This window comes from Streptomyces sp. NBC_00316, assembly GCF_036158715.1.
Classification (GTDB): Bacteria; Actinomycetota; Actinomycetes; order Streptomycetales; family Streptomycetaceae; genus Streptomyces.
Window position 1 is genome coordinate 1,318,808 of the sequence record NZ_CP108023.1, and the last position, 57,671, is coordinate 1,376,478.

46 protein-coding genes, 1 tRNA gene and 5 pseudogenes (2 of these 52 running past the window's edge) are annotated in these 57,671 nt (G+C 70.1%); 19 read left to right on the forward strand and 33 right to left on the reverse strand.

Annotated features, from left to right (window positions below; all coding sequences use genetic code 11):
* Both OG878_RS05945 and OG878_RS05950 read right to left on the reverse strand, forming a co-directional pair.
* Positions 1-733, reverse strand: partial view of a cupin domain-containing protein gene (locus tag OG878_RS05945; RefSeq protein WP_328885788.1) — the 5' portion only. It extends 380 nt beyond the left edge of the window; 733 of the gene's 1,113 nt are visible here — the first part of the coding sequence; its start codon is at positions 731-733; the stop codon falls past the left edge of the window.
* The gene (locus OG878_RS05950; RefSeq protein WP_328885789.1) at positions 730-1,968 is read right to left on the reverse strand and encodes an FAD-dependent oxidoreductase; all 1,239 of its coding nucleotides are present in this window, start codon (positions 1,966-1,968) and stop codon (positions 730-732) included. The genes OG878_RS05945 and OG878_RS05950 overlap by 4 nt, the downstream gene beginning before the upstream one ends.
* Before the next feature lie 69 nt (positions 1,969-2,037).
* Here OG878_RS05950 and OG878_RS05955 point away from each other — a divergent pair, with 69 nt between their 5' ends.
* Positions 2,038-2,808, forward strand: coding sequence for an IclR family transcriptional regulator (locus OG878_RS05955; RefSeq protein WP_328885790.1), 771 nt, complete (start codon positions 2,038-2,040; stop codon positions 2,806-2,808).
* Positions 2,809-3,189: 381 nt separating this feature from the next.
* Complete coding sequence (locus OG878_RS05960) at positions 3,190-3,726, forward strand: hypothetical protein (protein WP_328885791.1); 537 nt, start codon at positions 3,190-3,192, stop codon at positions 3,724-3,726.
* 584 nt (positions 3,727-4,310) lie between these two features.
* Here OG878_RS05960 and OG878_RS05965 read toward each other — a convergent pair.
* Entirely contained in the window at positions 4,311-4,721 is a 411-nt protein-coding gene (locus OG878_RS05965; RefSeq protein WP_328885792.1) for a RidA family protein, read from the reverse strand.
* Positions 4,722-5,054: 333 nt separating this feature from the next.
* Here OG878_RS05965 and OG878_RS05970 point away from each other — a divergent pair, with 333 nt between their 5' ends.
* Together OG878_RS05970 and OG878_RS05975 are read left to right on the forward strand one after the other, a co-directional pair.
* Positions 5,055-5,795 carry a nucleotidyltransferase domain-containing protein gene (locus OG878_RS05970; RefSeq protein WP_328885793.1) on the forward strand — a complete coding sequence of 247 codons (741 nt, stop codon included), beginning with the start codon at positions 5,055-5,057 and terminating at the stop codon, positions 5,793-5,795.
* Between the two features lie 617 nt (positions 5,796-6,412).
* A complete protein-coding gene (locus OG878_RS05975) occupies positions 6,413-7,786 on the forward strand; it encodes an FAD-dependent oxidoreductase (protein ID WP_328885794.1) in 1,374 nt (457 codons plus the stop codon).
* A 28-nt stretch (positions 7,787-7,814) separates the two neighbouring features.
* Here OG878_RS05975 and OG878_RS05980 read toward each other — a convergent pair whose 3' ends face one another.
* Positions 7,815-8,432: a GGDEF domain-containing protein gene (locus OG878_RS05980; RefSeq protein ID WP_328885795.1), complete on the reverse strand. Its 618-nt coding sequence runs from the start codon at positions 8,430-8,432 to the stop codon at positions 7,815-7,817.
* On the opposite strand from OG878_RS05980, the gene OG878_RS05985 reads away from it, so the two are divergent.
* On the forward strand, positions 8,323-9,198 hold the full coding sequence (locus OG878_RS05985) for an acyl-CoA thioester hydrolase/BAAT C-terminal domain-containing protein (protein WP_328885796.1): 876 nt from the start codon (positions 8,323-8,325) through the stop codon (positions 9,196-9,198). The two genes, OG878_RS05980 and OG878_RS05985, sit on opposite strands and share 110 nt — an antisense overlap.
* Positions 9,199-9,571: 373 nt before the next feature.
* Positions 9,572-11,497 (forward strand): lamin tail domain-containing protein, encoded by a 1,926-nt coding sequence (locus tag OG878_RS05990; protein WP_328885797.1) that lies wholly within the window; start codon positions 9,572-9,574, stop codon positions 11,495-11,497.
* Positions 11,498-11,699: 202 nt separating this feature from the next.
* Here OG878_RS05990 and OG878_RS42215 read toward each other — a convergent pair.
* From OG878_RS42215 to OG878_RS06035, 9 genes and pseudogenes are all read right to left on the reverse strand, one after another.
* A pseudogene (locus tag OG878_RS42215) lies at positions 11,700-12,032 on the reverse strand (relaxase domain-containing protein); the annotation flags it as partial.
* 255 nt (positions 12,033-12,287) lie between these two features.
* On the reverse strand, positions 12,288-13,193 hold the full coding sequence (locus tag OG878_RS05995; RefSeq protein ID WP_328885798.1) for a YncE family protein: 906 nt from the start codon (positions 13,191-13,193) through the stop codon (positions 12,288-12,290).
* The gene (locus OG878_RS06000; protein ID WP_328885799.1) at positions 13,190-14,176 is read right to left on the reverse strand and encodes a 3-hydroxyacyl-CoA dehydrogenase NAD-binding domain-containing protein; all 987 of its coding nucleotides are present in this window, start codon (positions 14,174-14,176) and stop codon (positions 13,190-13,192) included. Before OG878_RS06000 ends, OG878_RS05995 begins: the two co-directional genes overlap by 4 nt.
* Before the next feature lie 67 nt (positions 14,177-14,243).
* The gene (locus OG878_RS06005; RefSeq protein ID WP_328885800.1) at positions 14,244-15,026 is read right to left on the reverse strand and encodes a crotonase/enoyl-CoA hydratase family protein; all 783 of its coding nucleotides are present in this window, start codon (positions 15,024-15,026) and stop codon (positions 14,244-14,246) included.
* Positions 15,023-16,255 (reverse strand): CaiB/BaiF CoA transferase family protein, encoded by a 1,233-nt coding sequence (locus tag OG878_RS06010; protein ID WP_328885801.1) that lies wholly within the window; start codon positions 16,253-16,255, stop codon positions 15,023-15,025. The genes OG878_RS06005 and OG878_RS06010 overlap by 4 nt, the downstream gene beginning before the upstream one ends.
* 5 nt (positions 16,256-16,260) lie before the next feature.
* Positions 16,261-17,486: pseudogene (locus OG878_RS06015) on the reverse strand (acyl-CoA dehydrogenase family protein).
* An 853-nt stretch (positions 17,487-18,339) separates the two neighbouring features.
* A tRNA-Pro gene (locus OG878_RS06020) sits at positions 18,340-18,413 on the reverse strand.
* Between the two features lie 767 nt (positions 18,414-19,180).
* Positions 19,181-21,394, reverse strand: a complete 2,214-nt coding sequence (locus OG878_RS06030) for a right-handed parallel beta-helix repeat-containing protein (RefSeq protein WP_328885802.1) — start codon at positions 21,392-21,394, stop codon at positions 19,181-19,183.
* Positions 21,391-21,777 (reverse strand): hypothetical protein, encoded by a 387-nt coding sequence (locus tag OG878_RS06035; protein WP_328885803.1) that lies wholly within the window; start codon positions 21,775-21,777, stop codon positions 21,391-21,393. Before OG878_RS06035 ends, OG878_RS06030 begins: the two co-directional genes overlap by 4 nt.
* A gap of 23 nt (positions 21,778-21,800) precedes the next feature.
* On the opposite strand from OG878_RS06035, the pseudogene OG878_RS06040 reads away from it, so the two are divergent.
* Positions 21,801-22,355, forward strand: a pseudogene (locus tag OG878_RS06040) (hypothetical protein); the annotation flags it as partial.
* A gap of 15 nt (positions 22,356-22,370) precedes the next feature.
* Here OG878_RS06040 and OG878_RS06045 read toward each other — a convergent pair.
* From OG878_RS06045 to OG878_RS06105, 12 genes are all read right to left on the reverse strand, one after another.
* Positions 22,371-22,973 carry a GAF domain-containing protein gene (locus OG878_RS06045; protein ID WP_328885804.1) on the reverse strand — a complete coding sequence of 201 codons (603 nt, stop codon included), beginning with the start codon at positions 22,971-22,973 and terminating at the stop codon, positions 22,371-22,373.
* Entirely contained in the window at positions 22,970-23,620 is a 651-nt protein-coding gene (locus tag OG878_RS06050; protein ID WP_328885805.1) for a GTP-binding protein, read from the reverse strand. The genes OG878_RS06045 and OG878_RS06050 overlap by 4 nt, the downstream gene beginning before the upstream one ends.
* The gene (locus OG878_RS06055; RefSeq protein WP_328885806.1) at positions 23,598-23,969 is read right to left on the reverse strand and encodes a DUF742 domain-containing protein; all 372 of its coding nucleotides are present in this window, start codon (positions 23,967-23,969) and stop codon (positions 23,598-23,600) included. The genes OG878_RS06050 and OG878_RS06055 overlap by 23 nt, the downstream gene beginning before the upstream one ends.
* A 2-nt stretch (positions 23,970-23,971) precedes the next feature.
* Positions 23,972-24,406 carry a roadblock/LC7 domain-containing protein gene (locus tag OG878_RS06060; RefSeq protein ID WP_277329967.1) on the reverse strand — a complete coding sequence of 145 codons (435 nt, stop codon included), beginning with the start codon at positions 24,404-24,406 and terminating at the stop codon, positions 23,972-23,974.
* 7 nt (positions 24,407-24,413) lie between these two features.
* Positions 24,414-26,390, reverse strand: coding sequence for a sensor histidine kinase (locus OG878_RS06065; RefSeq protein ID WP_328885807.1), 1,977 nt, complete (start codon positions 26,388-26,390; stop codon positions 24,414-24,416).
* A gap of 1,202 nt (positions 26,391-27,592) precedes the next feature.
* A complete protein-coding gene (locus OG878_RS06075) occupies positions 27,593-28,066 on the reverse strand; it encodes a carboxymuconolactone decarboxylase family protein (protein WP_328885808.1) in 474 nt (157 codons plus the stop codon).
* 74 nt (positions 28,067-28,140) lie between these two features.
* Positions 28,141-29,250: an IS630 family transposase gene (locus OG878_RS06080; RefSeq protein ID WP_328885022.1), complete on the reverse strand. Its 1,110-nt coding sequence runs from the start codon at positions 29,248-29,250 to the stop codon at positions 28,141-28,143.
* Positions 29,251-29,418: 168 nt separating this feature from the next.
* On the reverse strand, positions 29,419-30,636 hold the full coding sequence (locus tag OG878_RS06085) for an NAD(P)/FAD-dependent oxidoreductase (protein WP_328885809.1): 1,218 nt from the start codon (positions 30,634-30,636) through the stop codon (positions 29,419-29,421).
* A 77-nt stretch (positions 30,637-30,713) separates the two neighbouring features.
* Positions 30,714-30,911, reverse strand: a complete 198-nt coding sequence (locus OG878_RS06090; RefSeq protein ID WP_328885810.1) for a hypothetical protein — start codon at positions 30,909-30,911, stop codon at positions 30,714-30,716.
* A gap of 640 nt (positions 30,912-31,551) precedes the next feature.
* Positions 31,552-32,748 carry a metal-dependent hydrolase family protein gene (locus OG878_RS06095; RefSeq protein ID WP_328885811.1) on the reverse strand — a complete coding sequence of 399 codons (1,197 nt, stop codon included), beginning with the start codon at positions 32,746-32,748 and terminating at the stop codon, positions 31,552-31,554.
* A 164-nt stretch (positions 32,749-32,912) separates the two neighbouring features.
* Entirely contained in the window at positions 32,913-33,890 is a 978-nt protein-coding gene (locus OG878_RS06100) for a hypothetical protein (RefSeq protein ID WP_328885812.1), read from the reverse strand.
* On the reverse strand, positions 33,887-34,585 hold the full coding sequence (locus OG878_RS06105; RefSeq protein ID WP_328885813.1) for a hemerythrin domain-containing protein: 699 nt from the start codon (positions 34,583-34,585) through the stop codon (positions 33,887-33,889). The genes OG878_RS06100 and OG878_RS06105 overlap by 4 nt, the downstream gene beginning before the upstream one ends.
* 71 nt (positions 34,586-34,656) lie before the next feature.
* Here OG878_RS06105 and OG878_RS06110 point away from each other — a divergent pair, with 71 nt between their 5' ends.
* On the forward strand, positions 34,657-35,283 hold the full coding sequence (locus OG878_RS06110; RefSeq protein WP_328885814.1) for a TetR/AcrR family transcriptional regulator: 627 nt from the start codon (positions 34,657-34,659) through the stop codon (positions 35,281-35,283).
* Between the two features lie 217 nt (positions 35,284-35,500).
* Here OG878_RS06110 and OG878_RS06115 read toward each other — a convergent pair.
* Positions 35,501-35,735: pseudogene (locus tag OG878_RS06115) on the reverse strand (carboxymuconolactone decarboxylase family protein); the annotation flags it as partial.
* 498 nt (positions 35,736-36,233) lie between these two features.
* Entirely contained in the window at positions 36,234-38,399 is a 2,166-nt protein-coding gene (locus tag OG878_RS06120; protein ID WP_328885815.1) for a SpoIIE family protein phosphatase, read from the reverse strand.
* 559 nt (positions 38,400-38,958) lie between these two features.
* On the opposite strand from OG878_RS06120, the gene OG878_RS06125 reads away from it, so the two are divergent.
* Positions 38,959-39,336 carry a hypothetical protein gene (locus OG878_RS06125; RefSeq protein WP_328885816.1) on the forward strand — a complete coding sequence of 126 codons (378 nt, stop codon included), beginning with the start codon at positions 38,959-38,961 and terminating at the stop codon, positions 39,334-39,336.
* Positions 39,337-39,441: 105 nt separating this feature from the next.
* Positions 39,442-39,900: pseudogene (locus OG878_RS06130) on the forward strand (ISAzo13-like element transposase-related protein); the annotation flags it as partial.
* Here the strand turns inward: OG878_RS06130 and OG878_RS06135 are convergent.
* Positions 39,860-41,101 carry an MBL fold metallo-hydrolase gene (locus OG878_RS06135; protein WP_328885817.1) on the reverse strand — a complete coding sequence of 414 codons (1,242 nt, stop codon included), beginning with the start codon at positions 41,099-41,101 and terminating at the stop codon, positions 39,860-39,862. The pseudogene OG878_RS06130 and the gene OG878_RS06135 overlap by 41 nt on opposite strands.
* A 97-nt stretch (positions 41,102-41,198) precedes the next feature.
* Positions 41,199-41,639 carry a PPOX class F420-dependent oxidoreductase gene (locus tag OG878_RS06140; protein WP_328885818.1) on the reverse strand — a complete coding sequence of 147 codons (441 nt, stop codon included), beginning with the start codon at positions 41,637-41,639 and terminating at the stop codon, positions 41,199-41,201.
* Positions 41,640-41,986: 347 nt separating this feature from the next.
* On the opposite strand from OG878_RS06140, the gene OG878_RS06145 reads away from it, so the two are divergent.
* From OG878_RS06145 to OG878_RS06155, 3 genes are all read left to right on the forward strand, one after another.
* Positions 41,987-43,213 (forward strand): Glu/Leu/Phe/Val dehydrogenase dimerization domain-containing protein, encoded by a 1,227-nt coding sequence (locus OG878_RS06145; RefSeq protein ID WP_328885819.1) that lies wholly within the window; start codon positions 41,987-41,989, stop codon positions 43,211-43,213.
* 206 nt (positions 43,214-43,419) lie between these two features.
* Positions 43,420-47,139, forward strand: coding sequence for a S8 family serine peptidase (locus tag OG878_RS06150; RefSeq protein ID WP_328885820.1), 3,720 nt, complete (start codon positions 43,420-43,422; stop codon positions 47,137-47,139).
* Between the two features lie 95 nt (positions 47,140-47,234).
* Positions 47,235-47,846 (forward strand): TetR/AcrR family transcriptional regulator, encoded by a 612-nt coding sequence (locus OG878_RS06155; protein WP_328885821.1) that lies wholly within the window; start codon positions 47,235-47,237, stop codon positions 47,844-47,846.
* A 79-nt stretch (positions 47,847-47,925) separates the two neighbouring features.
* Here OG878_RS06155 and OG878_RS06160 read toward each other — a convergent pair whose 3' ends face one another.
* Positions 47,926-48,927, reverse strand: coding sequence for a DUF6745 domain-containing protein (locus OG878_RS06160; protein ID WP_328885822.1), 1,002 nt, complete (start codon positions 48,925-48,927; stop codon positions 47,926-47,928).
* Between the two features lie 73 nt (positions 48,928-49,000).
* Positions 49,001-49,327 carry a hypothetical protein gene (locus OG878_RS06165; RefSeq protein WP_328885823.1) on the reverse strand — a complete coding sequence of 109 codons (327 nt, stop codon included), beginning with the start codon at positions 49,325-49,327 and terminating at the stop codon, positions 49,001-49,003.
* Positions 49,328-49,491: 164 nt separating this feature from the next.
* Between OG878_RS06165 and OG878_RS06170 the strand changes: the two genes are divergently transcribed.
* From OG878_RS06170 to OG878_RS06195, 6 genes are all read left to right on the forward strand, one after another.
* Positions 49,492-50,448, forward strand: coding sequence for an STM4015 family protein (locus tag OG878_RS06170; protein WP_328885824.1), 957 nt, complete (start codon positions 49,492-49,494; stop codon positions 50,446-50,448).
* Between the two features lie 6 nt (positions 50,449-50,454).
* Positions 50,455-51,426 (forward strand): STM4015 family protein, encoded by a 972-nt coding sequence (locus tag OG878_RS06175; protein ID WP_328885825.1) that lies wholly within the window; start codon positions 50,455-50,457, stop codon positions 51,424-51,426.
* Entirely contained in the window at positions 51,407-52,561 is a 1,155-nt protein-coding gene (locus OG878_RS06180; RefSeq protein WP_328885826.1) for an STM4014 family protein, read from the forward strand. Before OG878_RS06175 ends, OG878_RS06180 begins: the two co-directional genes overlap by 20 nt.
* Positions 52,562-52,655: 94 nt before the next feature.
* Positions 52,656-53,471 carry an STM4013/SEN3800 family hydrolase gene (locus tag OG878_RS06185; RefSeq protein ID WP_328891146.1) on the forward strand — a complete coding sequence of 272 codons (816 nt, stop codon included), beginning with the start codon at positions 52,656-52,658 and terminating at the stop codon, positions 53,469-53,471.
* Positions 53,465-54,826 carry an STM4012 family radical SAM protein gene (locus tag OG878_RS06190; RefSeq protein ID WP_328885827.1) on the forward strand — a complete coding sequence of 454 codons (1,362 nt, stop codon included), beginning with the start codon at positions 53,465-53,467 and terminating at the stop codon, positions 54,824-54,826. Before OG878_RS06185 ends, OG878_RS06190 begins: the two co-directional genes overlap by 7 nt.
* Positions 54,827-54,834: 8 nt before the next feature.
* Positions 54,835-55,752, forward strand: a complete 918-nt coding sequence (locus tag OG878_RS06195) for an STM4011 family radical SAM protein (protein ID WP_328885828.1) — start codon at positions 54,835-54,837, stop codon at positions 55,750-55,752.
* A gap of 61 nt (positions 55,753-55,813) precedes the next feature.
* Here OG878_RS06195 and OG878_RS06200 read toward each other — a convergent pair whose 3' ends face one another.
* Positions 55,814-56,677 (reverse strand): SGNH/GDSL hydrolase family protein, encoded by an 864-nt coding sequence (locus OG878_RS06200; protein WP_328885829.1) that lies wholly within the window; start codon positions 56,675-56,677, stop codon positions 55,814-55,816.
* Positions 56,678-56,847: 170 nt separating this feature from the next.
* Positions 56,848-57,671, reverse strand: the 3' portion of a protein-coding gene (locus OG878_RS06205; protein ID WP_328885830.1) for a M23 family metallopeptidase. The gene runs 46 nt beyond the window's last position; the window shows 824 of its 870 coding nt (coding positions 47-870); its start codon lies beyond the right edge, outside the window — the gene reads right to left on this strand; the stop codon is at positions 56,848-56,850.

Below are 57,671 nucleotides of genomic sequence, written 5' to 3' on the forward strand. Positions count from 1 at the left end.
CGGGTGCGTCGGGGGCTGCGGCGGAGGCGCGGCACAGGCGGGCGTCGGTGTCGGCCCAGCGGTACACCAGGAGCGGGGAGGAGGCGGGGTCGAGCGCGGTGGAAACCGCTCCGTCGGTGTGGCGGCGCGGGTCCCCCGCATAACGCTGCTCGGAGCGGTTGTGCTCCCCGGCCGCGGGCTGGGTGAACTCCGGGTGGGGCTCGAAGAACACGCCGTCGAGTGCCTCGATCATCGGCAGGTCCAGGCCGTCGAACCAGAGCATGTCGCTGTCGCCGGTGTTGGTGTGGTCGTGCCAGTTCCAGCCGGGCGTCAGGACGAGGTCCCCGGCGTGCATGTCGCAGGGGTCGCCGTCGACGGTGGTGAACACGCCTCCGCCGGACAGTACGAACCGGATCGCGCCGGGCGTGTGCCGGTGTGCCGGAGCGCTCTCGCGCGGGCCGAGGCACTGGATGGCTCCCCAGAGCGTTCCGGCGGCGTAGGGCCGGCCGCCGAGGCCGGGGTTGCGCAGGCTCAGCACCCGGCGCTCCCCGCCGCGTTCGACGGGGACCAGCTCGATGGCGCGGGCGGCGAGCGGGCGGTAGGTGCGGGCCGACCAGAGCCAGGGGACGGCGGCGGGCCGGGGGTGCGGGGTGAGCAGCTGCTCGGTGATGGTCCACAGCGGCGCCAGGTCCACCCCGTCCACGTCCTGGTAGAAGGAGGCGAGTGCGCTCGCCTCGTCGTGGCGGACGGTCATGCCGGCGTCCCCTCGAGCTCGGTGTGCGGGGTGCCGATGCCGAACCGCTGCACGCTCTCCAGGAGGGACACCCGGCGCAGCCAGGCGCGGGCGCGGTCGGGGTCATCGGCCAGGGCCCGCAGCTCGCGCTGGTTGGCGAGCCGGGTCTCCTCGTCCGTCTCGCGCAGCCGGTCCGTGTTTCGCTGGGTGTCGGCCTGGACGTACTCCAGCGCGATGCGGCGGCGGCACCGGGCGAAGCCGTCGAGTTCCGCGTCCGCGTCGGCTCCCTCGGTGAGGATGCGCACCAGGCGCCGGGTGAGGTCCATGGCGTCGTGGATGCCGCTGTTGAGCCCCACACCGCCGACCGGGCTGTTGACGTGGGCGGCGTCGCCGATCAGCAGGGCCCGTCCGCTGCGGAACGTCGCGGCCACCCGCTGGTGCACGTGGTAGATCTGGTGGTCGATGATCGGGTAGCCGCCGGCGAGGGGCGCGACGCTCTGCAGCTGGCGCTGCATCTCCTCGGGCGCCGTGGCCTCCTCGTCGCCGGTGCCGGACGGCACCGGCCAGAGCACCCGCCAGGCCTCGGGAGTGCGCAGGATGAACAGCCACTGCTCGGGGTCGGCGATGTAGTTGACCTCGGCGATGCCGGGCACCTGCGCGCTCATGTCGACCGGGGTGCTGACGATGAGGAAGCGCTCGGGGTAGGTGAACCCCTCGAAGGGGATGCCGAGCTGCTTGCGCACCGTGCTCCGTGCGCCGTCCGCGCCGATGGCGTACGCGCCCCGGAGCCGCTCGGTGCCCTCGGGGGTCTCCACGGTGACCGCGACGCCGTCGGCGTCGGTGCTGAGGTCGATGAGCCGGGCGCCGAAGCACAGCCGGACCAGGGGGTCCGCGAGCAGCCGGTCGTGGAGGAAGCGGACCAGCCGCTGCTGGTTGAGCTGCAGGCGGTAGGGGAAGCGGGTCTCGTCGCGGAGCAGCCCGAGGTCGAACTCGGCGACCAGGCCGTCCCGGCGGTCGCGGAACTGGTACCGGGGCACGACCAGGCCTTCGGTGTGCATCCGCTCGATGATGCCGATGCCTTCCAGCAGTTCGAGGGTGGCGGCGTGGAAGGTCGAGGCGCGCCAGTCGGGCTGGGGTTCCGGAGCGGACTCCACGACGACGGTCGGGATGCCCGCCTGTGCGAGGACGGCCGCGGCGGTCATACCGACCGGACCCGCTCCGACGACGATGACAGGAGGAATGCTGGGGTCGATCATGCAGGCGACTGTAGGAAGGAATTCCAGTACTGGGAAGACTCGCGAGGAACTCGGGAGTAGAATTCTCCTATGCCGAATACTTCGCACGGTTCGAGTTCCCTCAGTTCGGTCGACAACGCACTCCGGCTGCTCGCTCTGCTCAGCGACCGCCAGGTGCTGCGGGTCGCCGAGGCGGCGGACCTGCTGGGGGTCGCCAGATCCACCGCGCACCGGTTGCTCTCCTCGCTGCGCACCCACGGGTTCGCGGTGCAGGACAAGGCCAACGGCGCCTACCGCCCCGGGCCGGTCCTCATCGAGCTGGGCCTCGCGGCGACCGGGCGCATCGACATCCGGCAGCTGGCCCAGCCGGCCCTCGAGGAACTGCGCGACCGCACCCGGGAGACGGTCAGCGTGTCCATCCTCGAAGGGCGGGACGTGCGCTTCGTCGACTGCATCGAGGGCACCCGGTCGGTACGGGTCGGCCTGCGCACCGGCAAGGTCATGCGCGCCCACTGCACGGCCGCCGGCAAGGCCCTGCTCGCCGCACTGCCCCTCGCCGAACTGCACCGCCGCTACCCGGACGGAGAGCTGGAGGGGCAGACCGAGGCGTCGGTCACCTCGTGGGCGGCCCTGGAGGCGGAGCTGGCGGAGATCCGCGCCGGCGGGCTCGCCTACAACCGCGAGGAGGGGGAGCTGGGGATCGGCGCCGTGGCCGCCGCGGTGCGCGACGTCACCGGTGCGCCCGTCGCCGCGCTGGCCGTGGTGGTCCCGTCGGGCCGGATGGGCACCTCCCCGGGCCTGGGTGCCGCCACGCTCGACGCGGTCCGCACCTTCGAGGAGTCGCTGCACACCGTCTGCTGACCGGGCAGCGGCCGCCGCCGCGGCTGCCCCTGGACGCGGTCCGGTCGGCCGAACCGGACCGGCCGTGGGACTGCGGGCGCCGTGGTTGCGGACCCGGTCGAACCGGGCGTCGCAGAGGCGGACACGCCGTTGCCGCCCGCCGTTTCGCAGGGGCGCCGGCTCGGGGCTGAACGAGCGGGCGGCAACGGCCCATCGACGGCATGCCGCTCATCAAACTTCCCCAGTCCGTTGAGAGCCGGACCGAGTGAGCAAGGCTTCGGCGTAGTCGGATGCTGTCCGGTTCGTGGCGATCTGGCCGCTGAGCTGGGGCCCGGGAACGTGACCGGCACGGACTTTCAAGATCATGGAGTTCTCTACGCCCCGTGATCCCAGTGGAAGACCATGCCCGCCGACGAATCATCGCCGATCCTGCCTGCCCTTGACCAGCTCCGCGAGCATCCGAGGCTTGTACCCGAGGAGGTTCCGGGCCTGCTGGAGCGGCTGGCCGAGATCCCGGACCCGCGTGATCCGCGCGGTGTGCGCGGTGTGCGCGGGAGATCCCATGAACGATCAAGGCACCCCTGGCTCGGCAGAAGGCTTCAGCGTCGTCACTGCGCCAACTGGCCGGAATCGCGGCAGGTCACGGGGCACGGCCACAACCGAGCCGCCGGCGACATCCACGTGTACCTGTGGTTCGGCTCTCCGCACTTCGACCCGCAGATCACGCCTGTGGCGGGTGCGTGCATTCGTGGACGTCAACAGGCGCTGGTGCGCAACCGGTTCGAGGGCTTCGGCCTACCACTGGCCGGGCTGACAGGAGTCATCACGCTTTCCTTCGGCCGCGGGCAGTTCGTACGTCAAGACCTGCTCACGGGTAAGCAGGACCCCACTCCACCGCCCCGGCGAGCCTGGGCGAGCCGAGAGGACAGACGCCTGTAGGGGGCCGGGTGTTGGGGATGAGACCTTTCGGCGACGAGCTGGTAATGGACCTGGTGCAGCGTGCAGCCCAGCTCCCGTAGCCCGGTCGCGATGCCCCGGGCTCGGTCGGTCATGTCGGGCCAGTGGATGCACCCCATGCCGGTACGTGTGCCCGTCGCGCTCCGGTGATCCCTCTGTCAGTCATCGGTCGGCCTCCGCCCGGCTGGGCTTTGGTGTGGGCGAGGCGGTAGGAGTCGCTGCCGGTTTCGATGATGTCGCCGACGAGACGGCACACCTACTCCAAGCCCGCCGGTAATGCGTGGTACCCCACTTCGGCTTCGGGCAACGACCTCACGGCCACGAGCGCCTGCGCGGACATCAACATCATGCCCAGCACGGACCGTTACGTCGCGGTGTGCTTCAATCCCAGCTCCGGCTCGACCTATTGCCAGTCGTCCTACACGCTCGCGCATGCCGGCACACTGCCCCTCCCTGCCTCGACGGCCGGCCGTCCTGACGGATGCATGGCTCCCTCGTTCGCGGTGTGCCCACCAAGGCACTTCCGGTCCAAGGCCGCGTTCGACGACACAGTGTGTCCACGGATCTCAAGCATCGAGCACAGCGGCGACGGCTTCGATCTCGACGAGTTGGTCCTTGTAGCCGAGCACGGTGACACCCATCAAGGTGCTGGGGACGTCATGGTCGGCGAACGAGTCCCGGACCACCTCCCAGGCAGCCACCAGGTCCTCCCGCCGGGACGACGCGACGAGAACCCTTGTACTGATGACGTCCTGAAGTGACGCACCCGAGGCTGTGAGAGCAGCCTGCATGTTCTCGATGGCCTTGATTGCCTGGCCCGCATAGTCCCCGACCGCCGCCGTGGAGCCGTCATCGTTCAGCGGGCACGCCCCGGCGAGGAAGATCAAGCGTGACTCTGCGGGCGCCGTGGCCGCGTAGGCGTACTCGGCAACGTCGGACAAAGAGGCAGAGCGGATCAGCGTGACGGCACGAGCCATAGTCGTCGGGTCCTTTCCATCGGATGTTGAGCTCGGACATCCTCCCAACGCCTCATTGGTTCCCGCCTTCACTTTTTCTCGCCTCCCCCACGCGCAGCGCCGTCACTTCTGCTCGACAATCACAAGCCGAGCCAACTGACTCCGGAACCCATCGGCAAACGCTGTTCCCAGACGTTCTGGCACACATTCCGTGAGGACGATCAACAGATCTCTGCGCGTACACGGGCTGCTGATGACGAGGACCATGCGCATGTTCGGGCCCCCATGAGGCGGTCGGGCCCTTGAGCGAAACCGCCTCGCGGCTCGCTGCGCGGACATGCGATGGTGACTGCCATGAATCCGGACCTGATCGACCAGGCTCGACGACTTGTCAGTGAACGCTTCCCGAATGCGCTTGCCGCAGTTCTGGCTGGATCGGCGGCCACGGGGCGCGCCACGGCGTCCAGCGATCTGGACATCGCGGTGCTCATTGGCGACGGAGGCGAGACGTGTCGCGAGACCGTCCGCTTCGAGGGGCGGATCGTGGAGTTCTTCGTCCACACCCATGCAGGTCTCGCGGAGCTCTTCGCCGCTGATGTCGCCGGGCGCCGGGCGGTCATGCAGAGCATGTATGCCACCGGCCTCGTCCTCGTTGATTCAGATGGACATGCCGAACGCGCACGAGGTCGCGCGGTTGCCGATCTCCTCGATGGGCCGCCAGCATTGAACAGGGAAACCATCGAGACGAGGAGATACGGGCTGACCGACGCATTGGCCGATCTTGCCGACACCGGAGATCGAATCGAGCGTCTGGCTGTGGCCGGCACTGTCCTGAATGCGGCCGCCGATCTGCTCTGCGACTATCACCGGGCGTGGGTAGGCAGTGGCAAGTGGCTACCACGGCGCCTCCTGGAGGCCGATGCGGAACTCGGAACGGCTCTCCTCGACGGACACCGTCACCTGTGCGAGATGAACGACCCAACCCCGCTCTACGATGCCGCCGAGCACGTCCTTGGACTTGCCGGCGGGCCGCTGAGTGAGGGCTATCGCAGAGCCTGGCGGGGCGTCATCGAATCGACCACCGCCGGGCGCTGAAGAGAGCCTGCCTGCGGATCCGTACCCTGCGCGAACAGGCTGCGACTGCGCATACGCCTTCGGTCGCCGATGGTGGCGGACCGCCTGGCCCGGAAGATTCCGCGCCGGGTCATGACACCTCTGGTCAGGGCCGCTTCGATGCGGTTGGGACGCCCCGGTCGGCCGGCTGCGGGCAGCGGTCCGGCGCCGGGCGGTGCGCCAGGTCCAGGTGACCCCAGACTTTGCACGCCAGGCGGGCACCGGGCCGACGGGGGTACGGCAGTGGTCGTGGATCAGGCTGCCGAAGGGGTCGCGGCTGCATCCGCGCCGTCCGTGTTGCCCCACGGGCACACACGATGGGCGCGGGGCGGGCGGCGGGCGAACAGGTTCTGGACGTCGTCGGAGGGCGCGCAGCATGTCCCCTCCCCCGTCGGCGGGGAGCATGAGGTCGCCCAGGACCGGTCCCAGGCCGTATGCGGTCTGGGCTGTCGTCTTGGTGGCATCCGGTGCTGCGGGCGATACCGGTGACCGCGTCAATGTGCAGTTCGCGGCCACGGTTCGTGCAGACGATGCCGGTTCTCGGCGGGAGATCGCCAAGCAGTAGGCTCATTCCGCAACACGACGCGAAGGGGAGCTCAGTGGCGCGGGTTGCGGTGGTCGGCGGGGGCATCAGCGGGCTGGGGACGGCGCTCATGCTCGGCCGGCGGGGCCACATGGTCACGTTGTTCGAGCAGGACGCGCGGGAGGCCGGAGAGGACCTGAACCGGGACTTCTTCCAGTGGGACAGGCCCCGAGTCCCGCAGGCCATCCACCCCCACTCGTTCCTCGCGCCCGTGCGCACTGTGTTGCGCGCCGAAGCCCGTGATGTCTACGCGGACCTGCTGGCACGTGGAGCCCGGGAATACCACGAGTTCGACTGGTTCGGTGAGCATCCGCCGCATCAAGCCGGCGATGAGAATTTGGTGACCCTGCGCACCCGCCGCGTCGTGCTGGAGGCCACCTTGACCGCGGCCGTGCGGCAAGAGCGCACCGTTGATGTGCGGCGAGGATGCCGGGTGCGCGGCCTCACCGTCGGGGACGGTCGCCCGGCCCGGGTAACCGGCGTGCAGGTTGGCGCGGAGAGGCACCAGGCGGACCTCGTCGTCGATGCGTCCGGTCGCCGCTCGCCGGTTCCCGCATGGCTGATCGCGGCCGGCTGCCGCCCGCCCGTGGTCGACAGTCACCGCGCTGGGATCGCTTATTTTTGCCGCTGGTACCGGCTGAGGCCCGACGGCCCGCGTGATCCCGGGCGGGTGAAGACCGGCTCGACCGCACCGTTCGCACTCGCCGGCGTCTTCCCTTCCGACAACGACATCTTCGCGGTGAGCCTGGTGCTCTCCACGGATGATCCGACCCGCGGCGCGCTCACCGGCCCTGCCGTGTTCGAGGCCGCAGCCCGCTGCTTCCCCGCCACCGCCGCCTGGCTCGACCTTGCCCCCGAACCACAGTCGGCCGTCCTGGCGATGGCCGGGCTGGACAACCGCTGGACCGTCCTCGCCGACGATGACGGACCTATCGTGACCGGCCTGGTCAACGCCGGGGACAGCCTCATCCACACCAATCCCACCTTCGGCCATGGCGCGGCCCTCGGACTGCTTGCCGCCCAGCACATCGCCACCCATGTCGACCGGATCGCCACGGACCCCACCGGCTACCACACCTGGACGGCACAGGCCCTCCGCCCGTGGTTCGACGCGCAGGTGACGGCCGACCGCGCCGACGAGCAACGCCTCGCCGAGAGCTCACCATCCGCAGACCGGCGGGCTGCTGCCCGGGCCGCCAGCGCCTTCGACGATCCGGTCGTCATGAGAGCCCGAGCCCAGGTACGCCATCTCCTGCGAACAGCCGACGACGCCTACGGCACCGACGAAGTGAACCGACACGTCACCGCCTGGCTGGCTGCCCACCCGGACTTCTCGCCAGAGCACGACGGCCCGACCCGAGCTCAGTGGGATGCACTCATCGCAGGCTGAGCGCTTGCCCGGCACCCACCTTCAACGCTCAAGTGTCGGCAAGGTCTGCCCGTTGGAGCTGGGACAGGTCGGTGGTGCCGAGCGTGTCAGGGGTGGCGGCGCCGGCCGAAGCGGCGATGTCGACGGTCTGACCGTCGTCGAGAGTGACGGGCTCGGCGAGCATCCGGACGAGCTGTGCCGGGCGGAGTTCGTGGCGGCCGGAGCCGGTACGTAACGTCACGGCGACCTCGTCGCCTCCGCGCCTGCCCACAGCCACGCGGTTGCCTGCCCAGGTGGTGAGACGCTGCGCGGTGGCTACCAGAACGGCATCCCCGGTGGCGTGGCCGCCGCTGTCGTTGATTTCCTTGAAGTGGTTTTCCTGGACTGACCCAGGTGGCGTGTGAGGCGTCATGGTCCCCTCGCGAACGAGGGGGCTTCTCGCTATGCCGGTGCGGCTTCGCGTGCATGGGGGCGGGGTACGCCGTTGCTGTGGTAGGTGGGCCGTACCCCGCGTTCTGGGCGTTGGTCTTTGTGAATTATGACGACAGGGGGAGCGCGTGGACATCACTGAGCGCGAGCTGGCTGATCCCTGGGAAGGTGTTCTGTTCGCTCCCGCTCGCGGCAGTGACGTCGGCGTTCTGGTCCTGGCGGGATCCAGCGGGCGCATCGAACGTGAGCGAGCGCGCATCCTCGCTCAGCAAGGCTTCACAGCCTTGGCGATCCGCTGGTTCGGTGGGCCTGGTCAGTCCCCTGGAATCTGCGAGGTTCCCTTGGAGACCTTCACCGCTGCCGTCGACTTCCTCCGACGGGGCGGAGCGCAACGCATCGGAATTCTCGGCACCTCCAAGGGCGCTGAAGCAGCCTTGCTCACGGCGGTGCACGACTCGCGCGTGGACGTGGCCATCGCGCTGTCGCCCACCTCGCGGGTCTGGTGCAATGTCGGCCCTGGCCGCGACGGAGAGCACCATCCGTATCGCTCGTCCTGGACCTGGCGGGAGCGGCCCCTGCCTTTTGTCCCGATGGACGATTCCTGGACTCCCACAGAGCCGGACAACGGTCCTGTCGCCATCCGCGGATGGTACGAACTGAGCGAGCGGACCTTCGTTCACTCGCTTCCGCCGGCGGAGATCCCCGTGGAAGCGGCCAGAGCCGATCTGCTCTTGGTCGCGGGCGGCGACGACGCGGTGTGGCCGTCGCTTCCCTGCGCCGAACAGCTGGCTCAGCGTCGGCGCTCGGCGGGTGCGACCGTGCATCTGATCGCCCGCGACGGCGCCGGCCACCGGCCACGCCTTCCTGGCGAGAGCCCGGCATCGGCGTCCCCGCACTTCAAGTACGGGGGCACACCTGAAGCTGATGTGCTCCTGGGCAAGGCTGCATGGCCCCACATCCTCGACGTGCTCGGCGGCGCAAACTCACTGGTTCCTGACGGTTGATCGCGAACCAGGCTGAAAGACGGATTCGTATCGGTGGTCAAGAGGTCCCCTCTCCGCTCCGGATCTGCGGAATCCCGAGATCAGCGATCCAGGTGGTGCTTTGGTTCCGGATGCGGTCCGTGGCGGTGAGTTTGTTGCGGGCAGCTGCGAGGCTGACACGGAGACTTCTTCTTCGCCCGGCCAGCCGAGCGGGCTCGACTCGCAGCATGGGACAACGGATGCAAGCTTCTTGACGATGTGGGCCTGGCGTTCCGGTGGCCAGCAGGTGACGTTCAGCTGGAGTACACGCCGTTTCAAGATCGTGTTGCCAGAGTTCCGTCCCGTGCCTACCTCACACTCGCGTGCCGGCGTCGCCTCTGTATGCGCCGCGGCTTTGACGCTTTCAGGACTGCTCATCACAGGGATGCTGGCCGCTCAGCCTGCGGCTGCCGCGGACCCGGCCGGCTACCAGAACGTTCGGATCAACGAAGTCACCTCGTCGAACAACGACACGGTGGAGCTGTACAACACCGGCTCGACCGCAGTGAGCATCAGCGGCTGGAAGATGTCCGACGACAGCTTCTCACCGCAGTCGTTCACCCCGTCCTCCAGCACGATCCCGGCCGGCGGCTTCGTCACCTACAACTCGCCCAAGGGGCTCGGTGATTCGGACAAGCTGGTGATCTACACGTCCAGCGGCACGGTGGTCGACCGCGTCGAGTGGGCCACCGACAAGGCGAAGCCGGCGATGGCGCGTTGCGGCGGCGACGGGACCGGTGCCTGGGTGACGGCGACCTCGGCGACCACGTTCGGCACCTCGAACGCCTCGGGCTGCCCGTCGGTCCCGGCGGCGAGCCGGGTGCGGATCAACGAGGTCACCTCGAACGACTCCGACACCGTGGAGCTGTACAACGGCGGAACGAGTGCGGTCAGCGTCGGGTCGTGGAAGTACGTCGACAATGACTCCTCCCACTCCGCGGCCTCGGTCTCGTCCTCCTCGCCGAGCGCGACCAGCATCCCCGCGGGCGGCTACGTCACGTTCAACTCCACCATCGGACTCGGCGACAACGACTCGGTCTTCCTCGTCGACAGCAGCGGCAACACCATCGACTCGGTGACCTGGGCGACCGACGGTGCCACACCGTCGGACGGGCGCTGCGCCAATGGCACCGGCGGGTTCCAGACCACCACGACCGCGACGCTCGGCAGCGCAAACTCCTGCTCCGGCAGCGGCGGTGATGATGGTGGTGGCGGTCAGACCGGCCAGTTGCTGGGAGGCGGTGGCTCGCTCACCAGCGGCTGCACCCCCGAGGCGCCAAGCGGCACGGGTTCCACCCCGGCGGGCGCCCTGGCGTGGCCGGGCGGCCTTGACGTCACGATCGCGGACAACGTCTGCGCGTTCACCACGTCCACCGGCCCGGAAGGCCGGGACGTGAGCGGCCTGGCCTTCGACCCGGCGAACCCGTCGGTGCTGTGGGCCGTCAAGAACAAGAACTGGCTGTACAAGCTGGTCAAGAGCAACGGCAAGTGGATCCCGGACTCGTCGTGGAGCGCGACCGGCAAGCAGATCCGCTTCGCGGGCGGCTCCGGCGAACCGGATACCGAGGGTCTGACGGTCGGCAGCAATGGCCACATCTACGTGACCTCCGAGCGCGACAACACCAGGAACACGGCGCCCAAGGACACGATCCTGGAGTTCGAGCCGGCGGCGACCGGTTCGACGCTGACGCCGGTTCACCAGTGGGACATGACCTCGCAGTTCCCGCAGCTCAACACCGGCGACAAGGACGACGCCAACCTGGGCTTCGAGGGCGTCGGCTACGTGCCGGACAGCTGGCTGACCGCGAACGGCTGGGTCGACCCGCTCACTGGCGCCGCCTACAACCCGGCGAACTACCCGCTGCACGGCTCGGGCCTGTTCTTCGCCGGCCTGGAGTATGACGGCACGTTGCACGTCTACGGCCTGAACTCCGACGGTACGTTCACCACGTTCGGCACGATCGCGACCGGCAAGGCCTCCGTGATGGACGTGACGTTCGACGCCGGAACCCAGCGCCTCATCGCGACCTGCGACAACACGTGCGGCGAGACGCACACCTTCATGAAGGTCAACGCGTCCGGTGCGCTCGTTCCGGACGTGACCTACAAGAACCCGGCCGTCATGCCGACCGACAACTTGGAGGGCTTCGCGATCGCGCCGACCTCGGCCTGCGTCAGCGGCTTCCGCGAAGCGGTCTGGAGCGACGACGGCATCTACGGCTTCGGCTCCGGAAGCTCCTCCTACGGACACGCCCTCTACAGCGGCACCTTCCCCTGCTGATCTCGCCGACCACGGCAGACGGCTCACACACGGGGCCGCCTCCAGGGTGAGGCGCCCAAGCAGTACGCAGCGATGAAGCTCCTGGCAGGCAGGGTGACGACCAGGCCCACCCGCCGACTGCCAGGAGCTTCGTCGTGCCGGTCCCCGGGACCGCCTTCAGCCGGTGGGCGCCGGACGCGGGCCGGCGCTACCGTCCTCAACCTCATCCGCCTCGCAGCCCGGTGGAACGGGCAGCCCCTCGACAGCGCCAACCACAGCCACCCATCCCGGATCCAACTCCGCCTTTCTGATTGACAGTTGGAATCAACCACCAAGAGCGGACGGGATCAGACGGTGACGCCGGCGAACAGGTCGTCCTCAGGGAGCAAGGTGTCAACCAGTGAGCGGGCCGGCTCGTGTGCAGGATGCCCCACCGGTCGTCCAGGCGCTGGACTTTGACCGACAGCACGACGTGGTCATAGAGCAGTGGTCCGCCGTCGCGGTCTTCGTAGTGGCGGAAGCGGGCAACGACTACCCGGGAAGGGCGCGTTGCACGGTGCTGTCGCTGCCGACGCGGACCGAGCCTTCCTCAACGGTTGGAACATGGGCCGGTACATCAACGGCGTGGGCCGCAGCACCCCTTCGTCCTGCCGAACGGGGTGCTCGACACCCAAAGGAAGAACACGCTCGCGCCGGCGGCCCTCTGGGGCGGGACGACGCCGTCGGTAACGGGGAAGGCCGAGTCGACGCTGCTCGGCCAGCGGCCGGAGAAGTCCCGGTCACGCGGGTGGACTCCCCCGGTCCGACGAAATCAGACCCTCATTCCGGTCGGCAGTACGGCACGGGCGATGCCGGTGAGGTTGCCCTGCAGGACGAGGATCTCCCTCCGGTTCGACCCGTCGAGATCGGCCGCGTAGACGGTCCCGGCCAGGTCGGTCACGTACATGCGGCCGTCGTCCGGATCGAGGGCGAGGCCGATGCCTTCCATCAGGTGGGTCAACAGGATCTCAGGCGTCCGCTGCCCGGCCGGCGGGTCCATCGGCGAGCGGTTCACGGTGTTGCCCCGTGGCGGGTCCCCGCGATCCGTCCAGTACAGCATGCGCTCCGCGAGGTCGAGCTCAAGGTCGATCGGCTCCGGCAGCCCCTCGAACAGCACCTTGATGTCACTGCGTTCGGCCGCTCTCTCCCCGGCGGGCAGGTCGATTCCGGCCCGTAGGATCTTCCCGAGCCCCGCGTCACTCGGGCCCTTCTGTGTCCAGTAGAGGTGTCCGCCGACAGGGTCGACGGCGACTCCGACGCACCACTTGGTCTCGTCGCGGCGGTCGTCCTCTCCCTGTCCCGTCTGGACGAGGGTCTCGACGTTCGAGCCGTCGAGGTCGCAGCGCATCACGCGCATACCCTCGCGATCACCCCAGTACAGCTTCCGGCCCGTGGCCTCGAGATGCAGTTGCTTCGGCGTGTGCGTGACGCCGCTGGGAACGATCGTCGTCCGGTTGCCTCCGTCAAGGTCCACGCGTTCGATCGAGCCGTCGTTCTCCGGCGGAAAGCCCATGTTCGTCCAGTAGATGTGCCCGGCCACGACGTCGACGGCGACCCCGTCCGGGATCCTGCATCCGGTGACGACGACCTTCTTGTCGGCGCCGTCGGGGTTCACGGAGAACATGCGACCGCCGCTGCTGGCCTCGAGCACGAACAGTCTTTCCTGGCGCCGCGTCACGGTCCCTCCTTCGCCGGGCGACCGGCTGCGGCGCTCGGGCCGGACGGGTCGTGCTGGGCGCGCACGGCCAGCAGGGCCGACAGCATCGCGTCGCGCCGGGCGCTCAGTTCGCCGATCGAGTGGCCGTCGGCCTCCTGCAGGACCCCGCCCACGATCTTCTCCTTGAGCTCGGGCGTGAACTCGGGGGTGCCCAGTTCCTGCCAGGACGCCACCATCCGCGGCATGAGGGTGTCCATGAAGTGCTGGATGCCACCCTCTCCTCCGCCGAGATGCCACAGCAGATGGGGGCCCATGACGCCCCATCTGAGCCCCGGCCCCCAGGAAACCGCGTCGTCGGAGTCCGCCACGTCGAGCACCCCCTCCTGGACCAGGTGGACGACCTCGCGGTACAGCGCGGCCTGGATGCGGTTGGCGACGTGCCCGGGAAGCTCCTTTTTGAGGTGGATCGGTTTCTTGCCGATCGCGGCGTAGAACGACATGGCGTCCCGGATCGTCTCCGGGGCGGTCCTCGTCCCGCCGACGACCTCGACCAGTGGGACGATGTGCGGGGGATTGAAGGGATGACCGATGACGGTCCGCTCCGCACGCCGGCACTCGGCTTGGATGACGCTCATCGTGATGCCCGACGAGCTCGACGCGATGATCGCGTCCGGCGGCGTGGCGTCGTCGATATCGGCGAACAGCGGGACCTTGAGCTCCGGGCGCTCCGGCGCGTTCTCCTGTACGAAATCGGCGTCTGCGACGGCCTGGCGCAGGTCCGCGGTGAAGGTCAGGCGATCGGGCGAGGCTTCGGGCGCGAGCCCGATCGAGGCCGCCGCGTCCCATGCCGTCTCCACGTACGCGCGCAGGGCCGCCTCCGCGGTGGGGGCGGGGTCGGTCGCCGTCACGTCGAAGCCTCGGACGAGATAGTGCGTCGCCCAGCTCGCACCGATGGTGCCGGTACCGACGATTGCCACGCGGTGGACGGGGCGGTGCGTGTTCATGGCTGGTCACTGTTCCTGGGAGTCGGAGGCGGGCTCTGGGGGAGGTGAGCGGCTGACCTGGCCGGCATCAGCGGCCGTGCCAGACGGGGGCGCGCTTCTCGGCGAACGCCTGTGCGCCCTCCCGTGCGTCCTCGCTGGAGAACAGCCCGTTCGTGAGCTCGTCCTGGCGTGTGAAGGCGTCACTCTCGGTCAGGCCCTGCGTTTCACGCAGGACCTCCTTGACGGTCGCCAGCGCCAGCGGCGCGTTCCGCGCGACGCGCCCCGCCAGCTCGCAGGCCGCGTCCAGTGCGGCGCCGGGTGGGGTCAGCTCATTGACGAGGCCGTACTCCTTGCCTTCGGCGGCGGTCAGCGGCTCGCCCGTGAGCAGTACACGCGCGGCTACGTGGTACGGAAGGCGGCGCGGCAGCCTGACCAGTCCGCCCGCCGCCGCCACGAGGCCGCGCGTGACCTCGGGAAACCCGAACCGGGCGTCCTCCGCGGCCACGATCAGGTCGCAGGCGAGCACCATCTCGAAGCCGCCGCCGAGCGCCCAGCCCTCGACCGCGGCGATCAACGGCTTGCGCACCGCCGTGCCGGTGAGCCCGCCGAAACCCCGGCCGGGGAGCACCGGCAGCTCACCCTTGGCGAATGCCTTCAGGTCCATGCCCGCGCTGAACACCCCGCCCGTGCCCGTGAGTACGCCGACCGACAGTTCCGGGTCCGCGTCGAGCAGATCCAAAGCCGCGGCGAGCCGTACCGCGACCTCGTGGTCCACGGCGTTCTTCTGCGCCGGGCGGTTGAGGGTGATGGTCAGCACGCCGCCGCGGCGCTCGTGGAGCACCGTGTCGGACGCCTCGTGCGCCGTGCTCATGGCGACGCCTCGCCTTCCGTCGTGCCGGGGATCGTTCCCTGGGCGCGCAGTTCGGCGATCTCGGCGGCGGCGAATCCCAGCTCGGCGAGGATCTCGTCGTTGTGCTCGCCCAGGTCCGGCGCTCGCTTCGCCGGCACCTTCGGCACCCCTCGGAGGTTGACCGGGCTGCTGATGGTTTCCGCCAGCCCGCTGACTCCTTCCAGTGGCACCACGATGTCGTTCGCGCGCAGCTGCGGGTCCTGCGCGGCCTGCTCCGGCGTCTGAATGAGGCTGTAGGTGACGCGTTCTCGGCCCAGGGCGTCCTTCCAGTGGGCGAACGGCTGCGTGCGGAACTCGACGTCGAGCAGCTCGCTCAGCGCGGCGGAGTTCTTGACGAAGCCCTCGATGTCCGCGAAACGGGGATCCTCGAGCAGCTCGGGGTGCCCGATGGCCCGTGTCAGTCCCGGCCAGTGCGGGGGTGAGGCGACCAGCATGAACCACTCGCCGTCCGCGGTCCGGTAGGGGTTGATCAGCGGGTTCGCCGGCGCCTTCCGGTCGTGCAGCTCGAACGGCGTGCCGCCGGCGAGCGCGCCGGCCACGAGGGTTCCCGTGGCCCAGACGCCCGCGGCGAGCAGCGACGTCCCGACACTGGCTCCTTGTCCCGTGCGCTCGCGGCGGTACAGGGCGGTCACGATCGCCGCGTAGATCGCGATCGCCGACATGTAGTCGCCGCTGCCCCAGACCGGCACCGTCGGCGGGGCTCCCGCGTCCCGGGTGGAGGCCAGCAGTCCGCTGCGCGACCAGGCGGCGGTCAGGTCGAAGCCCGGCTGCCCGGCGTCGGGGCCGGTGTCCCCGAAGCCGGTGATGTCGGCGTAGACGACCCGCGGGTTCCAGCCCGCGACCTCTTCGTAGCCAAGGTGCAGTTTCTCGCGTGTGCCGTGCGGAAAGTTGGTGATCACGACGTCGGCCCACTCGACGAGGCGCTTGAGGACCGTGGTGGCCGACGGTGACTTCAGGTCGATCACCATGCCGCGCTTGTTGCGGTTGGCGAGGTGCCAGCTGTAGTTGGCCTGCGCCCGGGGACTGGGCGGCACGGAACTCAGCCGCCGCTGAGGATCGCCCGTCCCGGGCGGTTCGATCTTGATGACGTCCGCTCCGAAGTCGGAGAGCACGGTGGCTGCGGCCGGTCCTGCGATGAAGCTCGACGCGTCGAGGACCTTCAGGCCGGTGAAGACGGATTCGGTGGTCATCTTCGTCACCTCACGAAGGCGCTCAGGCCGCCGGTCACGGAACGTCCGACGATGAGGGTCTGGATCTCCCGCGTGCCCTCGTACGAGTAGATGGCCTCGGCGTCGGCGACGAAGCGGCCGATCTTGTAGTCGAGGATGATGCCGTTGCCGGCCAGCAGTTCCCGCGCCCACCCCACGTTCTCGCGCATCCGCACGGTGCAGTAGGCCTTCGCCAGGGCGGACTGCTCGTCCCTGTACACCCCGGCGTCCTGCAACTGGGCCAGGCGCGCCATCATCCCGCACGAGGCCGTGGCATTGCCGAGCATCTTCACCAGCAGGTCCTGCACGAGCTGGAAGCCCCCGATCGGACGCCCGAACTGCTCGCGGTCCTTCGCGTACTGCAGGGCGATCTCGTAGGCGCCGAACATCACTCCCACCGCCTGCCACGCCACGCCGCTGCGCGTCTGGCGCAGGATCTTGGCGGTGTCCTTGAACGAGTTCGCGTTCTGCAGCCGGTTGGCCTCCGGAACGCGGCAGCCGTCGAGCACGATGTCGGCGTTCTGCACGATCCGCAGCGCCATCTTGTTCTCGATCTTCGTCGCGGTGAACCCGGGGGTGTCCTTCTCAACGACGAAGCCCAGCACGTGCTGCGTCTCGACGTCGCGGGCCCAGATGACGACCAGGTCGGCGAACGTCGCGTTTCCGATCCACCGCTTCGCGCCGTCGAGGATCCATACGTCGCCGTCGCGGCGCGCGGTCGTCCGCAGGCCGCCGGCCACGTCGGAGCCGCCGTGCGGCTCGGTCAACCCGAAGGCGCCGATCTTCTCGAAGCGGCTCATCGCCGGCAGCCACCGCCGCTTCTGTTCGTCGGAACCGCAGGTGAGGATCGTGCCCATGGCCAGACCTGTGTGCACGCCGGCGAACGTCGCCATGGACGCGTCGACATGCGCCATCTCCAGCGCGATGAAGCCCGCGAGGAGATTGCTCGGCCCGGATTCCGGGGAGTCCGGGTCGGCCCAGTCCATCAAGCCGAGCTTCCCGAAGCTCTCGACCAGCTGGAAGGGGAACTCGGCCCGGGCCCAGCAGTCGTCGACGATCGGGGCGACCTGCGTGCGCAGGAACGCGCGCAGGGACTCGACCTTCTCCCGCTCGCTGTCCGACAGCAGTCCTCGTAGGCGTAGAAGTCGGCGGGCAGCAGCCCTTTGTCCAGGTAGGGACCGGACGGTGTCGGCAAGGTCGATGTGCCGCTCATTGCATTCTCCCTCAAGCCCTGTAGGGCATGGCTCGGAGGTCCGCGCCCGTCAACGCTCTCCGCGCCCGGCGTTTTCGGTTCTCTGGCGCGATTAAACGCGGATCCGGAGCCGGCCCCCCGGACCCGCGCCGCACAGGGGTGCCGTTGTCGCCGCGGACCACCCCGGTGGCCCGTCGCCGCCCGGTGCGGGAGAAGTGAGGCAGGACTGCGAGGCTCGTCGTACTGCGCCCGAGCCTCCCGGCCGCTCCCATCGGCGGGAGCTGCTAATAGAATTAGCCGTGACCAGCGCTTCTCAGGCGTTCAGGATGCTTCCGGACAGCTCGCTCACTTCGGCTCCGGCCAGTTCGTGCTGCCCAGTTTTCTCGAGGGCCCGGATGTGGTCGCGGAGGACTTCGACAATCTTGTCGGGGGCCTCGGGTAGTTGGTTCTCCAGCCCGAGCAGGTCAAGGCCCTTCTCGCTGGCGACGTCGGCGGGGCTTCGATCAAGGCTCGTTCTCGATGACCGTAGAGTGCGTGCGGACGTGGCTGGCAGATGGCGACCCGCTCCACGTCCTGCAGAAGATCGCCGGACATGGTTCGATCACCACGACCCGGCGCTACGCCCCCCCGACCGCATGTCGCACCACCTCATGGGTGAGTCGCTCTGCACCCGCCCGGCCATCCGCCGGTCGTCACGAGAGGTACCGGTGCCGGCCGGGGGCGACCTCACGGTCAAGCATCGCCGGTGTACTGCGGCGGCCGGAGTCCCCCCGCGAGGGCTCTTGTCGACCACGTCCCCACATGGTCCCTGAACATGCGGAAAGAACCGCATCCAATCCCTCAGATGCGGTCCTTCACCTACGACTCTTGCGAGTCGGGACGACAGGATTTGAACCTGCGACCCCTTGACCCCCAGTCAAGTGCGCTACCAAGCTGCGCCACGTCCCGTTGTCTACTCGTCTGACCTGGGCTTTCCCCCTGGCCGAACGCGCATGAGAACAATACCGCACTCGAGCGGGTGCTCACGAACCACTTGTGATCGTTGACCTCAACCACGATCGAGGTCGATGACCGCCGCCCGCGCCCCGCGCAACCGACTGAGGAGCTTGATGACGGGCGACGAGAAACACGGTCCCGCTGCCGCCTCGCCCCTCGGCGCACTCCGGGTGCTTTACCGCCATGTACGGCACGTCACACCCTGCACTGTCGACGATCCGGATTCGAGTCGGTCGGCTGATCGGCCGAGACCGTGAACGGACGCGATCACGAGGCGCTGCACACGGCGCTTGCGGCGCAGCGTCCGGGGCGGCCGCGGTCACCCGCGTGGCCCCCACGGACCGGCTCCCCCCTCGGCGACACCGCCGCCCCGGCCAGGGAACGACGGAGATCCACCCCTCATGGACACTATGTGTGACCACTCCGTCACCATCGGATCGCGCTGCAGGACGACGATTCATGGCCGGCCCGGATCAGCCGGGACGGTCTGGTCTGCGCCACGCGCCCATCCGAACCTCGTCTCCCATGCCGGGGCATCCGGGAGCGGCCGCTGATCGGCGCGCTGACCGGCATGCGGCCGATCGGTATGCGGGCGCCGGGGGGATTCGGTGATCGGGGGCGTTGTCCGGGGCGACCGGTGACCGGGGCTGCTGTGTCCTCGATCGCCGGACGGGCTGTGTGCGGCCCGTCCGGCGGAGTGGATCACGTGCGCACGGGGCCTACGGGTGGATCAGGACCTGGGACAGGGCTACCCGCCCCGTTCCCGACACGGCGATCTTCACCGTACGGGTCCGGCTGTCCAGGTTCAGGACCGTCGGGCGCAGCGCCTTGCCGCTCACATGGATGGTGCCGTCGTCCGTGATGACGTCGAAGTCCGCCGTCGTGGACGACGAGTTGTTCCAGACCTCGATCTGCCGGATCCGCTTCGTGACGCCCAGGTCGACCTGCCACCAGGCGCCCGCCTCGGACAGCGTGCGGGTGTCCGTGTTGGTGTCGGCGTCGAGGGCGAGCACCGGAGCCGCGGCGCCCTCGGTGGAGGACTGGGTCGCTGTGCCCGTGCGTGCCAGGTCGGTGTGCAGCTGCTCGACCGGGCCGCCGTGGACGCCGGCCCGTGCGGCGACGGCGAGGGCTTCGGCCGGCAGCCGGTCCAGGCCGGTGTGGTTGTCCGTCATCACGGATCCGGTCCCGGCGAGCGCGGGCGCGGCGGTGTCTGTCCAGTTGCCACGGGCCGTGTTCTGGATGCCGTAGTCCGCCCAGTTGGAGACCCACTTGTAGCCGATGCGGGTGATCACGTTGTTCTCGACGGTGATGTGCGAGGACTGCTCGTCGAGATAGATGCCGTTGCCGTCCCGCTCGGTGTTGCCGAAGGCGGAACGGTTGATGTAGTTGCCGGAGACGACCGTGCCGGGCTGGGCGCCCTGGGTGTAGATCGCGCCGCCGTCGTGCTGCTGCCGGGCGACCTCCATGACGTTCGTGATCCGGTTGCCGGTCACCTTGTTGTCGTGCAGCACGGACTGCCGGGCCTCGGGCTGGTTCCAGCCCCAGCCGACCGAGATCCCGGAGTACGGGAGGTGGTCGAGGCTGTTGTGATCGACCGTCAGCTCGGCCTCGTATCCGGCCCAGATGCCGACCGAGTCGGTGTACTCGACACCGGAACGGGTGATCGTGTTGTACGCGATCGCGTTCCGCTCCCCGGCGAGCGACGCCTCGGGCTGCGGTTCGGTGTCGCCCACGTAGACCGCGCCCGAGGACAGGTCGGTGAACGTGGAGCGGGTCAGGGAGCTGTCCTTGGTGCCCGCCTCGAGTATCGCGCCGGCCCCGCCGAGGTGGCTGAACTGCGCGTTCTCGATGGAGATGTGCTGCCCGCCGCGGACGGTGACCGCGGCGGACGGCTTGGTGTAGAAGCGGCCCGCGTGGTCGACGGGCCCGGTGGCGCCGGTCAGGGTGAGACCGGCCTGCATGCCCGCGTAGCCCTCGTCGGTGTCGGGCTGGCGGTACGCCGCATACGCGAAGCCGATCCCGCTGACGGTGACGTCGTGGGCACCGTCGACGACGAGCAGCTGTTCGGTGTGCGGAGTGAGGGCCTGCGCACGGCGCATGTTCTCGCCCTCGCGCGGCAGGTAGGTGACGGTACGCGCCTCGGAGTTCCAGACGAACTCACCCGACTGGTCGAGGAGTTCGGGGGCGTTCTCGAAGAAGGCGACGCCGCTGTAGCGGGTGGAGTCGACCGCCGTGGTGTCCCAGGCGGGTCCGGTGCGGTTGGTGCCACCCGCGGAGTTGGTCCAGCAGGGCTGGGCGAAGGTGAGGAGGTCGCCGCTGACGCCCGCGATCCGGCAGTGGTAGTTGCGCCAGCGGACCCGGATGACGGCCTCGGCGTCGGTGGGCCGCTGCCAGCCGGCGATGCCGGTGGACGTCGCCCCGGTCATGCCGGTCCTGGTGGCATCGCACACGCTCGCCGCACAGGATGTGCCGCGGGCGCGGGTTGCGCGCTTGCCGTCGACGAAGAGCTGGCGCGGGGTGATGCCGGCCGGGACGGCGGCGGTCCAGGTGCCGTCGGCGTTCTGCGCCCAGCCGGTGATGTTCCGGCCGCCGGAGAGGACGGGCCGGGCGCCCGGAGCAGCGGTCCAGGTGACGGTGTGTCCGCCCGTCCCGGAGTCGTCGGCGCCGAGCCGCAGGGGTGCGTCGAGGTGGTACGTACCGCCCTTGAGCAGGACGCGGATGTCACGGCCGGTCTCGGTGCGGGCGCGGTCGCGGGCGCCTTCCGGGGAGCACGGGCGCGCGACCGTACAGGTGGTGCCGTGGCCGTCGGGTGCCGCGTACAGGGTGCGTGCGCCGGGTGCGGCCTGGGCGGTCGGGGCGGCGACGAGGGCGGCCAGGGCCGCCGCGGTGACGGCGGCAGCGGTTCTCCGTATGACGTTCGTCGGATGGTTCACGCGGTCGCCTTCCAGTCGGGGTGGCCGGGCATGGGCGGGTTGACGGCGCCGAAGAGCCAGTCGCGCAGGAACGCGTCGAGGGACGGATCGCCGGTGACCTCGACGGTGTGGGCGATGAACTCCTCGCTGGTGTAGGTCGAGTCCTTGAAACGCCGCACCCACTCCCGCATGACCTTGTCGAACGCCCGCCGGCCGATCTGCAGGGTCAGGGCGTACAGGACGAGTGCGCCGCCGTCGTAGATGTTGGTTCCGCCGAGCGCCTTGGGCAGTCCGGGCGGGCCGTCGGCGGCGCGGATCCTGTCGAGCTTCTCGTACGTGGTCTTCATCTTGTCCGCGAAGACCGACCATCCGCGCTCCTCGCCGTACAGCCCGGCGTAGTACACGGCGGGGCCTTCGTTGAGCCAACGAGCGTGCGTACCGCATCGAGACCACGAGTGTGCTGCACGGCCCGTGGGAGATCCGGGTGCACCGGGTCGAGGCGCCGGAGGGCGTGCTGGTGCGGGAGGGCGGCCATGCGGTGGCGCATGGGGAGCGGCCGTTCGCCTCGTCGGGCCCGGGCTGGGCGCTGGCCCGCACGGCCGACGGTCTGACGAGTGCCGTGGTCGCACTTCACGGCTGGGACACCGAGACCGGCGCGGCGGCGGGCGGGCCCCCGTCGGCCCGGGAAACCGCGGCAGCCGGCGGGACGAGCGCGGGCAGTGAGACTGCGGAGCCCCGGGAGACGGCACACGGATCCGGTGTCGCGCGCGATGTGCAGTCCAATGCGTACGGGCCGCACTCCGCGATCCCGTATCTGCGCGGCAGTCGTCATCCGGGCGGGCGGAGCGTCCATGTCTCCCTGATCGCGCTCTCCCGCGACACGGTGCATCCGCAGGCGCTGCGCACATCGGTGGGAGTGCGTGCCGTCGGCGCGGATGCAGTGGTGCTGACCTTCCTGGACGGCACCACTGTCGAGGTCTGAGCGAGGGGCTCCGGATCAGGGCCTGGTGCCTCTGTCGTCCTCCCGTCGGTGGATGTGCCCGATGAGTTCCTGCGCCAGGGACTTGATGGTGTCGAGGCCGGCCCGCCCCCAGGGACGGGGCACGGTGTCGACGGCACAGACCGCACCCAGCGCGATGCCCGTACGGTCGATGAGCGGCGCCCCCAGATAGGAACGGATCCCTATCTCGTCGACGACCGGATTGCCGGCGAACCTGGGGTAGTCGCAGACGTCCTCCAGGACGAGTGCCTTGCGGCGTGCGACGACATGCGGGCAGTAACCGTGGTCGAGGGCCATGTACCGGCCGCCCCGTCCGGTGCCCGCGGCCGCGGCCCCCAGGTCGGAGCCGGTGTGCGTGCCGGCCGGGGTGTGCAGACCGGCGAAGAACTGCCGGTTCTCGTCGATGAAGTTGACCATCGAGAACGGCACTTCGGTCACCTCGGCCACCCTGTCGGCGAACGCGTCGAAGCTGTCGAAGGAGGCGTCGGCGCGTTCTCCCAGCCCGAGTGTCCGCAGCCGCCGGGTGCGGACGGGGGCGTCGTGGTCGACGGGGGTCAGGAGCAGCCGGCCGGGAGCGGGCCGGCTCTCGGGCGGACTCACGAGTGGGCTCCGAAGCCGGACAGCGGTGCCGGCGCCGCGGTGGCGTTGATGAGGTGCTGGACGAGGGTGACCAGCGCACCGGTGCCCGAGCTGGCGATCCGGGCGTCGCAGAGGACGACGGGCACCTCGGGTCCGAGGTCGAGTGCGGCCCGTACCTCCTCGGGGCCGTAGCGGTAGGAACCGTCGAACTCGTTGACCGCGACGATGAACCCGATACCCCGCCGCTCGAAGAAGTCGACGGCCGGGAAGCACTCCTCCAGTCTGCGGGTGTCGGCGAGCACGACCGCGCCCAGCGCCCCCTGGGAGAGCTCGTCCCACATGAACCAGAAGCGTTCCTGGCCAGGGGTGCCGAACAGATAGAGCACGTGCTGCTCGTCGAGGGTGATGCGGCCGAAGTCCATCGCAACCGTGGTGGCGGTCTTGGACTCGATCCCCTCGAGGCTGTCGGTCGCCGCACTGACCTGGGTCAGCAGCTCTTCCGTGCTCAGCGGTGCGATCTCGCTGACCGCGCCCACGAACGTGGTCTTGCCGACGCCGAAGCCGCCCGCCACCAGGACCTTGAGCGCGACGGGGAAGTACTCCGTGCTCGCGGTCCCGTCACCCCCGGCCGAGCCGCCGAAGCCGTCAGAGCTGTCGTCGTAAGCCATCGAGCACTGCCTCCAGCAGAGATCGGTCGGTGGGCATGTCATGGAAGGCGGGCGGATGCGCGGTGACTGCGCCGCAGTCGACCAGGTCGGAGACGAGCACCTTGGTGACGACCGCGGGCAGCCGCAGGTGCGCGGCGATCTCGGCCACCGAAGTGGGACCGCCGCACAGCCCGAGCGCCACGGAGTGCTCGGGGCCGAGATGCGTCTGCGGGTCCGCTCCGGTGGCCCGCACCAGCGAGAGCAGATCGAGCACGGTCGTCGGACGGGTACGGCCGTTGCTCACGGTGTACGGACGGATGAGACGGCCGGCCGCGTCGTCGAGCAACGGCCCGTCCTGCGGGGCCGACATCCTCACAGCCCCGTGGAGCTCGGTGTCCCGGCCGCTTGCCTCGCCGGGGTCATCAGATACGGCCGGACGCTCTTGACCAGCATGGTCATCTCGTAACCGAGCACCGCGGCGTCCGCCTCACGCCCGGCCAGGACGGCGAGGCAGGTGCCGGATCCGGCGGTGGAGACGAACAGCAGCGTCGAGTCGAGCTCCACCACGACCTGCCGGACCTCTCCGTTGTCGCCGAAGCGCGCCCCGGCGCTGCGGCCGAGCGAGTACAGCCCCGCGGCCAGCGCCGCCATGTGGTCGGCACTGTCGGCGTCCATGCCGTGGAGGGATTTCACCAGCCCGTCGGCGGAGAGCAGGACCGCGCTGCGCGTGTACGGCACTCGCTGTACCAGCCCGCTCAGCAGCCAGTCGAGGTCCGAGACCTGACTGGACGGCATTTCGGTCGCCATGGTGCATCTACTCCTTGAAGGTGTTCGTTTCGAGGGGGTCCAGGTCGAGGTGGTGCGAGTCGGAACGCTGCGGGTCCGGACGCTGCGTGTCGCCGGACGCGGTGGGCCCGCCGACCGGCAGCGGCTCGGCGGACGCGGTGGGCCCGCGGACCGGCAGCGGCTCGAGCGGGGCCGGAGCTTGCCAGGCCGGTGGTGCCGGTGCGTCGGGGATGCCGTCCGGGTCCTGCTCGGTGTCGGCGTCCGCGGCACTGCGGGCCTCGGCGAGCTCGACGCCCCGTCGGAAGGACGCCATCAGGCCGGGGTCGTGGAGGGCTGGTTGTTCGTCTTCGAGGCGTGCGGCAGGTGCCTCCCTGAGCTGCGGAACCAGGTGTTCCTGGTTGGTGCGCCTGGGGAGTTGAGGACGCCCCATCGTGCCGCGCACGACTCCCGTCTCCCGCGGGAGGACCGGAGCCGCGTCGGCCGGGCGCCGGACGCCGGGGCGGGCGTCGGCGGGGGTGGGCCGGTCGACCCGCCCGGCGCGCAGCGGCAGCGGTGGGCCTTCGCCCAGCCGCCGTGTCTGCTGGGGCGGTTGATGCAGCCGCAGCGGCTGGCTGGGCACCTGCGCCTGCCGGTTCGGGGCCGGGACCTGGGGCTGCTGGGCCGGGCTCACGTTCCGCTGCGATGCGGTGTCGTCCTGGGCCGGCGGCCGGTGTACGGGGCCGGGCAGCGGGACCGGGGCGGCGTCGGTGTCGGCCGTCGTGGGTTCGTCCCCGTCGCCCCCGAGCAGGGACTGCGGCAGCACCAGTACGGCCTGGGTGCCGCCGTAGATGTTGCTCTGCAGCCGGACGGCGATGCCGTGTCTGCGGGCCAGCGAGGCGACGACGAACAGCCCGATCCGGCCATCCTGCAGCAGGTGGGCGACGTTGACCTGGTCGGGGTCTGCGAGCAGGGCGTTCATCCGCTTCTGCTCGTTGCCCGGCAGGCCGAGCCCGCGGTCCTCGACCTCCAGGGCGAGCCCGGCGGTCACCTGCTGGGCACGCAGGAGCACCTGGGTGTGCGGGGCGGAGAACACGGTGGCGTTCTCGACGAGTTCCGCCAGCAGATGGATCACATCGGCCACGGCGTGCCCGCGCAGCGTGCCGTCGATCGGCGGCACCAGCTTGACCCGCGGATAGTGCTCGACCTCGGCGATCGCCGAGCGCAGCACCTCGGTCATGGTGACCGGGTTGCTCCACTGCCGCCGCGAGATGGCGCCGCCGAGCACGGCGAGGTTCTCGGCGTGCCGGCGGATGCGGGTGGCGAGATGGTCGACGTGGAAGAGGCCCTTGAGCAGATCGGGGTCCTCGACCTCGTGCTCCAGCTCGTCGAGCAGCTGGATCTCACGGTGTACGAGCGACTGGAGGCGGCGGGCGAGATTGACGAAGACCTCGACCCGCTGTTCCTCGCCCGAGTCGTGGGTGAGCCGGGACGCCGTCACGACTGCGGCCACGGCCGCGTCCTGCGAGCGGCTCAGTTCCTGCGCGAGCAGATCGAAGGCGTCGCTGCCGGGTGGGACGGGCTGCGGGGGCCGCCGTGGGGGCAACGGTTCCCCGCTGCGGAGCTGCTCCACCACCCGCTGCAGTTCGGCCTGCCCGTGGGCGCTGGCACGGCGCAGCGCCAGACACCGTCCGAGGACGGTGGTGGAGACCCGGTTGGCGCCGAGGAACGCGGCGACCACGGCGGCCACGGCCAGGGCCGCGGATCCGCCGAGCGCGATCCAGAGTTCGGTGGTCATCGGGGCGCTCGTGGAGCGGATCGTGAAGATGACGGCTGCGGTGCCGCCCAGTACGACGGCGATGGCCGGCAGCACGGCGGTGCGGAGGATCTGGGGCCTTATGCGGGATTCAGGAGACAGCTGCGCGGCGCGCGGCCTGGCCGGGGCCGAGTGGGCACGGGCCCCCGGCCGGCCGTGCCGCCCACCCTCTCGGCGTTCCGGTCGCGCGTCGGGTGCGCGAAGTTGAGACATCAGCGTCCTCGGTACGTGGGGCACCAGGAATCGGCGTTCATGTGGTGACACCTACGGTCGTCGGTCAGGCTCGGGTCATCGGTCGGACAGGCTCGAAAGAGATGAGCCCACCGTTGATCACCGGCCACACACGGTAGTCGCCGATCGCTGATGTTCGGCGGGCAGTTGTCGAACTTGCCCGCCATCCGTCCTGCTCTGGTATGAGCGCTCGCTCGGACGACCGAATACGCCGCATTGACACGGTCGGCGGACACCCGCCCGGCCGGGCGGATCGGGCCGCCGGGTTCGGCGTCGGGCCCGGGCGTACGCCGGCCGTGCGGGGAGGATCACGGCGGCACCCGGGACAGGCGCCGGCCAGGATGCGCACCGTGCGGGCGCGCGCCTCGTCACCCGTCGACCACGAGAGCTTCCTCGACCGGCGCCACGGGCGGGCTGTCCGAACGCGGGGGCAAACGCCTGGGTTTCGGAGGGTGCGTCAGGCCAGCACGCCCTTGCGCAAGGCGTCCCGCCGGCTGCACGCGTCCCGAGCTGCCACATACATGGGCGAGTGGGACTGACCCGGGCACCGCGGCGGTGAAGGAGTAGGCGAGACCGGACACCACCCGGCGGTTGCGGCCGGGTTCTGTGTCCGGCGGATGTTGCCGCCGCCAGGCACTGAGGCGCGCCTTGCGGGGGCCACACAGCCCTCGGACACCCGGTCCGGCGTCGGACGGCACCGCCCCCACACGACCGGAGTGATCGTGCGGGGCATCGGACCGCCCAGGCCGGACCAGGTGACCGGGGGCGTGAGGGAACCCGCCCACCCACCACGGACCGGTCCCCCGAAGGGCCGTCGCCGAGCGGGAAGCGAAAGCGGGAACCCAGCGCATCCAACACCGTTCGGGATGCGCCCAGAACACATAGGTGGGCGCAGGACTCACTCATGCGCACTGGCTAAGGGCTGTCCCGTAATCCCTGGTGGATCAGCGCGCGGCGTCAGATGCGGTGCATCGCAGGCGGAGGGACGTCCGCATACTGGGCGTATACGGGCGTTCCGACAACGCGGCGAGGTGCCGTAGCTGTCGTCGTGCGCCCGCCAGGGGTTACGGGACAGCCCTTAGGAACGGTCCTGCATGCCCACCGCCACCAACACATCGGGGCGACCTCGAAAGACTCGTCCTGTGACGACAGCACTCGCATGCCCGTACGGACTGCAAGCTGGTTCAGTTGCCGGTGACCGGGTATCGGCTTGTGATCGCGACGCGGTTGAAGGCGTTCATCAGCGTTGACAGCCAGGCGACCGCCGAGACCTGATCTGCGGTGAGCACAGATGCGGCCGCGTTGTAGTCCTCGTCGCCCACGTGCCCTTCCGACACGCGCGTGATCGCCTCAGTCAGGCGTAGGGCCGCGCGGTCGGTCTCGGAGAAGTAATCGGTTTCCGCCCATGCGGGCAGCACTGCGATCCGGTCGGGGTTCTCGCCCTTCTTGAGCGCGTCGCGGGTGTGCATTTTGAGACAGAACGCACAGCCGTTGATCTGGGACGTGCGGATCTTCAAAAGCTCGACCAGGAGCGGATCGAGACCTGCCGCGGTGGTGGCCTCTTCCACTGTCGACGACAACGCGATAAGAGCCTTGTAATTGGTCGGGTGCTGCTTTCCGATGTTGACGCGCTGCTTCTCAGTCTCTGACTCAGTCATGGGTTCCTCCTCTTCGCGTGGCCGGACGCCCCATAGGGGGCAGCCTCCGCCTCGCCTGATCTGATCCATTGTTACTAGTGTCCTGAGTCAGTAATTCGTTTGCAGTACGTGGCGAGTGATTCGAGGATCTGGTCGGCTGTCTTGGTCCAGATGAATGGCTTGGGGTCTTCGTTCCAGGTGGTGATCCAGTTGCGGATGTCCTTCTCCAGGGCCTGGACGGATTTGTGGACGCCGCGGCGTATCTGTTTGGCCGTCAGCTCTGCGAACCATCGCTCTACGAGGTTCAGCCAGGAAGAGCTCGTGGGCGTGAAGTGCATGTGGAATCTGGGATGGGCCAGGAGCCATTTCTTGATGTCGGCGGTCTTGTGGGTCGCGTAGTTGTCGCAGACGAGATGGACCTCGAGGTCGTCGGGGATCTCTTTGTCGAGCTTGGTGAGGAACTTCTTGAACTCCGTCGCGCGGTGGCGGCGGTGGAGGGAGCCGATGACTTTGCCGGATGCGGCGTCGAACGCGGCGAAGAGGGTGGTGGTGCCGGCGCGGACGTAATCGTGGGTGGCCCGCTCCGGCACCCCCGGCATCATCGGCAGGACTGGCTGAGACCGGTCCAGGGCCTGGATCTGCGACTTCTCGTCCACACACAGCACCAACGCCCGTTCAGGCGGGTCGAGATACAGGCCGACGACGTCGTGGACCTTGTCGACGAAGAACGGATCCGTCGACAGCTTGAACGACTCGAAGCGGTGCGGCTGCAGCCCGAAAGCCCGCCACACACGTGAAACCGTCGACTGGGACAGACCCGTCTTCTTCGCCATCGAGCGCGTCGACCAATGCGTGGCGTTCTCCGGCTTCGACTCCAGAGTCCGTGCGATCAGATCCGCGACCTGCTCGTCCAAAACCGTGCGAGGCCGGCCAGGACGCGGCTCGTCCTGCAGACCAGCGAGCCTGTCGACCAGGAAACGCTTCCGCCACTTCGACGCCGTCTCCCGCGTCACACCGATCTCGCCCGCGACTGCCTTCGTCGAGACCGGAAACCCGTCCTCACCCACCGCTTCACACGCCAGGATCAAGCGGGCTCGAAGAGCCATGTCCTGGGCACCCTTGCGCCGCCGCACCCACCGCTCCAACTCCCCGCGTTCCGCAGCAGTTAGATCCAACGGCACAAGCTTCGGTCCCGGACGAGTCATCCCCAAACCATAGACGAATTATTGACTCAGGACACTAGCGATGGTGATGCGCAATGGGAATTGCGACTTAAGGCTTCTCGTCGCGCTTTTGTTCGCGTCTGGCGCCGGCCCGGGCCCGGTCCCAGCGGGTGTGCGCGGGGCAGCTTTCGGCTGGCCTCCGGCATGCGGTCAGGAGTGGAACTCCTCCATGGACCAGCAGCCCTGGTGGTCGGCGAGCTTGAGGATGGCATCGGCGTCGTCGGCCGGGGGGCGTATCCCTTCGGCTTTGATCCGACACCTGAGCGCCTGGCCCTGCCCTCCGGTCTTCTCGACAATCCGGTCCCAACTCCTGGTGACTGCCGCGTCGGCGGGTCCCAAGTCCAGGCAGGTGACGTAGGGGTTGAAGGCGAAGGGCGCCAGGTCCAGTCCGAGAATGTCGGCGGCCACGTTATGGCCGGCGAGTTTACCCATCGTGATGGCGTGCCGGCAGCTCTGGATCACCGTGTGTCCCCCATCGGCGACAGCCGCTGCTGTGTCACCCGTCGCGAACACCTCGGGCGCTCCGAGAACGCGCAGGAACTCATCCACCCGCAGTCGCCCACTCCGGACGCGCTCGCTGGGGATGCACTGGGTAAGCGGGCTGGCGGCCATGCCGGCCGTCCAGATCACGGTGGAGGACGGGATGAGTTCGCCGTCGGAGAGCTCGACCTCGCTGTCGGTGACCAGCTCAACCGCCTTGCCCAGGCGCATTTCGACGCCGAGATCACTCAGGACCGAGCTGATGTGCGGGTGCGGATCCCCGCCGAGTTCGGGGCCCAGCACGTCGGCGCGCTCCACCAGGACGACACATGCGTCATCAGCGTCACCAGCCAGTTCCCGCAGTCGGGTGACCAGTTCCGTGGCCATTTCGAGGCCCGTGAAGCCTGCTCCGATGACGACTGCGGTGAAGCGACCAGCCATCGCCGGGCGCTGCGGCAGGCGTTGCACATGGTGGTCGAGGGCCGCGGCGGCATCCTGGGTGTCCACGTCGAAAATCCACTCGGAGCCGGGGATCGCCGGGCGCACGAGCTGGCTACCGGCGGCCAGCACCAAACGGTCATAGCCCAGTATCATGTTCCGGCCGCTTCGGACGAGCGCGTTTACCGTCCGGGTACTGGTGTCGATGCCGGTGACGGTCGCAGCGATCCGCCTCACCCCGATCGGGCCGAGCACCCTGTCCAGCGCCACGCGCATCACCTGCGGGGCGGCCTCGTAAAGCCGCGGACGGATCACCAGGTCGTCACCGCTGCTGACCACCGTCACCTTTAGTTGCGACTGCGGCACGCCGTGGGCGCGTGCTGCGCGTACGGCGGCGGCGGCTGTCCACACACCGGCGAACCCACCACCAATGATCAGGATGTTCTTCATCTGGATTAATCTCCGGAAAGCTGCGGTCATGCCGCGCGGGAAGAGGATTAGTCGCGCCAAGGTGCCGGGCGAACGTGTCACGCCACGGTGGGACCGTGTGCGTCGGTCTCGGCCTGCACGTCGGCGAGAGTCCGCCCGGCCAGCGCCTTCCGCCAGGCCACTTTGCCTCGCCTCATGGCGGTCGCCGTCCCGACGGACCATGACGCGCAGGGTTTCTCGACGGTGCCCGCGCGGCTGTAGAGCACGGGACCGATCTGGACTGCAGCGGCCTTCACGACGGTGGGGGTGTCTCCTTGCACATGTACGGTCGGTACGACCTCGCGAGGCTGCGCGTGCCCGGACAGGCGCCCGATGAAGGGGCAGTCGAGGCGGTCCAGGAGGGACGGGGCCCGGCCGAGCGCACAACTCCGGCTTCCGCTGTGCGACTGCCGGCGGCTGACGCGAAGCGCGGCAATTCACGAAACAATAGGAGCATATACTCTTATTTGCTTGCGAGCAAGGAGCAGTTCCTCCCGAAGCTGTCGCGACTTGGCGACGCCGAGTCGCCCGGGCCTGGCCCCCATCGCGGCGTCCCGAAAGGTGGCCGCGCCCATTCCTCACATGGCCGTCAACCGGTCGCCCTGCGGTCTCTCCGCGCGCAGCCGTCAGCGGGCCCCTGGGTACGAACGCGCGGTCGCTCGCGCGGCCAGGGTGCATCCTCGTACGTTCAGCGGCGGCGTCCGGTCAACTCGATTCGCGCTGGTTCCGACCGCGCTGGGGACCACCCTGGGCGCGGCCCAGGATGCCGCGGCCGCAACCGGCCTGGGCACGGAGCCGCCTTCCCAGCAGTTGGCGTTCGTAGCGGCACTTTCCGGATGCCCGTCCGGCGAGGACTGGAGACGACGCAGCAGCCACCGTGCCGGTCCCCCGCCCTGATCAGCGCACGCGGATACCGGAGCGGAAGACTGCCTGTACGTCCAGGACGGCTGCAGGGTCATGCTCGACGTCGCCGTTGACGACCAGGATGTCGGCGTCGGCACCGGGGGTGATCCGGCCCTTGCGGCCCTCTACACGGCACAGGCGGGCTGCCAGGCTGGTCATGGAGATCAGCGCGTCCAGCGGCGCGACGCCCAGCCGGGCCAGGTCGGCCACGCCGTGGGGGAGGACGTTGTGCGGCTTCCAGGGCCCGATACCGGCGTCCGATCCGATGACGACGTTGGCGCCGTACTTGTGCAAGTTGCTGTAGGTGTCCAAGACGCCATTGACATGTGCGGCCATTGCATGTGCAGCCATGCCCTGGGGCGCTCGCACGGCTTCGCCGGGGTCCATGCCCAGCGTCAGGCTGACGAAGGTTCCCTTTCTCACGATGGCGTCGATGAGGTCGGGCTCGGAGGCGATGCCATCAGCAGTGAGGAAGGAGACGTGCTCCAGGCTGTCGACGCCCGCTTCGGCGGCGTCCCTGATGGCTTGGATGCCATGGGCGTGAGCGGCCACCGGCAGTCCGAGGCGGTGCGCTTCGTCCACAACGACACGCAGGTCCTCCAAGCCGTACTGCGACGCGTGCGGCGGCACGGAACCGGGTGTCATGTGGCCGCCGCTCGCCATGATCTTGATGACGGCACAGCCGCGGGTGTGATGCTCGCGGACAGCGGCACGCAGCGCTTCGGCGCCTTCGACCTCGCCGCCGAGGAAGTGGCAGTGGCCGCCCGGCGTGGTCAGCGGGGGGCCGGCAGCGAGGATCTCCGGACCCTGCTCCGGGTGCTCGGCCATCTCCTCCACGAGGGCCAGCGAGAGGTAGCCGCGGTCGCCGAGGTCGCGCACGGTGGTGATGCCGGCCAGCAGAGCGGACCGGGCCGCGGCCCGCATGTGCGCCAAGAGTTCGCTGTCGGAGGCAGCGGCCAAGGAGGTCACGGGGTCCGAGCCGGCGTCGAAGGCAAGGTGGACGTGGGTGTCGATGAGGCCGGGCAGCAGACAGGCCGAGCGGCCGAGGTCGATGACCTCGCTGCCATCGGCGGGCAGCGCGCCGGTGCGGTCCACGCGCACGATGCGGCCGCCCGAGACGTGCACGGTGGCGGGACCCGACAGGCTGAATCCGTCGAACATCGAACCGGCGTGTATGGCAAGGGAATTCATCGGTATGTCTCCGATCGGAAAGTGTGTGTCACGCGGAGATTCGCTCCGTGAGTCGAATCCCCGCGCCTTCGAAAAGATGACCGGCCGGCGTCAGCCCGTCCGGCCGTCAACACCCCGACGCTTTGGGGCGCGACGAGGCCGCGGGGCAAACATGGCCTTCCGGGTCAGCTCACCTGGCCGCGGGCGGCGAGGTCCTGCAGGCGGGCAGCCGTGCCGTCACGACGGGCACGCCACAGCCCGTACTTGGCCAGCAGGCCATTCGAGACCGTCAGGAGAGTCTTGTACGGTGGCGCGGCCAGCCCCTTGGACGTGTGAGGGGCGTAGCGGGCGCCTTCATCGGTGACGGTCAGCCATCCGGTGAACGTCCGCATGCCCAGCCCGACGCACTGAGGCCGGAAGGCGTGGGCGAGGAACCCGGCTCTGCGCCCGCCCGGCGGCAACAGGGCGGGGGGCACATCGAGGTGCAGGCCCGCGTCGTCGTGTCCGGTGACCGCCACCGGGACAATCACAGGGAAGCCGTCGGCGCCCCGGAAGGCCAGCAGCCGGTGCGGCAACCCACCGATCTGCCGCGCGACCGCGGAGAGGTCGACGCGTGGGCCCGTACCGTTCTTCGGCGGCTTCTGCTCGGCCGGTTCTTCAGACCAGGCGGTGCCCGTGACCGTCATCGCTCCGCGGGCCGCCAGATCGGGCCAGACGGCGACGCGCTCGACTTCGACGTCGACGAAGACGCGCTCCTGGTGGTACTCGCGCAGCAGCCAGTCCCATACGGGCCCGCGCTTGGTCTCCCCGAGGAAGGGTTCCGAGGCCCGCATCAGTTCCGCCAGGCGCTCCGGTGACGGGCGCAGATCAACCGACGCGGTGCCCTGCGCGAGGACATACGAGCTATTTGCGGCGAAGCCGTGATCACGCGTGTGATAAGCGAGTGAGACGTGCGGGTCCCGCAGAATGCGCTCCAGTTTCTTCTGGAAGCCGAGCGAGGTGGTGAAGCCGACACGGCCCGCCTCCCGGTCTGCGAGGCCCACCGGCGAGACGCTGGTAACCACGGCACCGCCGGCCGGGGTGACATAGGCGGCCGCGACGGTGAGGTCGCCCCTGATCACGGCGTCCGCCGCGTCCGGCCACCGGACGCGGGCGGACGTCATGAGCCGATCCCCCGCAGGATCCGCAGGTCGTCCGTGGCCTGCAGACGCATGGCGGCAAGCAGCGGGCGCACCGGATCAGGCAGGCCCGCGAGCACCAATTCCACCTCCGCGGGTGTGCCCGCCTCGTCGAGGAAACCGACCATCAGGTGTCCGGCCACAGGCGGCGTGGTCGCGATCACCCGCTGCGCGAAGTCCTGCCATTCCGCGGGACTGATGTGGTCGCGGAGCGCGGGGAAGAGGAGTGGCTCTTCATGGGCCAGGTGAGCGTGCACCGTGTCGCGCACCGCGACGGCCGCGTCCCGCAGTGCGACCCTGAGGCCGTCCGCCGCGCCCCCGCCGAGGCCTGTGCCGGCGGCCTCACCGGCCCCGTCCTCGACCTCGTCGGCGCTCAGATTCACCGCGGCCAGAAGGTCGAGCGCCGCGTCCAGCCGCTCGTGCTCCTCACTCAGTGCGCCGAGCTCGTGCTCCGTGGCCGGCGCCGCCGCAACGATCCGCGGCCACAGGTCGTCGTCCTCGGTCTCGTGGTGATGGCGCAGGTTCACGACGAGGAAGTCTCGCAGCTGTGCCAGCGCGCCGAGCGGCACCGAGGGGCGGACGGCCGCTTCGGCCAGCAAGGTGGTGGCAACGCGGTGGACCTGATGGGCAAGGCGGGTCTCAATGACCGCAACAGATTCGTTAGAAGTATCTATAGTCATAATATTGAACATATTCATTAAAGTCTCCTATTGTCAATGGTCACTCCCCGTGCGGAAGGTAAAATGCGCGGGTGACCACCCGGAAGTACCACTCCCCCCGCCGCACCGACTCGGCCGCCGCAACGCGTGAGGCCGTCCTGAGCAGCGCGCACGCGCTCTTCCTGGCCAAGGGGTATCCCGGGGTCACCATCGGGGAGATCGCGGAGGCAGCGAGGGTCGCCGTCCCGACCGTGTACACCAGCGTGGGAAACAAGCCGAGCATCCTGACGGCCCTGCTGGAGCCGGCCCTCACCGACCCGGCCATCGCGGACAACCTCGCTGCCATCGAGACCAGCGACGACCCGCGCACCGTGATCGAGCTGACCGCCGAGGGCACCCGGCTCACCCACGAACGCCACTGGGACCTCGTGTACGGGCTCTTCTACCGAAACCCCCCGGGGGAACCCGCCGTCAAAGCGGTCCTGGACAGGGGGGCCGACGACTATGTCCAAGCCCTCACCCGCGTGGCCGACCGCCTCGTGACGCTCGACGCGCTCCGCGCCGACGCCCCTCGCGCGGAGGCCGTCGATGTGCTCTGGTTCCACCTTGGCCCACATGCCTGGATGACACTCGTCGGCGAACGCGCCTGGCCGTTTGACCGCGCCCAGGCCTGGATCGCCCGCTCCGCCTGCCAGGCACTGCTGAAGGACTATCACTAGGGCCAATACCGGTGATTCAGGTAGCTTTCCGGCGTCTGCTGGTGGGTTTGGCGGGTGGGACCAGTGTGATTGCCGTGGTACGGACCTTGCGCAGCGCCAGGTTGTAGCACGTGTCGGCGAGAGCCGTCCGCGTCGGGCCATGTCGTCACGACAGGGCTTACCGACATGCCAATAGGAGCATATGCTCTCATTTTCGGAATGTCAAGAGGGTAGGTCTGGCGATGCGCGTGCCCTGTTCCGCCGGTTCCAAGGCCGCCCGCTCGGCCTCGGTGAACACCATGGCCTCACGCCGGGTCGCGATCAGGTTGAGACGTACGGGGGTTCCTCCGGCACGTGTGGCGTCCTTGGCGTGCACGTCGGCGTAGAAGCCGCAGCCGTTCGCTCCGGCCGGCCCGGATCTTCACCAGTTCCCGCGTCGCGGCCGACAGCGTCGACTCCGTGATGACCTTGCCTGTTCAGGCTGCACAGCAAGCCCCGGCCGTCGACGCCCGATCTCACACAGGGTCGACGACTCCCCCATACGCCCGCCCCAGGAATCAGCCGCAGCAACGGGGCGACCGGCGTCAGCCCTCAGTACGCCAGAAGCGTCGCGCCTACTCGACCCCACCGCTGAGCCAGTGCCTGCGAAGACTTCGCCCACCGGGACCACCGCACCAACGTCGCCCGTTCTTCCTCGGACAACACCAGCTCGGCCATCGGCCGCCCCATCTTCGCCATGGAAGCAGTCCACTCAGTCAACGAATTCCCGGCGCAGGACACCAGGTGATCGGCGGGACGGTGGGCAGGAACCCCGCAATGTCGCTGGGGGGTGCGGTCACTGGCACGCCGGCGCGCGCCGCTCCTGATCACATGCCCTCTGCTGAACCCGGAGTGGTTCGCGCGGCCGATCGAGTGGGGTCGGCTGGTGCAACCACAGCCGTCTCCATGGTGAACTCGGTCGCCAACTGAGGTCACCTGGCGGTGACAAGTCTGAGGAGCAGCAGCGCAATGTCGTCCGTCCGGGGGGCGGTCTGCCGTGCGTGGTCGATGAGGTGCGTGGCGAGTTGGTCCATGGGCTGGAGCGGGGTGCGGGCGAGCTGGGTGGCGAGCCCGGCCATGGCGTCGTCCAGGTCGACCCCGGGGGTCTCGATGAGTCCGTCGGTATACAGGGCGAGGACGGTGCCGGGTTCCAGCGGGATCTCGGTGGTGGGATAATCCGCGTCGGGGTCGATGCCGAGCAGCAGGCCCGGCGGCACGTGGAGGACCTCCGTGTGCCCGTCCGGGTGGCGCAGGATCGGCGGGGGATGGCCGGCGGTGGCCAGGACGGCGCGGCAGCGTGCGAGATCGAGCTTGGCGTACAGGCAGCTGATGAAGCGGCCCGGGTCCAGGTCGACCAGTTGGCGGTTGGCCAGCTCGAGGGCCTGCGCCGGCGTGGCCCCGGTGGCTGCGTGGGTGCGCATGGCGGGACGGGCCCGGCCCATGAGTGCGGCGGCGGTGGCGTTGTGGCCCTGGACGTCGCCGATGACTGCAGCCGCGGTGGTGTCGTCCACCCGAACCAGGTCGTAGAAGTCGCCGCCGATCTCCATGCCGCGCACGCCGGGCAGATAGCGGGCGGCCGCATCCAGTCCGGGAAGGTCCGGCAGCGAGTCGGGGAGCATGGCTGCCTGCAGAGTCTGCGCAAGCTCCTGGGCGGTGTCGTACAGGCGGGCCCGGTCCAGCGCCTGCGCGACCAGTCCGGCGAGTGCGGTCAGGATGGTCCGCTGGTTGCCGGAGAAGGGGTGGGGCCGGTCGAAGGCGAGCACGCACAGGCCCACCGGGCGCCCGGAGGTGATCAGCGGCAGATGGGCCCAGGCGTGAAGTCCGTCCTGGCGAGGGGCGAGCGGGTAGGCGCGGACCATCTCCTCGAAGGTGGCGAAGAAGTTCGGTACGCCCGCGGCGAAGGTGCCGACCGCGGCCGGGGAGGTCAGAGTCGCTCCGTCGAAGAGCTCCAGGGGCTGGGGGTTGTAGCCACGGCAGCCGATGAGGCGCAGCATGCCTTCCTGGACCGAGAACAGAGCCAGGGTCCGGGCGTGAAAGGCAGGAAGCATCTCGTCCGCGACCAGGTCGACCACGTCCCCGACTCCGGCGGCCTCGGAGAGGGTGGCGGCAAGGTGCAGCACCTGGTAGAGCTGGCCCAGGGGGATCGGCTCGCCCCGGGGCGTCCTCGTCCCGGCGGGCACTGCGCTCGAGGTGTGGTCGGGGTCCGTCGGCGAAATACGGGTGCTCACTCCGAAGGCATCGGGGTAGAGCTCGAATGCGAGCCAGCGGTTCGGCGGGATCATGGCGGTGAAGGACACGGGCTGCCGGCTGACCACGGCAGCGCGGAAGCGGTCCTCGAAGGCCGGGTCGGTGGACCAGGGCAGGGCCTGCCAGGGGTGCTTACCGAGCAGATCGCGGATGCTGCCGCCGAGCAGGTCGGCGGCAGTGGCGCTGAGGTAGGTGAATCTGCCCTCGAGGTCGAGGGAGCAGTTGCCCTCCGGCAGGCGTTCGGCGAAGTCCGCTGCGGCCAGTGCCTCGGCCGGATCCCACTCCCGGGTGGGTGGCCGGGGCAGTGTGCGCGGCAGCGCCCCCGGAGTGACCGGCCGGCCGGCCTCGGCGGCATCCCGCAGGAACCGGCCCAGACGTCGGCAGGCGAGGCCGACCCGTTCAGGGCCTGGGCTGGCAAGTTCGCCAGTTTCGCAGCAGGGCCAGAACAGCAGCAGCGTTCCCCAGGTGGTGGTGCCGGTCAGGATCGGCGCCGCGGCCACCGCGAAGTGGTACGGCAGGGCGATCGCCGTACGCGGGTAACGTCGGGCGAGCTCCTGATGCTCGCTGAGCCACAGGAGCCGTCGCTCGCGCACCGCCACGGCCACCGGATCGAGACTGGCCAGCCCCACCCCCAGCCAGGGCGCGAGATACTCCGCCGGCATGCCAGTAATCACCTCGAGCCGCAGCGCCTGCCCATCGGGCGCCAGCAGGAAGACCGCTCCCGCGTGCGCGCCCGTGTCGCACACAGCGAGATCCAGCAGCCGGTCCAGCTCCGCTCGGCGTGCCGACCCGGAGGCGCCGGGCGCGGGAGATCCGGATGGCTGTGCTGCGCCGTCGGCCATAGCGCGCATGCCACAATCGTACGTCCGGGCCAGGCCACCCACCTGGGAGCCGGGTCTGCCGCTCCTTCGGGGTGCCGCCACGCCGTAGCGTCGACTACAGCCAAGCAGTCCCTGGCGGGCCGGTCACAGGGCGCCGGTGAAGTCGCCGGCCTCGCAGGGGCGGCAGGAGAGTTCATGGGCGACGTCAACGATCGCCGAGACCATCTCCTGGAACGCCGGTTCCGCACGCGTAGCGCTGGGGGGCGATGCCGGTGAACGGGGCGGACGAGGGCGAGCGCGCGGCGCAGTGCGACGACGCCGTCTTCGTCGTGGCGGGCGACGCGCCGGAATCGGGTCCACTCGCAGGTGACGGCAACCCCGAGACGGTACCGGTTGTCACCGGCGTCCTGGGCCCGGGGGAAGCAGGCGGTGGCATCGCGGTCCTTACCGAGCCAGGAGCGGGCGCCGGGTTGCAAGCAGCCATATACGAGCATATGCTCGTATATGTTCTGCCGGAGATGTCGCTTATTGGCGGGACGGAAGCGCGCGCACCATCCGGCGCTGCGCCGGACCCCGAAGGAGACCAAACATGCAGCAGTACTACCCGTGGTGGCTGGACAACCTGGCCGACGATGTCACCCTGGAGGCTCCGGCGATGCAGGGCACCGCGCGGGGCGCGGAAGCCGTTCGAGCCATCGTGATCAAGGCGAAGGCACTTTACGAGTTCCAGGATTTCCACTTCACCGGCGACTACGGCGACAAGGGATTTCTCGAGGAGTACGATGCCGCGGTCGACGGACTGCCCCTCCATGTCGTCGTCACCGTCGCCCGCAACGACGCCGGGCAGGCCCAGCACCTCACGGTCAACCACCGGCCCCGCAACTCCCTGCTGCACTTCTCCCGCCAGTTGCGCAAGGAATTCGCCGGCACCCCCATCGCTGAGCACTTCCTCGCCGACGAGTCCTGACGCTCCCGGATCCACCGAAGGCACACTCCGGCTCCGGTGGATCCTGGCCAAGGGCGCGCAGATCTTTGACCCGTGGCCTTCCGCTCGGTGGTTCGTCGGTCCGACATGGGTACGTTGGAAGGGCAACGGGCCATGTTGTCAGCCGAGTTCGGGGCGATTCTGCCGCATCTGGACGAGCGGTAGCGTCGTCTGTTGATAGGGGCGGAGGCCCGGTCGCTCGGCCACGGCGGGATGAGGGCGGTCGCCCGTGCCGTCGATGTCCGTGAGGCCACTGTGTCGCTCGCGGTGCGGGAACTCGACTCCGGAAAGGCGCCGTTGGGGCGGGTCCGCCGGCCCGGCGGTGGCCGCAAACACGTCGTCGACCTGGGCCCTGCACTGCGGGTTGCGCTGCTCGCCCTGGTCGAGCCGGACGTCCGCGGGGATCCCATGTCTCCGCCGCGCTGGACCACCAAGTCCACTCACAAGCTCGCTGAGGGGCTGACTCGCCAGGACCACAGAATCTCCGCGGACACGGTGGGCACAGTCACCGCTCACCCGCAAGATCAAGGTCGCGCCCACCCTGACCCTGAGCAACGTCCGTTGCCTCGCTGCGGCGCCAGGGGTGTGCGATCGGGGCAGCCACGGCCCGCCACCAGGGATCGAGGGGAAGCGTTCCCGCGGGCTCGAAGGGCTCGCCCGGCTGCGGGAATGCGGCCGGTTGCTCGGCTTCCTCGGCGGCGTCCTTGGTCCACTCGCCGGGCTCTGCCCACGGGTGCATGGAGAGGGTGAAGGTGCCCCAGTGGATGGGCATCATGACGCCGTGCGGCTTGCCCCCTTGCAGGTCAAGGTGCGCCTGGATCCCCTGAGCGGGCGTCATGTGGATGTCGGGCCACCCACCGGGGAGTGGGGTACAGTCCGTGTGGTTCTTGGGCCAGTACTCGGAATACGCCCCGATCTGGATCATCGTGGCGTCGAACGGGCCGTGCTCGGCGCCGATGTCCTTGAAACCGGGGAAGTATCCGGTGTCCCCGGAGTGGTAGATCCGGTGCTCGGGGCCGGCGACGACCCACGATGCCCAGAGCGTGTGCTGCTGGTTGCGCAGGCCTCGCCCGCAGAAGTGCCGGGCCGGGGTCGCCGTGAGGCTGATACCGGCGATGTCCGTGGTCTCGTTCCAGTCGAGCTCACGCGTCCGGTCGGGCGACACGCCCCAGCGCTCCAGGTGGGCCCCGACACCGAGCGGCACCGCGAAGACCGTGTCCGTCCCGGCGAGGGCGCGGATCGTCGGCAGGTCGAGGTGGTCGTAATGATCGTGGGAGATCACGACGGCGTCCAGCGGGCCGAGCGTCGCGAGCGGCAGGGGCACCGGATGCAGCCGCTTGGGCCCGGCGAACGCAAAGGGCGAGCAGCGCTCACCCCACACCGGGTCGAAGAGCACCCGGCGGCCGTCGATCTCGGCGAGTACGCTCGAATGCCCCATCCAGGTGAGCCGCAGCCCCGTGGCGGGCGGGGCTGCGAGGTCTGCGAGGGTGGTCGCGTGGACGGGTACGGGGCCTCTCGGCGACCTGCGTACCCGCTCCTCCTTGCGAAAATAGACCTTCGCGAACTCAAGGGTGGAGCCGGAAGGCCTGGTCCGCGCCCCCACCGGGTTGCGGAACACCCCGTCGGCGAAATTGGGCGAGTTCCTGATGCGCTCCATGCGCGCGCCGTCCGGGTCGGCGCCGAATGCGGCGGGTCGCAGCGAACGCAGCCTGCTGCGGAGCGGATGCAAGGAGTCAGCGCCGGTCACAACATCTCCTGAGGGAGTCGGTGTCGTTTCATTATGAGCAGGGGGTACGACAGTGCGCGTACGCGACGGCCAATGGTGACGGCCGCGCCCGGCCGCGTCAGCCACGCGGCTGCCCGTACGCATGCTCGACATGCAGCCGCAGCAGGATCCGGCGGTCGTGGACCATCGCGCTGCGGAAGTCGTCCCAGTCGGGGTGCTCGCCCTGCAGGTCGCGATAGAGCCTGACCAGCTCCTCGACGGTGGCGTCATCGGGATCGGCGGCGACCGGCGACAGCTCCGCCGTACCGTCCGCGACCGTCCAGGCCCAGCGGTCCTTGCTGGTGACGTGGTAGCTCGCCCTCGGGTCGCGCCGCAGATTCCGCGTCTTCGCCCGGTCCTCGGTGATCGAGACGCGGATGACGTGCTCCTCGGGGCTGTAGAAGTGCATGACATTGGACAGCTGGGGGCGGCCGTCCCGCTTCAGCGTCACGAGCACCCCGCCCGCCTCCTCTGCGATCAGCCGAAGGAGGTCTTCCTGCTGTGCGTCGAATCCCGTCATGCCGAATCCAACGTCCGTGACCGTCGCAGGATTCCGCGTTCGGCCACTCGCTCGTGTCACATCCGTCGCACCCGTCCGTCGTACCCGCGGCGGAAGCCGGCCGCCCCGGATGGGAAGGCTCGCCGGCACCGGTCGGCCGGGGCCGCATTGACAGGGGCTCCACACCCTCCCGATACTGACTGACGATTCAGTAAATCGAACGGTCGACCGGGGGAGGCGGCGCATCCGGGCAGCCGGGCACCGCCGCGGCGGCCGATCCGCCGTCCGCCGCCCTGCCCGTCCGCACCCCGCCCCGGCTCCGACTGCTCCGGGGCCCGCCCCGACCCCGCCACCGAGGAGCTGCCCCGATGACGACACCGACGACGCCGATGATGTCCGCGAACGCCCTGCCGGATCCGCTGATCTCGCTGACCTGGACGGACCACGTCACCGGACGCCGGGGCCACCTGGTCGTCGACCGCCTGGTACGCGGGGTGTCGAGCGGCGGGCTGCGGATGCGGCCGGGCTGCACGCTCGACGAGGTGGCCGGTCTCGCCCGGGGCATGACGATGAAGGAGGCCCTGCACTTCGACGCCGACGACGCGCAGGCCCGCTACATACCGCTCGGAGGCGCCAAGGGCGGCATCGACTGCGACCCGCGCGACCCGGAGGCGTACGGCGTTCTGGTGCGTTACCTGCGGGCCGTGCGCCCGTACATCGAGAACGTCTGGACGACCGGCGAGGACCTCGGACTCACCCAGGACATCGTCGACCGGGCGGCCGCCGAGGCCGGGCTCGTCTCCTCGATCCAGGCGGTCTATCCGCTGCTCGACGACGAGGCGACCGCGCGGCGGCGGCTCGCCGACGCGTTCGCCGTCGAGGTGGACGGCATCGGGCTCGACGAGCTGGTCGGCGGCTGCGGGGTCGCCGAGGCGACGCTCGCCGCGCTGGACCGGGCGGGCGTCGCACACCCGCAGGCGCGGGTCGCCGTACAGGGTCTCGGCACGATGGGCGGGGCGACTGCGCGCTTCCTCGCCCGGGCCGGACTGAAGGTCGTCGCCATCGCCGACATCAAGGGGACGATCGCCAACCCGGCGGGGCTCGATGTCGAGGCGCTGCTCGCCACCCGTGACACGTACGGCACGGTGGACCGCGGTTCGCTGAGGGACGGGGACCGGGAACTGCCCGCCGACGCATGGCTGTCCCAGGAGGCGGAGGTGCTCGTACCGGCAGCCGTCTCGTACGCCATCGATGCCACGAACCAGGCCCGGATCACGGCCCGTTGGATCGTCGAGGCGGCGAACATGCCGGTGCTGCCCGAGGCCGAGGCGCTGCTCGCCGAGCGAGGGATCACCGTACTGCCCGATGTGGTCGTCAACTCCGGTACGAACGCCTGGTGGTGGTGGACGCTGTTCGGCGACATCGGCGCCGACGCCGACGAGGCCTTCGGGCACACCCGCCGCGCGATGCGCGCCCTGATCGGCCGGATGCTGGCCCGCGCCGAGGCCGACGGCTCCACTCCGCGGGCGGCGGCCCATGCTCTCGTCGCCGAGCGACTGCCGGTGATGGCCGAGCGGTTCGGCTGGTACCGGTGATCCGGCCCCGGCACTGAGCGCGTCCTGCCGGTCGGCCCGCCCACCGCCGAGGCCCGGCAGGCCGCCCAACTCCCGCTGCTCCCAGGGCAGTACGGCGAATAGGTGCCATGGCAGCTTCCCGCCGGCGCCGGTCACCATGGTTACGCCATGCTCCTGACAGTCTCACCTCACCACCCCCTGAGAACACACGAGTTCACGAGGTGAGAATGAGACGGACCAGATGGGCGGCGGCCTGCGCCACAGCGCTCGCCGCCGCCCTTGCCGGTGGAACACTCACTGCCGCCGCCGACCCGCACGCCCCCGCGTTCGCCGACCCGGCCGCGGGTGGGGCATCGCGTACCGTCACCCTGTTGACCGGTGACGTGGTGACCTACTCCGGCAGCGGGGACACCGTACAGATCAGCGGCATCGTGCCGGGATCCGGCCGCGAGGGCATGGGCTTCACCCGGTTCCGGGCGGGCGGCCACGAGTACGCGGTGCCGATCGACGCCGTCGGACAGATCTCCCAGGGCCGGGTGGACCAGCGGCTGTTCGACGTGACGGAGCTGGTCGCCTCGGGATACGCGGACAGCAGCACCGACACGCTCCGGATTCTGGTCGACGGCGCCACACCGTCCGCCGACAGTCCCGACGCGCCGAAGGGCGCCCGCGTCGCCGCAGCCTTCCGGTCCACCGGGACCACGGCACTGACCGTGCCCAAGAAGTCGGCCGGCGCCGTGTGGAGGCAGCTCGGCACCGCATCCCGGGCCCGTACCGAAGGCATCGGGAAGGTCTGGCTGGACGGGAGGGTACGGGCGACACTCGACACGTCCGTCCCCCAGATCGGGGCGGACAAGGCACACCGGGCCGGGATCACCGGGAAGGGCACCAGAGTCGCGGTCCTCGACACCGGCTACGACCGCGGCCATCCCGATCTGAAGGATGCCGTCACCGCTTCGCAGAACTTCACCGAGGACAGCGACGTCCAGGACCGGCAGGGTCACGGCACCCACGTGTCGTCGATCATCGCCGGTTCCGGTGCGGCCTCCGACGGCCGGTACGCGGGCGTCGCCCCGGGAGCGGAGCTCATCGAGGGCAAGGTCCTCGACAACGACGGCTACGGCTACGACTCCTGGATCCTCGCGGGTATGCAGTGGGCCGTCGACCAGGACGCCAGGGTCGTCAACATGAGCCTCGGCTCGAACCGGGCCTCCGACGGGACCGACCCGTTGTCCGCCGCGGTCGACGAGCTCTCCGCCGAGCACGGCACGCTCTTCGTGATCGCTGCGGGCAACACCGGCGACGAGACGATCAGCGCGCCCGGCGCCGCCGATGCCGCCCTGACAGTCGGCTCGGTCACCAAGTCCGGTGAGATGTCGTCGTTCTCCTCGCGCGGACCGCGCAAGGCGAGGCCCGCCGTCAAGCCGGAGATCTCCGCACCGGGCAGCGCCATCGTGGCCGCCCGCGCCGCCGGCACCCTGGACGACGCCGCCGTCACCGATCAGTACGCCTCGCTCTCCGGTACGTCGATGGCGAGCCCGCATGTCGCGGGAGCCGCAGCCCTGCTGGCCCAGCGTCACCCCGACTGGTCGGGGGCGCAGCTGAAGTCCGCGTTGGTCGGCAGCGCGGCACCCGTCGCAGGGGCCACGGTCGCCGACACGGGAGCCGGTCTCACCGACGTACCGGCGGCGCTGGCGGCGAAGGTGGTCGCCGAACCTGCCACGCTGGCCGCCCACACCGCCTACCCGAACACCGCCGCCGCACCGCAGAGCCACCGGGTGACGTGGACGAACACCACGGACAAGCCCGTGAAACTGCGCCTTTCCGCAGGGCCCGGCCGGGCGATCCGGCTGGACGAGCAGACGGTGACCGTGCCGGCGCGCTCGTCAGCGGCCACGGACGTCACCCTCGCACCGTCGCGGGTCGATGCGGGGACGACGTACAGCGGGGCGGTCACCGCGACCTGGCCGGGGGGCGGCCGGGCGACGGTGCCCGTGTCCGTCGAGGCCGACCCGGAGACGTACGGCCTCACCCTGACCGGCCCCGCACCGCGCGAAGGTTCCGAGCGCACCTCGACAGGGGTGGTGCTGCAGAACGAGAGCACCGGCACGTCCCAGCTCATCGGGCTGGACGGCACCAAGCCGAGGACGCTGACGCTGCCGCGCGGCAGCTACCGGATCCTGGGACACACCTGGGAGTACGACACGGTGGGCAACACGATCGTCGGGTCCACGGCGATCCACTTCGCCCGGCGGGTGACGGTCGGCCAGGACAGCTCCGTCACCCTGGACACCGCGGGCGCGAAGCCGGTCAGGATCGGCGTGGACGACGGGTCGGCGCGGGTGTCCCTGCAGTCGGCGACCGCGATCGCGTCACGGACCGGGCCCGGTACGGACGCCCAGGACACCGGTCTCGTCGCCCCGAGCGCCGCCGGTCAGTACCGCGTGGAGGCGGTGCCCACCACCGGTGGGACGATGGACGGGCTCGACTTCTTCGGCGAGCTGAGCTGGCAGCAGCGGGAGGTCGACGCGCACGAGCCCGGATCGTCGGCCGACGCGCTGAAGCTGCTGCTCTCGCAGTACAGCATCTACAGCTGGCTGGGTACGGCCACCGGCGAGGTCGTCGACATCGGCACCGGGGCGGACATCGACCCGGCGGCCATGGATCTCAAGGGCAAGATCGTCCTGTGGACCCCGGCCACCAGCCAGCCCGCGGTCAACAACGCGCTCTACCAGAAACTGTCGGACGCCGGCACGGCCGCCATCATGTATGTCGGCTACGGACTCTCGGTCTACAAGCCGACTCCGATCCTGAGGCTGGACGCCGCCAGTCTGCCCGACCTGCGGGCACGGCTGGCCGAAGGGCCGCTGACGCTGACGGTCGACGGCATCAACACCTCGGCGGACGCCTACTTCCTGCACCACTCCGTCGGCGGCAGGGTCCCGGCCGGCGCGGACTGGTTCGACCAGCGGTCCCGTCTCGCCCAGGTGAAGACGGTGCAGCGCACGCACGGCTACCCGTCCGACCCCAAGGGCATGTACGCCTGGACAACCTGGCACGGGCTGACGCTCTTCCAGCAGTCCACGCGCTACCGGCCGCCGTCGGAGCAGACGCTCTACTACACGTCGGACGTGGCGTGGACGACGGCGACCTTCCACTACCAGTACGACGTCTCCGAGCGGGTCTACCCGTTGGGAACACTGGTCGGCCCGCCCACCGTGTACCGCGCGGGCGGGAACTACCGGGACGACTGGATGTCCGCGCCCTTCAACCCCGCGCTCGGCAAGCAGGCCGGACCGGCGCAGATCACCCGGGACGGCGACAAGCTGAACGTGGCGCTCCCGGTGTTCTCCGACGCGGCCGGACACCGCGCCGAGACGGCGCCGGTGGCGGACACCGGCAGCACGGTGCTGGCGGACGACAGCGGAAAGGTACTGGCCCGCAACGGTGCACCCGGTCGCGCCACGTTCGACCTGCCGCGCAAGGACAGCTGGTACCGGCTGACCGTCGATGCCACACGCACGTCACCGGATCCGGTGACGTGGATGCTCGGCTCGCAGGTCACCAGCGAGTGGCGGTTCCGCTCCGGCCATGAGCAGTCCGCGGCTGCGGCCCGGCTGCTGGACCTCGACTACCGGCTGCCGCTGAGCGGCGAGAACACGGCCGACGCGGCGAAGCCGCTCGACTACACGGTCGGCCTGACCGCACAGGGCAGTGAGCGGGCGCTTCCCATCGCCTCGCTGAAGGTGTGGTACGCGACGGACGGCACCGACTGGAAGCAGGCCACGACGGCGCGCGGCGCCGACGGCAGGTGGAAGGTCGCGGTGCCCGCGACGGGCACCGCGAAGGTCGATCTGCGGACGACTGTCACGGACACCACGGGTGCGTCGCTGACGGAGACCCTGATCGACGCGTACAACTCGGGCTGCGCCGACATCTGGTGCTGACCGGGGCCTGACAGCCGGGAGCGAGTCGGGGGCGGGGCCGCTTGCGGTCCCGCCCCCGGCCTGTCCAGAACCCGTGCATTGGTTAGGGTGACGCCGTGGCAAGAGTGCGGTTGAACGTGGCGGAGCGACGCGAGGAACTGCTGCGCGCTGCCGTGGAACAGATCGAGGTCCGGGGCGTTGCAGCGGTGCGGATCGCCGATGTGGCTGCCGTGCTGGGCGTGAGCAACGCACTCGTGCTCTACCACTTCTCGACGAAGGAGAAGCTGGTCGCCGCCGCCTTTGCGCATGCGGCCGAGGCCGACCTGGCCCACCTGCACAAGCTGCTCAGCCGTCGCACCAGTGCGGTACGGAGGCTGCGCGCCGCCGTCCGCTGGTACGCGCCGACCGGGCAGGCCAAGGGCTGGCGGCTGTGGATCGAGGGCTGGGCGGCCTCGCTGCGTGACCCGGCGCTGCGCAATGTGGCCGGCGATCTCGATCAGCAGTGGAAGGCCGAGCTGGCCGAGGTCCTCGAAGAGGGCGCCGCCGCAGGGGAGTTCCACTGCGACGATCCGATGTCCGTGGCCTGGCGGCTGACGGCCCTGCTGGACGGTCTGGCCGTCCAGATGACGTCGTATGCCGCCCCGCTCTCCCGGGCCACCATGCTGGCGTGGACCGACGAGGCGCTCGCCCGTGAACTCGGCATCGACCACGCGACACTGACGGCCTGACACGCCAGGCCCTGTCCGTCCGCGCGCTCCCGGCGTCGCCCGTCTTCTCGGGTCTGCTCTCCGTCCTTCCCGCCGGCGCTCAGGTCTGGCGCAGTGGTGCGTAGTCCGCGCCGTCGAGACCGAAGGTCCACGCCACGCCGTCCTTCGCGGTCCTGGTCGTCGGGGGCACCCGCAGCCAGTACGTGCGGTGCGTCCCGTCGGGCTCCGGGGTGGAGTTGACCACCTCGACCATCACCACGTTCTCGTCGCCCTCCAGCGCGATCCGCCAGAGGATCCCCGTCTCGTCCCGGTGCACCGGCTCGGCACCCGACTCGGTGAGGTAGCGGTCGTAGCCGTAGAACTCCAGCATCACGCGGCGCAGCTCCGCGTTCTCCTCGTTGCGTATCCGCTCGGGGGTCAGGGCCGCCAGTTCGGCGAGGAACTCGGCGGGGACCGGCATGCCGCGCCAGGCGTGGAGTGCGAACCCGTCGCGGTACGAGAGGGCCGGACCGTCCCCGCGGTCCAGCCGGCCCGCCTCGTCGCGGTGGAGTGCCTCCGGGCGTTCGCTGATCACCACCGTGCGCTCGTACGGCCACCACCAGCCCGCGTTCCTGGCCACCTCCGCGAGGCCCTCGAGCCGGTCCCCGCGGCCGTCGAACGCGGCGAGCCACGCGGCGTCGTGCTGGCCGAGCACCGCGTCGAGCAGCACCAGCCGTACGTCCGACTCGTCCTCGGGCCGCTGGGCGAGGGCCGCGACGACACCTGCCCGTATCCGGTCGGCGAGCGCCGCCGTGGTCTCCCAGAGCTGTGCGCCCGTGGCCGCCCAGAGGGCGGACCAACCGGCCGGTCCCAGCTCGTCGTACATCCGGCGCCGCTCCTCCGCCCACGGGCGGGTCCGTACCTCGTCGCGCACCGAGCGTCCCGCGCCGACGAGCTTCTCGACGGCCTCGACGGCCGCCTTCGGCGAGTCGGCCCAGACGAATTCCTCCGGCTCCGCAAGTCCCGCACTGCGGTAGGCGAGGCGCACGCCGTCCTCGGCCGCGGCCCGGTCCGCCGCGCCGGTCGCCGCTGCCACGGCCCGCCATGAGTCCACGTACTGCATCGGTTGTCCCCGTCCCCTGTTCGCTGTCGGTCTCTGCTGTTCGCTGCTCGTCCGGTGTCCGCGGCCCGTGCCGTCAGTCGGCGACGATGCGGACCGCACCCGGCGTGTACTCCCGCTGGCGCACCACGCGGTACCAGCCCTTGGACAGCGGGATCGCCGCATGCTCCTCGTGCACCACCCGTCCGCCGTCGGGGAGATGGAGCAGCATCGGGCCGAAGGCGCCCGCCTCGCGCATCAGCCGACCGGGCCCCTGGACCGCATGCGCATGACCGGTGACCTCGCCCAGCGCGAGCACCATCCGTCCCCGCGCGTCACGTGGTTCTCCCGGCGCGTCCACGAAGAGCGCGGGCACCGCGGACTCGTCCAACGACACGATCAGTACATCGCCCTGCCGGTACACAGACGTCTCCCCTCCACGGTGGCACCCCCTGTGCCGACCGTGCAGAAAACGCTACGGGCAGGGTCTGACAATCGGTCACCACCGATCCCGCCCGCGGTGTTGTCAGTGCCGCTTGATAGACCTTGCGGTCATCAGCCGTCTTCCAGACTCAGGAGCTCAGGGCCATGTCCGGTGTGGATCATCTGCACGAGTTGCTCGGCCTTCCGGCCGTCGACTTCCTGCACACGACGAACGAGGCCCCGGCGCAGGCCGCCGACGCCGTGGCCTGGCGCATCGCGGTCGACCCGTACGACGACGAGTCCGAGATGACCTGGGAAGAGGCGTTCCAGGCATTCCTCGGGGCCGTCGACCCGGCCGGCGTGCGGGCTCTGATCATCGGCCAGTGGGGCGAGTCGGGCGAGGAGACGTCGACCTACCCGATCGGTCTGGTGCTCGCCGCGGCCGACCGGCTGACCTCGCTGGAGGCGATCTTCGTCGGTGACATGACGCGCGAGCAGGACGAGATCTCCTGGATCGAGCAGTCCGATGTCACCGCGCTGCTCACTGCGTTCCCCGCCCTGCTGGAGCTGGGCGCGCGCGGCGGCATGTGTCTGGCCTTCTCCCCGTCGCGGCACGAGCGGCTGCGTTCGCTGACCATCGAGACGGGCGGACTTCCGGTCGAGGTGATCCGCGGCATTCTGGACAGCGACCTGCCCTCGCTGGAGCGGCTCGATCTCTGGCTGGGGGTCTCCGAGTACGGCGGCGACGCCGATGTCGCGGACCTGGCCCCGCTGCTGTCCGGCTCGCGCTTCCCCCGGCTGCACCACCTCGGCCTGCGCAACAGCGAGTTGCAGAACGAGATCGCGGTCGCCGTCGCGGGCGCCCCGGTCGTCGCCCAGCTGCGCACCCTCGACCTGTCCAACGGCACGCTGGGCGACGAGGGCGCGGCCGCATTGCTCGAGGGCCAACCGCTGACCCACCTCGAACAGCTCGATCTGCACCACCACTTCCTCACCGAGCCGATGGAGCGCCGGATCAAGGAGGCGCTGGAGCCGCACGGTGTGAAGGTCGATCTCTCCGAGCGCGAGGAGCCGTGGGGCGGCCGTGGAATCGAAGGCCGCTACACCACGGTTGCGGAGTGAGGCGCGATGACCGACATCGAACATCCCGAATCCTTCCACGGCCTGCCGGTCCTCACGCTGCCCGGACCCGCCCGGCCGGGCGCTGATCCGCTCCCGGCAGCCGACACGGTCGCCTGGCGGCTGGAATCCGCCTGGGAGGGCGATCTGACGTTCGCCGCGCTGTGGGAGCACTTCCTCGGCACGGTGGACACGACCGGGGTACGTGCCCTGCTGATCGGCCCCTGGTGGCAGGAGGACTACAGCCCCTTCGCGCCGGTCGTGGAGCTGCTGTGTGCTCATGCGGACCGCTTCCCGGCCCTGAGGGCGCTCTTCCTCGCGGATGTCGTCAGTGAGGAGTGCGAGCTCTCGTGGCTGGAGATGTCGGACATCACCCCGGTGGTCGAGGCGTTCGGGCAGCTGGAGGAGCTGACGGTCCGCGGGTCCGGTGAGCCGATCGCAGGCGCGGAGACCCTCGCTCTGCGGCCGGTGCGGCACAAGGCACTCCGAGCCCTGCGGTTCGAGTCGGGCGGGCTTCCGGCCGGCGTCGTACGGGCGATCGGTGGATCGGAGCTGCCGGCGCTGGAACATCTCGAACTCTGGCTGGGCGTCCCCGAGTACGGCGGCGATGCGACGGTCGACGACCTCGCCCCGCTGCTGTCCGGTGGCGCGTTCCCGAAGCTGCGCCATCTGGGGCTGCAGAACAGTGAGATCCAGGACGAGATCGCGACAGCGGTGGCCGCCGCCCCGGTCGTCGCCCAGCTGGAGTCGCTCTCCCTCGCGATGGGGACGCTGAGCGACATCGGCGCCGAGGCGCTGCTCGCCGGCCAGCCGCTCACCCATCTGACGTTGCTGGATCTGCACCATCACTACGTCAGTGACCCGTTGATCGACCGGCTCCGGCGGGCGGTCGGACCCGACGGCGTGAACGGCGAACCGGACGAGGTGGGGTATTGGGATCCGGATGAGGACGGCGAGCGCTATGTCGCCGTCTCCGAGTAGCGCGAGCGGTTCCGCGCCGCGTTTCGCCGTCGTCGGCAATCCCGGGAACCGCCGGGTCACGCTGTTCCAGGACGCGGTGCGCGCCGCCGGGCTGCCCGCCGCCCGGGTCGTGCCCTGGTTGGACGTGCTGCGCGGCCGGGCGGCTTTCCGGCCGGGCGAGACCGTACGGATGGACTCGCCCGGTGAGGACGCCGAGGTGGAGGGAGTCCTGCGGGCCGTCGACGATCCGACGAGGGTCGAGGGCAGCGCCCTCTGGTACGCCCGGTTCACCGGGGCCGTGCAGGAGGTCGCACGCGCGGCATCGGCGGCCGGCGCCGAGTTGCTGGACGACCCGGACGATGTCGCGGTTCTGTTCGACAAGCGGCTCTGTCATGCCGTGCTGGACGGCGCCGGAGTTCCCGTACCTGCGTCCGCGACCTCCGGGGCCGAGGCGCCCCCGGTGCGCGGCTGGGCGGATGTCCGTGCGCTGATGGCGGCGCACCGGATGCCACGGGCCTTCGTGAAGCTCGCGCACGGCTCGTCGGCCTCGGGGGTGCTGGCCGTGGAGACGGCCGGACCGGGCCGGGTGCGGGCGACGACGTCGGTGGAGCGCGACGCGGCGGGGCGGCTCTTCAACTCGCTGCGGGTGCGGCACTGCACGACGGAGGGCGAGGTGGCCGCGGTCATCGACGCGCTGGCGCCGGACGGGCTGCACATCGAGCGTTGGCTGCCCAAGGCATCGCAGCGCGGGCGGTCGGCGGATCTGCGGGTCGTGGTGGTGGCAGGCCGCGCGACCCATGCCGTCGTACGGACCAGCCGCTCCCCCATGACCAATCTGCACCTCGGCGGCGAACGCGGAAGTCTCGACGAGGCGCGCGCGGCCGTCGAGGCGGCGGGCGGCAGCTGGTCCGATGCCCTCGCGGTGTGCGAGCGGGCCGCCGCCTGCTTCCCGGACACGCTGTGCGTGGCCGTCGATCTGCTGCCCGCGACGGGCTGGCGGCGGTTCGCCGTCGGCGAGGTCAATGCCTTCGGTGATCTGCTGCCGCGCCTGACCGGCCTGCCGGGCAGCGGAGCCGAGGGCCTGGACACCTATGCGGCGCAGGTCGCCGCCGTACTGAACAGAGCAAGGAACCACCGTGCAACCGCCACTGTCTGACACCAGCCCGTCCCCCGCCGGCGCCGGAAACCCGGACGCCCGTGACAACGCCCCCGGCGACTCCCGGGACGACGCGCGTGACCGGGACCCGGACATGAGCGAGATCGTGGGCAGCCACGATCTGCTGCTGATCACGCTCGACACCCTGCGGTACGACGTGGCCGCGGAGCTTGCCGCCGCCGGCCGCATCCCGCATCTGGCCCGTCATCTCCCGGGCGGCGCCTGGGAGAAGCGGCATGCCCCGGGCAGCTTCACCTACGCCTCCCACCAGGCGATCTTCGCGGGCTTCCTGCCGACACCCGCCGCCCCGGGCCCGCACCCCCGGCTGTTCGCGGCCCGTTTCGCGGGCAGCGAGACCACGGCTTCGCGCACCTTCGTCTTCGACACGCCCGATCTGATGTCCGCTCTGGCCGGGGTCGGCTACCGCACGGTGTGCATCGGCGGCGTCGGCTTCTTCAACCGGCAGGGCCCGCTCGGTTCGGTGCTGCCCGGCATGTTCCAGGAGAGCCACTGGGAGCCGGAGTTCGGTGTCGCGTCGCCCACCTCCTTCGAGGCCCAGGTGACCCGGGCCGAGGAGGTCGTCGCCGGGCTCCCCGCCGACCAGCGGTTGTTCCTCTTCGTCAACGTGTCGGCGCTCCACCAGCCCAACTGGTTCCACCTCCCAGGTGCCACCCGGGACGCGGGTGACTCCCGTGCGACGCATGCCGCCGCCCTGGAGTACGTCGACGCGCACATCGGCCGGCTCTTCGCCGCAGCGAGCAGCCGCCGCCGTTGCTTCGCCGTCGTCTGCTCCGACCACGGCACGGCGTACGGGGACGACGGCTACACCGGTCACCGGCTCGGTCACGAGGCCGTCTGGACCGTTCCGTACGCACACTTCTTCCTGGATCCGGGGGCCACCGCATGCTGACGACCGTGCAGACCACACGTCCGTACCAGAGCTATGTGTACGCCTATCCACACAAGACGGCGTACGGAAAACTCGCCGAACACCCTGCCGGGCGACCTGCGCTGCGTGAGCTGTGGGCGCAGGAGCGCAAGGACGCGCTGTCGCTCTATCTCCACATACCGTTCTGCGAGGTCCGTTGCGGCTTCTGCAATCTCTTCACCCGGATCGGCGCTCCCGATGAGCTGACGACCCGCTACCTCGACGCGCTGGACCGGCAGGCCACGGCCGTCCGTGAGGCTCTGGGGGACGGCGAGCCGGTGCGGTTCGCGGCGGCGGCGTTCGGCGGCGGCACTCCCACCTTCCTGAGCGCCGCCGAACTGGAGCGGCTCTGCGACATCGCGGAGCGGCGGATGGGTGCCGACCTGCGGTCCGTTCCGCTGTCGGTCGAGACGTCGCCGTCGACGGCGACCGCCGACCGGCTGGCCGTCCTCGCCGACCGCGGGACGACCCGGATCAGCATCGGCGTGCAGAGCTTCGTCGACGCCGAGGCCCGCGCGGCGGTCCGCCCGCAGCGCCGCGCCGATGTGGAGGCCGCGCTCGGCCGGATCCGGGATGCGGGCATCCCGGTCCTCAACATCGACCTGATCTACGGCATCGACGGACAGACGGAGGACAGCTGGCGGACCTCGCTGGACGCCGCGCTCGGCTGGCATCCCGAGGAGCTCTATCTCTATCCGCTCTACGTGCGCCCGCTGACCGGTCTGGGCCGGCTCGGCGCCGACGCAGGCGCCGAGGCAGCGGCGCACGCGGCATGGGACCAGCAGCGGCTGCGGCTGTACCGCGCGGGCCGGGACCATCTCCTCGCCCACGGCTACGAGCAGGTTTCCATGCGGATGTTCCGTCGCACCGGCGCCCCGCAGGAGGGCCCCACCGACCATGCGTGCCAGACGGACGGCATGATCGGCCTGGGGTGCGGCGCGCGTTCGTACACCTCGCGGCTGCACTACTCGTTCGACTACGCGGTGGAGATGCGGGAGGTGCGGGCGATCATCGACAGCTACACCGCCGCCGAGGACTTCTCGCGCGCCGAAGTGGGCCGGTATGTCGACGGCGACGAGGCGCGCAGACGCCATCTGCTGCAGTCGCTGCTGCAGGCCCGGGGTCTGCAGGCGGCCGACTACCACGAGCGGTTCGGCACCTGGCCCGGTGACGACTTCCGCAGCGAGCTGAACCGGTTCGAGGCACGCGGCTGGCTGGACGGCGCCGCCGGGCTGCTGCGGCTCTCCCCCGAGGGCCTCGCGCACTCCGACGCGCTGGGTCCCGAGCTGTTCTCCCCCGCCGTACGGGCCGCGATGGCCGCGTACGAACTGAAGTGAGCGCGCCCATGGACCTGACGATCCTGTACCGCGGTCCGCTGGCGTCGTGCGACTACGACTGCCCGTACTGCCCGTTCGCCAAGCGGCGCGACAGCCCGGAGCAGCTGCGCGCGGACCGTGCCGCGCTGGAGCGGTTCACCGCGTGGGTGGCGGCGCAGACCGGCGACCGGATCTCGGTGCTGTTCACGCCGTGGGGCGAAGGGCTGGTCCGCTCCTGGTACCGCAGGGCACTGGTCGAGCTGGCGCAGCTGCCGCACATCGGGCGGGTCGCGATCCAGACCAATCTCAGCGGTCGGACACGGTGGCTGGCCGAGGCGGACGGAACCGCGCGCGACAGGATCGCGCTGTGGTGCACGTACCACCCGGGGCAGACACCGTACGACCGGTTCCTCGCCAAGTGCCGTGAGCTGACCGCTCTGGGGGTTCGCCACAGCGTCGGCGTCGTCGGCCTCGACGGCCATTTCGACGAGGCGCGGCGGTTGCGCGCCGATCTGCCCGACGAGGTCTATCTCTGGGTCAATGCCGCGGAGGGCCACACGTACACGGACGAGGAGGCGGACCGCTGGACGGCGCTCGACCCGCTCTTCCCGTACAGCCGGCATCCGCACCGCTCGGCCGGCCTGCCCTGCCGGACCGGCGAGTCGGTCGTCTCGGTGGACGGGGACGGGACGGTGCGTCGCTGCCACTTCGTCCCGGCCGAGCTCGGCAATCTCTACGACGGCAGCTACCGGCGGGCGTTGGGCCCGCAGGCCTGTCCGCTCGCGGTGTGCGACTGCCACATCGGATATGTGCATCTGGAGACGCTGCCGCTGTACGACGTCTTCGCCGGTGGCGTCCTGGAGCGCGTTCCGGCCGGCCCGTTGCACGCACCGGGGCACGGGGAACGCCCGTTGCTGCCGCTGTCCTCGATCGCGGGACGGGACTGAGGAGAACCGGACGGGCCCGAGGGAGAACGGGCCCGTCCGGTGATCGCGTACGACGCGGCGACTACAGCGGCAGCAGGTCGGGGCGCTTCGCCTCGACGTGGTCGCCGGATGACTCGCCGCGAAGCCGCCGTCCGATCCACGGCACCAGATACTCGCGCGCCCAGTGGATGTCGTCGCGGCGCACTTCGAGCGTGCCGCGCTGGGCCTGCGGCGGCCACTCCTGGTCGGGGTCGGCCGGCACATCGAGGCCGAGGACCTGGGCGGCGCGCAGCGCGACCCGGGTGTGTCCCTCGGGCGACAGATGGAGCCGGTCGTCGTCCCAGGCGCGCCTGTCCTGTACGGAACGGAGCGACCACAGGTCGAGGACCGGGCAGTCGTAGCGGTCGGCGATGGAGCGCACATGGGCGGTGTACGTGGCGATCTTGCCGCGCAGATGACGCAGCACGGGAACGCCGCGGGTGTCGAAGCCGGTGGTGACCATGACAGTGCCGACGGACCGGGTCAGTTCGGCGACCGCGCGCTCGAAGCGCTCGGCCACGTCGTCGGGGTCGGTGCCGGGCCGGATGATGTCATTGCCGCCCGCGCAGAAGCTCACCAGATCGGGGGCGAGTTCCTTGGCGCGCGGTACCTGCTCCTCGACGATCTGGTCGAGGAGGCGTCCGCGTACGGCGAGATTGGCGTACCGGAAATTCCCGTGAGCCGGACCGGTGGATCCATCGGTTCCGCCGGTGTCCGTCGCCGCATCGGGGTCGGGGAGCTGGTCCGCGAGAAGTACCGCGAAGCGGTCCGCCCAGCCGACGAAGGTTCCGTCCGGACCCAGGTCACCGACTCCCTCGGTGAAGCTGTCGCCAATCGCTGCGTACGACCCGATCGCGCCATACCGGTTACTGACGCCACGTTGATTTTTTCTCGAATCGTCTGCCACAAGGGCACATCCTGCACCGCCGAATGTGACCTACGCGACCGTAATAAGGGGTTGACGGGAGGTGACATAGACCACCCGGTCAGATTTTGGTAAAGGGGGAATAAGTGAAGGGGCGGTGCACCGCCGCGCACCGCCCCTTCACCCAGCCGTTCGGATCAGGCCCGATCGGATCAGACGTAGATGCCGTGCGAGGCCAGGTAGGCGACCGGGTCGATGTCCGAGCCGTACGCGGGGCCGGTGCGGACCTCGAAGTGCAGGTGCGGGCCGGTGACGTTGCCGGTGGCACCCGACAGGCCGACCTGCTGGCCGACGGTCACGGTCTGGCCCGCCGAGACGGAGAGCGAGGACAGGTGGCCGTACTGCGAGTAGCGGCCGTCGGCGTGCTTGATGACGACCTGGTTGCCGTACGCGCCGCCCCAGCCGGCGGTGACGACGGTGCCGGAGGTGATCGCCTTCACGCTGGTGCCGGTGGCGACCGGGAAGTCGATGCCGGTGTGGCTGCCGCTGGACCAGTTGGCGCCGGACGCACGGTAGTTGGTGGTGTGCTTGCCGGGCACCGGGTGGACGTAGCCGGAGCTGTTGCTCTCGCCGGCGGCGGCCGCGGGCTTGGGGGCGGCCGCAGGCTTGACGGCCGGCGCGGGGGCGGTCGACGGGGCCGCGGCGGACGCCGTGCCGCCGAGGGTCAGCTTCATGCCGGGGACGATCAGGCTCGGGTTCTCACCGATGACCGTGCGGTTGTCCTGGAACAGCTTCTGCCAGCCGCCCTCGACCTTCTGGTCGGCGGCGATCTTCGCCAGGTAGTCGCCGGAGACGACGGAGTACGTCCGGGTCTCGGCCTGCTTCTTCACGACCGGGGCGGCCGGGGCGGCGTTCACCGTGGCGGCGGACTTCGCGGCGGCGGGCACGGCCTGCTCCGCGGCGTGGGCACCGGTGGCGCCGAGCAGCGGAAGGGCGATGACGGCCCCGCCGGCGCCGGCGGCGGCGACGCCACGAG

Bases quoted from the DNA above. Each gene is read 5' to 3' on its own strand.
- OG878_RS06085 (WP_328885809.1), bottom strand. From the start codon at position 30,636: ATGAAGAACATCCTGATCATTGGTGGTGGGTTCGCCGGTGTGTGGACA.
- OG878_RS06105 (WP_328885813.1), bottom strand. From the start codon at position 34,585: ATGACTATAGATACTTCTAACGAATCTGTTGCGGTCATTGAGACCCGC.
- OG878_RS06095 (WP_328885811.1), bottom strand. From the start codon at position 32,748: ATGAATTCCCTTGCCATACACGCCGGTTCGATGTTCGACGGATTCAGC.
- OG878_RS06140 (WP_328885818.1), bottom strand. From the start codon at position 41,639: ATGACGGGATTCGACGCACAGCAGGAAGACCTCCTTCGGCTGATCGCA.
- OG878_RS05960 (WP_328885791.1), top strand. From the start codon at position 3,190: ATGCCCGCCGACGAATCATCGCCGATCCTGCCTGCCCTTGACCAGCTC.
- OG878_RS06185 (WP_328891146.1), top strand. From the start codon at position 52,656: ATGAGCGAGATCGTGGGCAGCCACGATCTGCTGCTGATCACGCTCGAC.
- OG878_RS06125 (WP_328885816.1), top strand. From the start codon at position 38,959: ATGCAGCAGTACTACCCGTGGTGGCTGGACAACCTGGCCGACGATGTC.
- OG878_RS06000 (WP_328885799.1), bottom strand. From the start codon at position 14,176: ATGAACACGCACCGCCCCGTCCACCGCGTGGCAATCGTCGGTACCGGC.
- OG878_RS06060 (WP_277329967.1), bottom strand. From the start codon at position 24,406: ATGGCGACCGAAATGCCGTCCAGTCAGGTCTCGGACCTCGACTGGCTG.
- OG878_RS06190 (WP_328885827.1), top strand. From the start codon at position 53,465: ATGCTGACGACCGTGCAGACCACACGTCCGTACCAGAGCTATGTGTAC.
- OG878_RS06120 (WP_328885815.1), bottom strand. From the start codon at position 38,399: ATGCGCGCTATGGCCGACGGCGCAGCACAGCCATCCGGATCTCCCGCG.
- OG878_RS06010 (WP_328885801.1), bottom strand. From the start codon at position 16,255: ATGACCACCGAATCCGTCTTCACCGGCCTGAAGGTCCTCGACGCGTCG.
- OG878_RS06065 (WP_328885807.1), bottom strand. From the start codon at position 26,390: ATGTCTCAACTTCGCGCACCCGACGCGCGACCGGAACGCCGAGAGGGT.
- OG878_RS06100 (WP_328885812.1), bottom strand. From the start codon at position 33,890: ATGACGTCCGCCCGCGTCCGGTGGCCGGACGCGGCGGACGCCGTGATC.
- OG878_RS05950 (WP_328885789.1), bottom strand. From the start codon at position 1,968: ATGATCGACCCCAGCATTCCTCCTGTCATCGTCGTCGGAGCGGGTCCG.
- OG878_RS06005 (WP_328885800.1), bottom strand. From the start codon at position 15,026: ATGAGCACGGCGCACGAGGCGTCCGACACGGTGCTCCACGAGCGCCGC.
- OG878_RS05970 (WP_328885793.1), top strand. From the start codon at position 5,055: ATGAATCCGGACCTGATCGACCAGGCTCGACGACTTGTCAGTGAACGC.
- OG878_RS06145 (WP_328885819.1), top strand. From the start codon at position 41,987: ATGACGACACCGACGACGCCGATGATGTCCGCGAACGCCCTGCCGGAT.
- OG878_RS06170 (WP_328885824.1), top strand. From the start codon at position 49,492: ATGTCCGGTGTGGATCATCTGCACGAGTTGCTCGGCCTTCCGGCCGTC.
- OG878_RS06050 (WP_328885805.1), bottom strand. From the start codon at position 23,620: ATGGCTTACGACGACAGCTCTGACGGCTTCGGCGGCTCGGCCGGGGGT.
- OG878_RS05980 (WP_328885795.1), bottom strand. From the start codon at position 8,432: ATGCGCCCGCTGGATCCCGCCAGGACCAGAACGCCGACGTCACTGCCG.
- OG878_RS06080 (WP_328885022.1), bottom strand. From the start codon at position 29,250: ATGACTCGTCCGGGACCGAAGCTTGTGCCGTTGGATCTAACTGCTGCG.
- OG878_RS06055 (WP_328885806.1), bottom strand. From the start codon at position 23,969: ATGTCGGCCCCGCAGGACGGGCCGTTGCTCGACGACGCGGCCGGCCGT.
- OG878_RS06180 (WP_328885826.1), top strand. From the start codon at position 51,407: ATGTCGCCGTCTCCGAGTAGCGCGAGCGGTTCCGCGCCGCGTTTCGCC.
- OG878_RS06195 (WP_328885828.1), top strand. From the start codon at position 54,835: ATGGACCTGACGATCCTGTACCGCGGTCCGCTGGCGTCGTGCGACTAC.
- OG878_RS06075 (WP_328885808.1), bottom strand. From the start codon at position 28,066: ATGACTGAGTCAGAGACTGAGAAGCAGCGCGTCAACATCGGAAAGCAG.
- OG878_RS06160 (WP_328885822.1), bottom strand. From the start codon at position 48,927: ATGCAGTACGTGGACTCATGGCGGGCCGTGGCAGCGGCGACCGGCGCG.
- OG878_RS06175 (WP_328885825.1), top strand. From the start codon at position 50,455: ATGACCGACATCGAACATCCCGAATCCTTCCACGGCCTGCCGGTCCTC.
- OG878_RS05965 (WP_328885792.1), bottom strand. From the start codon at position 4,721: ATGGCTCGTGCCGTCACGCTGATCCGCTCTGCCTCTTTGTCCGACGTT.
- OG878_RS06150 (WP_328885820.1), top strand. From the start codon at position 43,420: ATGAGACGGACCAGATGGGCGGCGGCCTGCGCCACAGCGCTCGCCGCC.
- OG878_RS05955 (WP_328885790.1), top strand. From the start codon at position 2,038: ATGCCGAATACTTCGCACGGTTCGAGTTCCCTCAGTTCGGTCGACAAC.